Raw genomic sequence first — 56,118 nt, forward strand, 5'->3', positions numbered from 1 at the left:
TATCCACAATTCGTCATCAACGATCGGCGCTTGCATTCCTCATGATCCCGTTGCTCAGATGCTTGAGGTTAACAGGTCGCCGGCGAAGTTAACAGCCCCTCGAGGGTCTTTTTGAACTGGCCTCTTATGTGTTCGTCGCGCTGCTGGCGATCGGGCTCGGGTGGTTCCTGGTGCTGCGTGTCCGGTTTCCGGAGCGGTTGCGCGAGCTGGAGGCCGAGTTGCTGACGAAGTGACCGAGCCGCGGCGACGGAGGGTTTCTTGCGTTGCTGCCGGACGGCGACGTTGTGCCGGCCGATTCCGTATCAGGGGCTCGCTCGCGGCCGTTACGCCACCCCGGCCATCTTCGAAGCATCGACCACCATCTGCACCCCGAGCCCGCCAAGAATGAGCCCCATCGCCCAGCGCTGCGCGAGCAGCAACGTCGGGCGCCCGTGCAGAAACTTTGCGATGCTGCTCGAACAGATCGCCACCAGCCCGTTCGCGGTAGCGAACGCAGCGATCAGCAACGAACCGAGAAACAGCGATTGCCCGAGCACGCTGCCGTTCCGGTAGTCGATGAACTGCGGCAGCAACGAAATGAACAGCATCGCAAGCTTCGGGTTCAGCACGCTGGTCGTCGCGCCCATCGCGAGCAGCCGAAGCGGCCCCTCGCTGCGCAACGCCTGCACCTCGAACGGCGAGCGGCCGCCGGGCCGCACGGCCTGCCACGCCAGATACAGCAGGTACGCCGCACCGACCACGGCCAGCCCGCTGCCCGCATACGGCACGCTCATGAACAGCGTCGTGATGCCGAACGCCGCGCCGAACATGTAGAACAGGTACCCGATCATCACGCCGCCGAGTGAAATCAGCCCCGCCGTGCGCCCTTGCGCGATCGAGCGCGACATCACGTAGACCATGTTCGGCCCGGGCGTGACCGCGAGCATGCCGCCGATGACGAGAAATCCGTAGAGCGATCCGGATGTATGCATATCTGATGATTCCTGCAACGAGTGAGGGCTGACGGGATTCATTGTCCGGCCGTGGTGGGGAACAGTAAAACGGGATAAACTGAATCGATTGATCAGTTTTTCTGAATGCGATGAAAAAGCTCGACCTCGATGTGCTCGCGATGGTGGTGGCCGTCGCCGAATCCGGATCGTTCGCGCAGGGCGCGCAGGCCGTGCATCGGTCGCCGTCGGCGGTGAGCATGCAGATCAAGGCGCTGGAAGACGCGCTCGGCAAGCCGCTCTTCATCCGCGATACGCGGAACGTGACGCCGACCGGCGACGGCGCGATGCTCGCCGAATACGGCCGCCGGATGCTGGCGATGCGCGACGAGGCATGGGCGTCGGTCGTGCGCCCGGAGATCCGCGGCCGCGTGACGATCGGCGTGCCCGACGATTACATTTCTTCGCTGCTGCCGCAGGTGCTCGGCACGTTCGCCGCGATGCATCCGCGCGTGGAACTGCGCGTGATCGGCCAGCCGAGCAGCGCGCTCGTGCCGATGCTGAAGGACAACACGGTCGACCTCGCGTGCCTCACGCGGATCAAGGGCGTGACCGGCGAGCTGATCCGGCTCGAACCGCTCGTCTGGGTCGGATCGCCGAAGCGCAACGTATGGGAAGAGCGGCCGCTGCCGGTGGCCTTTTTCACGCACGGCGGCAGCATGGCGCGCGATCAGGCGGTCAAGGCGCTGAACCGGCGGAAGATCCCGTACCGGATGTCGTATGAAAGCCCGAGCCACCTCGGCCTGCTCAGCATGGTGGAGGCCGGGCTCGCGGTCGCGCCGCTGGCGCGCTGCTGCATTCCCGACCATCTCGTGCAGCTGTCGGAGAGCCACGGGCTGCCGCCGCTGGGCGAACTCGAGGTCGTGCTCGCGCGCAGCGCGCAATCGGCGCGGCCGCCGTGCGACTACCTGGCCGAGCAGATTCTCGGCGAATGGCGGACCTGAGCGGCCCGCCGGCGGCCGCGTTTCAGCACGACGTCAGCAGCCATTCGCGGAACGCGACGAGCGACGGCAGCGTCTCGTTCCCCGGCGGATAGACGAGGTAATAGCTGCGCTGGCTGGTGATCGCGTCGCCGATCGATACGAGCTCGTTGCGGCTCAGCTCGTCTTCCACCAGCACCTTCGGCACCAGCCCGATTCCCATCCCGGCCCGCACGGCCTGGATCAGGTGCGACGTCAGCTCGAAACTCGGGCCGATGCGCATCTGCCGATGGTCGAGCCGATAGTGCGAGAACCATTCCGCCCACGCCTGCTGGTTGCTCGTCACGCCGAGCAGCGACTGCTTCGCGGCCCACGCCGGTGTGCGCACGTCGGCCTTGCGGCGGCTGCCGGTATCCGGCGGCGCGATCGCGATCAGGAACTCGTTGTACAGCCGGTGTGCATGCAGGCCCGGCCAGTCGTCCGCGCCGACGGTAATGGCCGCGTCGAGGTCGTCGTTGAGGAAATCGATGGCGCCGATTCGCGAATGAAGGTGCACGGTCACGCCCGGATGCGCGGCGTAGAAATCGTGCAGGTGCGGCAGCAGCCATTTCGAGCCGAACGTCGGCAGCGTCGCCAGCCGCAGCGTGCCGGCGCCCGCCTGGTGCGACATCGCTTGCAGCGTCGCACCGCGGATGCGCCCCAGTGCGCCGCTCAGCTCGGTGAAGTAGCGGCGCCCGACGTCGGTCAGCTTCACCGAGCGGCCCTCGCGCCGGAACAACGGCACACCGAGCTGATCCTCGAGGGTCTGGACCTGCCGGCTGATCGCGCTCTGGCTCAGCGACAGCTCCTCGGCTGCGCGCGTGTAGCTTTCATGCCGCGCGGCGGCCTCGAACACGAGCAGCAGCGACATCGACGGGGTGAGGCGACGGTAATTCATGAGTTTTATGCAATATTCGCCAGGGCAGAATTCGTTTGTTTCTCGCGAAGTATCCAAAGATACTGGAATTCCCGGCTGCGTGGAAACTTGCTAAAAAATCATGTTTTGGCCACGCGAACCGGCCGGTTCCACCCACATCGCGCCTTTACCCCATGTCGATCGCCCCGTTGCCCCGTCCCGCCAGCCCGCCCGCGCATGCGTACCGTGACTTTCTCGCCGCGCTGCAGGCCGCCGGATTCGCCGGGGAAATCCGCGCGGACCATGCGAACCGGACGGTGCAGGCCACCGACAACTCGATCTACCAGCGCCTGCCGCAAGCGGTGATCTGCCCCGCGCATGCGGACGACGTGCGGCTGCTGGCGCGGCTGCTCGCCGAGCCCGCGCATCGCGACGTCGCGGTGGCCGCGCGCGGCGGCGGCACGGGCACCAACGGGCAGTCGCTGACCGACGGCGTGGTCGTCGACCTGTCGCGCAACATGAACCGGATCCTCGAAATCGACGTCGAGCAGCGCTGGGTGCGCGTGCAGGCGGGCGTCGTCAAGGATCAGCTCAATGCGGCGCTGAAGCCGCACGGGCTGTTTTTCGCGCCGGAACTGTCGACGTCGAACCGCGCGACCGTCGGCGGGATGATCAACACCGACGCGAGCGGGCAGGGCAGCTGCACGTACGGCAAGACCCGTGACCACGTGCTCGCGCTCGATTTCGTGCTGATGGGCGGCGAGCAGCTGCACAGCGACGTACTCGCGGACGACGAACTGGAGCGCCGCTGCGCGCGGCAGGACCGCATCGGCAAGGTCTATCGCACCGCGCGGCGCATCAGCGACGACAAGGCGGCGCTGATCGAAGCGAAGTTTCCGAAGCTCAATCGCTGCCTGACCGGCTATGACCTCGCACACCTGCGCGAACCCGACGGCCGCTTCAACCTGAACAGCGTGCTGTGCGGCGCCGAAGGCTCGCTCGGCTTCGTCGTCGAGGCGAAGCTCAACGTGCTGCCGATCCCGAAGGTCTCGATGCTGGTCAACGTGCGCTACGCGGGCTTCATGGACGCGCTGCGCGATGCGCGCGCGCTGCTCGCGCATCAGCCGCTGTCGATCGAGACGGTCGACTCGAAGGTGCTGATGCTGGCGATGAAGGACTTCGTGTGGAGCAGCGTGGCCGAGTATTTCCCGCAGGACGACGCTCGGCCGACGCTCGGCATCAACCTGATCGAGTTCAGCGGCGACGACGCGGATGACGTCGATGCGCGCGTGCGCGCGTTCGTCGACCATCTGCGCACCGATACGAGCGTGGAGCGCCTGGGCCACACGCTCGCGGCCGGCGACGACGCGGTGAAGCGCGTGTATGCGATGCGCAAGCGCGCGGTCGGCCTGCTCGGCAACGTGCAGGGCGAGGCGCGCCCGCAGCCGTTCGTCGAGGACACCGCGGTGCCGCCGGAGAACCTCGCGGCGTACATCGCCGAATTCCGCGCGCTGCTCGACGGCCACGGGCTGCAATACGGGATGTTCGGGCACGTCGATGCCGGCGTGCTGCACGTGCGGCCGGCGCTCGACATGAAGGACCCGAAGCAGGCGGCGCTGGTACGGCCCGTGTCGGATGCGGTGGCCGAGCTCACGCGGCGCCACGGCGGCCTGTTGTGGGGCGAGCACGGCAAGGGCGTGCGCTCCGAATATGCGCCGGCGTTCTTCGGCGAGCTGTATCCGTCGCTGCAGCAACTGAAGGCCGCGTTCGATCCGTACAACCAGTTCAATCCGGGCAAGATCGCGACGCCGCCGGACCGCGCGATGCGGCTGCTGAAGATCGACGAGGTACCGACGCGCGGCGACCACGACCGGCAGATCGACGAGCGGGTGTGGCAGAGCTACGGCACCGCGATGCACTGCAACGGCAACGGCGCGTGCTACAACTTCGATCCGGACGATGCGATGTGCCCGTCGTGGAAGGCGACGCGCGAACGCGTGCAATCGCCGAAGGGGCGTGCATCGCTGATGCGCGAATGGTTGCGCCTGCAAGGGCAGGCCGGCGTCGACGTCGTCGCGGCGGCGCGCGCGCGGCAACCGTTCCTGAGCGGCCTCGCCACGCGCTGGCGCAACAGCCGCGCGGCGCGCAACGGCGAAGCCGACTTCTCGCACGAGGTGTACGACGCGATGGCCGGGTGCCTCGCGTGCAAGTCGTGCGCGGGACAGTGCCCGGTGAAGGTGAACGTGCCGGAGTTTCGCTCGCGTTTCCTCGAGCTGTATCACCAGCGTTACCTGCGGCCGCTGCGCGACTACCTGATCGGTTCGCTCGAATTCACGATGCCGTGGATGGCGCGGGTGCCTGCGCTGTACAACGGGCTGATGCGGGCGGGATGGGTGCGCACGGTGCTGGAGCGGCACGTCGGCATGGTCGACAGCCCGCTGCTGAGCCGCTTCGATCTCGCGGCCGTGATGCGTCAATGGCGCGTGAAGCCGGCCGACCCGCAGGCGCTCGCCGCGCTGAGCGACGCGCAGCGCGCACGCAGCGTCGTCATCGTGCAGGACACGTTCACGCGCTATTTCGATACCGGGCAACTGGCGACGCTGATCGAGCTGGCGGCGCGCACGGGCTTTCAGGTGTGGCTTGCGCCGCTCGCGCCGAACGGCAAGGCGCTGCACGTGCAGGGCTTTCTGCGGGCGTTCGAGCAGGCGGCGATCCGCAATGCGGCGCAGCTGGCCGCGCTGGCGCACTCGGGCGTCGCGCTGGTCGGCCTCGATCCGGCGATGACGCTCACGTATCGGCAGGAATACCTGAAGGTGACGGGGCTGACCGAGGTGCCGAAGGTGGCGCTGCCGCAGGAATGGCTGCTGCAGGCGCTGCCGGAAGCCGGTATCGGTGACGGTGCCGGTGCCGGTGCCGGCGGCGTGCCCGCGTCGTACCGGTTGCTGCCGCACTGTACCGAGAAGACCAATGCGCCCGACAGCGGCAAGCAATGGGCGCAGGTGTTCGCGCGACGCGGGCTGCGTTTGCAGGTTCAGGCGACCGGGTGCTGCGGGATGTCGGGCACGTATGGGCACGAGGCGCGCAATCTCGAGACGTCGAAGACGATCTATGCGCAGTCGTGGGCCGCGCATGTCGATGCGGTGGACGCGGAAGGCGAGGCGCTGGCGACCGGCTATTCGTGTCGCAGCCAGGTGAAGCGGATGTCGTCGAAGCAGGTGCGCCATCCGTTGCAGGCGCTGCTCGATCACGTCAGGGCGGCGGGGTGACGATCGGGTGCCGCGTGTTGCGTTGCCCGTGAGAGGGCCTTCATTTCAGCGTCGAGCGGCAAGCTCCGCGATGCTGTCGACGCCTGCCTGGCTCACGCGTCCGCTTTAGCCGTTTTCCTGGAACGCAGCTTTTCCGCCGCAGGAAACGCACCGCCGCCGCGCGGCCGTTTCGGTTCGATCCGCATTTGCCGGATCACGCGCCGGAAATCGATCTCGTGCGCAGCCATCGTGCCGATCAGTTTCGCGATGACCGCGAGGTGGGACGGGACCGTGCCCTTGCTCGAATAATTCGTGATCGAACTTTCGTTCATCCGGATCAGCCGGGCGAACTCGCGGGCCGTCAGCTGTGCCTTCTTCAACTCCTGTTGGAATTCCGCATACGCCATTGCACACATGATGCTTCGTCTCCGTGAATCAGAAATCGGCCCGCGCGGCGCCGGCGCCGACGGGTGGCGTTCCCGTCGTGCCGGCGCCGCGGCGGGTTACATCTTCACCTGGTCGAGGAAGGTCTTCTTGCCGCTCTTGTAGCCGTAGATCGAGATGATCCCGTGCGTCAGGTCGCCCTTCGAATCGAACGTCGTCGTGCCGATCACGCCTTCGTACTTCGTCGACGGCATCGCCGCGAGGATCTTCGCCGGGTCGGTCGAGTTCGCGCGCTTCATCGCATCGACCGCGATGTAGACCGCGTCATACGCGAACGGCGCATCGAACTTGATGCCCTGGTTGAAGCGCTTCTGGTACTTGGCGAGGAAGTCCGGGCCGCCCGGCATCTTCTCGAGCGCAGCGCCTGCCTGCGAGCACAGCACGTTGTCGGCCGCCGGGCCGGCCAGCTCGGCCAGCGAGTCGGTGCACACGCCGTCGCCGGACAGGATCTTCGCGCGCAGGCCGAGCTGCTTCGCCTGCTTCGCGAGCGGGCCGCCGGTGGCGTCCATGCCGCCGTACATGATCGCGTCCGGGTTCTCGCCCTTGACCTTCGTCAGGATCGCGCGGAAGTCGACCGCCTTGTCGTTGGTCGCGTCGTGCGACAGCACCTTCAGGCCGAGCGCCTTCGCCTTCTTCTCGAACTCGTTCGCGAGGCCCTGGCCGTACGCGGTCGAATCGTCGATCACCGCGACGCTCTTCACGCCCTTCGACTGCGCGTAGCTCGCGAGCGCCGGGCCTTGCTGCGCATCGGTCGCGACGACGCGGTAGGTCGTCTTGAAGCCTTGCTGCGTATAGGTGGGGTTCGTGGCCGACGGCGAGATCTGCACGATGCCCGCGTCGCTGTAGATCTTCGACGCCGGGATCGACGTGCCCGAGTTCAGGTGGCCGATGACGGCGACGACCTTGTCGTCGACGAGCTTCTGCGCGACCTGGGTGGCTTGGCGCGGGTCGGCCGCGTCATCCTGCGCATCGAGTTGCAGCGTGATCTTCTTGCCGCCGATCACGAGCCCCTTCGCATTGATTTCCTCGACCGCGAGGCGCGCACCGTTCTCGTTGTCCTTGCCGAGGTGCGAGATGCCGCCCGTCGTCGGTTCGACGCTGCCGATCTTCACGACCTGGTCGGCCATCGCGGTCGACGCGGCCGCGAACGCGGCGGCAGCCAGTGCGACGGTGATCAGGGGTTTGCAGCGCATGCCGACAGTGCTTCGTTCCATCTGCCTTCTCCGATTTGAATGTCTTTCTATTGACGTCTCGACCGGCCGACGGCGAGGTCGGGGCGATCGGACGAGGCTCCATACTCATCATGGGCTTCACTTGCATCGTGCCCTGCCGTTCGACGTGCCGCCCGGGTGAGCGGGAGAATCGGGGCCTGATACGGTGCAATTCGTATGAATATATATGAAGCCGATTTTGCGCGCTGCAGCGAATCGCGTAGCGGGGCGGTTGCGGCAGGGCCGGCGCCCGAAATTCGCACGCGCCGGATGCCGGAAATCGTGCGCCGCGGCAAGCCACGGGCTGCGATTCGCTGTCGACGGCCTTACGGCCGCATCCATTATTCGGCCGGCGGCCGCGACGAAGCCATGGACACTGATGCGCGGTCAATCCGGAACTGTTCGGTCGATTTGTCTGCACAGTTTGGACGATTTCGGTTGCGTATCCGGTGGCGTAGCCATGCTTCATCGTGATCGATGTCCTCTTTCAAACGCAACTAACGGTCAAGCCCGGCAGCGTCGGCGAACTGGCGCGAGTCGACAGCCCGCGCGACACATTCGGCTTCGCAGTGGCCGGGGTTCGTCCCGGCCGGATCGCTTGCGGATCGCCGGGACGATCGTGCCGGCCCGATGCAGCATCGATCCTAGGACCGTCCGCGCAACGCCACGAAGATCACGCCGGCAATCGCCAGCAGGCCGCCGCACACCGTCTCGATACCGGGCCGCTCGCCGGTCAGCGCGATCGACAGGAGGGTCGCGACGGCCGGCGTCAGATAGAGAAAGTTGGCGGCGCGCGCCGCGCCGAAGTAGCCGAGTGCGAATGTCCAGGTCGCGTAGCCCAATGCGGCGGGGAAGATGCCCAGCACCAGGACTGCCAGCGTCGTATCGTGCGATGATCCGCTGCCCAGCGCCACGAGCGCGCCCGGCAGCCACGGCGCGAGCAGCAGCGCGCCGGCCAGCAGCGTGTATGCGGTGCAGGCGAGCGCGCCGTAGACCGGAATCAGCCGCCGCTGCAGCACGAAATAGCTGGCCGAACACAGGGCCGCGCCGAGAATCAGCGTGCTGCCCGCGCCGAGAACGAGGCCGCCCGGCTGCCCGCGCGCGATCACCGCGATGCCGGCGAGGCTGACCAGCGAGCCGAGCCAGCCCCAGCGATTGAAGCGCTCGCCAAGAAACACGGCGGCCAGCAGCGCCGTGAAGATCGGCAGCGTATTCACGATGAAGCTTGCGGCGCCGGCCGATACGGTCTGCTCGCCGGTATTGAGCAGCGCGTTGTAGAGCGCGATGCCGAGAAAGCCGCACTGAAGGAAGCGCAGCGCGTCGCCGCGTGTGGGCAAGCGCGGCCGTCGCGCTACCAGCCACGCGATGATCAGCATGGCGGCAGTGGCGAAGCGCGCCGCCGCAAGCTGCAGCGGCGTCAGGCCATGCAGGCCGATCCGGATGAACGGGAAAGCGGACGCCCACGAAACGATCGTGAAGGCAACCGCGCCGGCCGCGACCAGCGGCTGCCGCGCATGGCGCGACGACGGTGTGGAGAGTGTGTTCATGCGGCAATGATGCGGCGTGGCAAGATGCTAAGCTAGCGCACAGATCAGCACGCAGGTATGACCATGATTCACAGCTCGAGCCGGCGGCCGGCCGGTGCTTCAACCCGCGCGAAGCGCGCGCCAGCGGCGTCGCCCGCCTCAGCGCCGGCGCCGGGTTCGCGGCCGCCGCTCGCGAGCCTGGAGACGGTGTGCACGGTTGCGCGCGAGGGTTCGTTCCTGGCCGCGGCCGACGTCTCCGGCGTGACGCACGGCGCGATCAGCCGGCGGGTGGCCGCTGTCGAAAACTGGCTCGGCCTGAGGTTGTTCGAACGGCATGCGCGCGGCGTGCGTCTCACGCCGGACGGCCAGCGTTTCGTCGGCCGGATCGAGCAGGCATTCGCGATCATCGACAGTGCGGCCGATCAGTGGCGCTCGCCGCGTACGCCGCGGCTGGTCAGGATGAGCGTGGTGCCGGCCTTCGCGCAGCTCTGGCTGTTCGAGCGCCAGCATGCGCTGGAGAGCGAGGCGCCCGCGTTGCGGATCGAACTCGGCATCGATCTTCGCAACGTGGATATCGCGGGCGGCGAGGCGGACCTGTCGGTCCGGTACGGGCGCGGCAACTGGCGTCAGCTCGAAACCCGCGCGTTCATGCCGGAGCGGCTTTATCCGGTCGCGCATCCGCGGCTCGCCGCGCAACTGGCGAAGGAGCGCCGCCGGCGCGGCGATGCCGCGCTGCTCGACCTGCCGTTGCTGCACGATTCCGATGTGACCGGCTGGCGCACGTGGTTCGATGCATTGGGCGTGCCGTTCAAGCCGCGCGCGCAGGATCGCCGTTTCGAGGATTACAACCTCGTGCTGGCTGCGGCCGAGGCCGGGCTCGGCGTGGCGCTGGCGCGGGTGCCGCTCGCCGACGCCTATTTCAAGCGCAGCGAACTCGTGCGCGTGAGCCGGCATGAGGTCGATTCGGTGCTCAGGTACTACTTCGTGCACGCGAAGGGGGAGAATCGGCCGGAGGTGCTGGCGTTGATGGAGCGGATGCGGGCGGCGGTGGGGACAGGCGGCTAGCCCGGGTTGGTGTATCGTGACGGCCCGCCACCGTACGCTGTTGGGGGCGAAGAAAGTGTTGTGCGATACGCGGTACTAGGCTCGGGCCGTCGGATCGACGACAATGCGACCGCGAAAAACGATGAGGTGGAGAGATGAACGAGATTAAATGTATGCATCCGTGCGGATGCAAGCGAGGTCAGTAATGAACAAGCCGGACAAGTCGTCGAAAGCGCGTGCCGCGCTCGACCAGCTGTTTTCGGGCATGGCGCCCGCGGATGCGACGCGCGCGTCGCGTCCGGGCAATCCGTTCGAAGCGAACGCAGACGACGCATCCGCCGGCACGGGCGGGCGCGGCGGTATCGAAGTCACGCTGTCGACCCGGATCCAGTTGCGCGGCTATCCGAATGCGAACGCATTCATGAAGCGCATGGCCGAAGCCTGGGGGCTGGATTGGGGGATGTACGACAGCGTCAAGGCCATCGCGACGCTGCCCGTCGGATGGCGGGCGCGCCGGCTTCCGGAAGTCACGCAGATCGTCGACGGTCACGACGTGCTGCGCGCGGAGAGCAGCCTGCAGGGCGGCGAGATGTCGTACCTGAAAGTGCATCCGCGGTACTACATCGACGCCCGCAAGGGGTTCGGCTGGGGCAAGTCGTCGAAGGCGTCCGACGATCCGGATCTCGACGGCCCCGACTGGAACTGCTTCGTGATCGATCGCGAAAAGTCCATCGAAGTGCACGAACTGACGACCTCGTCGCTGAAAGCCGACATGGACAATGCGCGGGCGACGTTGCTGAAATGGCTCGACGAGAACTATCCGAAACATCGCGATCCTTTCGCGTACTGGACGGATTGCGAAGGGGCATCGTAATTTTGCGTGGCCGCCCGGTTCGGTATCGCGGGCAACCATTGCCCAACCGGAATCGGAGCGGGTCGGGCGCATGCCGCTCCGATGCATCGGCCGGTTGCGACGGGAGCGCCAATTGAAACGCGCCAGTTTCGTCCCGGTTCTCTGGGCAGCGTTCGGTGCGGCGGTCGGTTCAACCGTCGTCGAGCTGCTGCTCTGGCCGATCGTCGGCGACGACGCCATCGGGAACCTGTTGCGCGACACACGCCTCACGGCGGCTATCGTGATGGGGCGCGGCGTGCTCGGCGCGTCCGCCGGCTTCGATCCGCTGCTCATGGCGGTGGCGACCCTCGTGCACCTGGTGCTGTCGCTGGTCTATGCGGCCGTCCTGACGAAGGCGATTCGCAACCTGTCGCTCGCGGCCGCGCTACTCGCGGGCGGCGCGTTCGGCCTCGTCCTGTACGGCGTGAACCTGTACGCGTTCACCGCGATCTTCCCGTGGTTCATCCCGGTTCGCGGCGCGATCACGCTGGTGGCCCATCTGGTATTCGGGATCACGGCAGCGGCCGCCTACCGCTTCGCCAGGCGCTAGGCCGGACGCCAACCGCGGCAACGATGGCCGTGGGTTGCCGCGTCGATCATTCGCACCAGACCCCTGGAATAAGCCGGCGCGCTACGTCGTTTAGCGGTCAGGAGACCCTGTACGAAGCGGCGGCGCGTTGACGCCGCGTGGCGAATCGTGCGCGAGCAAGCCGATCTGTGGTACTGGGGGCCGCCGCTTTTCATCGGCGCAGGTGTGGGCTTCGTCTTCGTCGACCGTTTCCATCGCTTCCACCATTTCCACCATTTCCACCACTTCGATCACGTCGGCCACTTCAACGGGATGGAACATCGCCGCTTCGGCGCGCCGATCGGCGCCGGCTTTCACCATGGCGCGTTCCCTGCCGGCACCGCCGGCCACGGATTCGGCGGCATGCATCAGTTCGGCGGCATGAGCGGATTCGGCGGCATGCGGCGACATTAGACGGTGCTTCCACACAGATCCGCCGCCAGCGCATCTGCTAATCGAGCCGCCCGCGCAAGTCGTCGAACGGAATCATCACGTGCGTGCGATACGCGGGCCGCGCTTTCAGCCGTTCGTACCACGCTTGCACGTGCGGGATGTCCGGCCGGGCGATGTCGAGTTCGAAGTAGCGATACAGGTGCGTGCCGGCCGCGATGTCGGCGAGCGTGAGCGCGTCGCCTGCGAGAAACGGCTGCGCGGCCAGCGCCGCGTCGAGCGCCCGGAAGTGCTGTGCGCACTGCGCGATGCTTTGCTCGACGCGCGCCGTGTCGCGCTGCTCGGGCGGTGTCCGGTAGAAGCCCCGGAACACGCCGTTCAGGAACGTCGGCTGCAGCGTGGTTTGCGACCAGTCCATCCAGCGGTCGGCACGCGACTGTTCGGCCGGGTCGTCGCGCCAGAAGCCGGGGCGTCCGTAACGCGCGGCGAGGTAGCGCAGGATGCTGTGCGATTCCCAGACGACCGTGCCGCCGTCGTCGATCACGGGCACGCGCCCGTGCGGGTTCATCGCGAGAAAACCGGGCGTGTCGAGCACGCCGAACTGCCCGCCGGCCGGCACGTGCCGATGCGGGAGCGCAAGCTCGTCGACGAGCCACATCACCTTCTGGACGTTGAATGCATTGCGGCGCCCCCATACGGTCAGCATGCCGGCCTCCTTGTGTCGTGCGGAACGGGATCGCGGACAGTGTAAACGCCGCAGGCGCACCGCGGTGCGCGCCTGCCGGCTGTCGTCGCTGTCGTCGCTGTGATCGTCGTCGTGCGCGTGCGGCGACGCGATCAGAATTTGTGGCGAATCCCGACGATCGCGAGTTCCTGCGTATCGGTGCCGGAGTTCACGCCGTACGAGCCGACCGACGCGGCAGCCTTCACGACCGCGCCGTTCGCGTTGAGCGTGTTGCCGCTCGCCTTCTGGTAGCCGAACAGCGCATACAGGTCGGTGCGTTTCGACAGCGCGTAATCCGCGCCGAGGTTGACCTGGTTGTAGTGCGCGGAAGACGGGCCCGTCAGCGACGTGTAGTTGTAGCCGACGCCCGCGCGCAGCGCCGGCGAGAACTGCCAGTTGAAGAACGCCGAGCCGTTGTTGAACTTCGCGTTCTGGCTGAAGGCCGACAGCGTGTCCGCGCCGTACTGCGTATTCGAATACGCGAGGCCGAAGGTGGCGGACCCGGCCACGTACTGGCCGGCTACGCGCACGATCTGGATCGACTTCGCGCTCGAGAAGCCCTGGTTGATCACGGTGTTGAACAGCGTGTCCGAACTGCTCGACCACGTGCGCACGCCGTTCGCGACGGTAGAGCCGCCGTTTGCGTAGAAGAAGCCGGCGCCGAGCGACAGCGGGCCGTTCGCGTAGCTTGCGCCGAAGCTGTACGTGCGGCCGCTGCCGGTGGCGCCCGCGACGCCGCCGAAGCCGTACAGGCCTTCGAACTGGAAGCCCGAGATCAGCGGGCTCGTGTATTTCACCGAGTTGCTGACGCGCAGGCTGTTGTCGTAGTTGTCGAGGTCGCCCGGCGTCGCGAATACGCCGCCGAAGTAGTTGTCCTGCGTGAGGCCCTGCACGAGATCGACGACCGGATCGTACTGGCGGCCGAGCGTCACGGTGCCGTACGTGCTGCTCGCGAGGCCGACGACGGCCTTGCGGCCGAACTCGCGCCCGCCCTGGCCGAGCGCGCCCGTGCCGATGTTGAAGCCGTTTTCGAGCTGGAACAGCGCGGCCAGGCCGCCGCCGAGATCCTCGGTGCCGCGCAGGCCCCAGCGGCTGCCCGACAGGTTGCCGCTGCTGAACTTGACGAGGCTCGACGCGTTGCTGCCGTTCGCGTTCTGCGCGTTGTGCACGTATGCGATGCCCGCATCGACGATGCCGTACAGCGTGACGCTGCTCTGCGCATGAGCGCCGGCGGCCTGGAGCGCGGCCGGCAGCGCGAGCAGTGCGAGTGAACGGATCTGTTTCATTGTTGGATTCCCCCGTTGGTCGATTGGTCTGACGAGTCGGTGAACGATACGGACGGCGCATCGTCGAGGGAACCAATAAATTGTCGGATCGTTATGAGGTGGTGCGGAGATGGATGCGCGCGCAACCTGTCGGCGGTCGGCACACGGGGATGCTATGCGTCGCGCCGCAGCGACGCGTTTCTCAGCATGAGCGTCATCAGTTGCGGCGCGAATCGACGCCGAGCTTCGCGGAGGGGTCGGCGGTGGAGGTCTTGAGCCCCATCGATTGCGTGATGGCCGCCGACGTCATGCCCTGGATGAACGACGCGCACGTGCATCGCGCGCGCGGTCAACCGTTCCTGCCATTCCGGCAGCACGGCGACGGCAGCAACGACCTGAACTTCCCGTTCGGCGGTTACAAGCTGTCGGGCAACGGCCGCGACAAATCGCTGCATGCGCTCGACAAGTACACCGAGCTGAAGTCGACGGTCTGCGGCTCCAGCGTCCTGCTGCGCGGCACGCCGCCGGCGTGCCGCGCGATCCGAGCGCGCCGTCTGTGGCGATCGCCGCCCGATCCGAACAGGCGCGGCTGCGCCGGGTTCAACGCGTCGTCCCCATGCCGTCAGCATGCCGGGGTCCTTGTGTCGTGACAAACGTGAAGGTGGACCGTGTAAGCGCCGCGGGCACGCGCCTGCTGGCAGTCGTCGTGCGACGGGACGGCCCGAACGCTCGGCCATGTGCGCTGCATGGCCATTCTTTCCTGTCTCGAAAATCTTGTAGCATCGCCGGAGTGCCGGTTGGCATGTTGCGATCACCGCCGCATGCCCGCTTTTCTGTTTGTTGTGGCCCCGCCGGTATGCGCCGGTGGGGTCGATTCGCGTGAGGTCAGTATGCGTCGCATTGGGCTTGTCGTCGTCCCTCAGTTTCAGGTGATGAGCCTGCTCGCGTTGTCCGTGTTCGACATCGCCAATCTCCGTGCGGGCCGCTCGCTCTATGAAGTGAGCGTGATTTCGGAAGATGGCGGCCCGGTGGAGGCGTCGTTCGGCATGTGCGCGTCGACGCAACCGGCGCGGCTGTCGGAGCTGCATACGGTATTCGTCGGCGCTTCGTTATCGACGCCACCGCTCACGGACCGGATGCGCGAACTGCTGGTCGATCTGTCCGGCAAGGTCGAACGCATGGCGTCGATTTGCCTCGGTGCGTTCCTGCTCGCCGAGGCGGGCCTGCTGGACGGGCGCCGTGCAACGACGCATTGGGCGTTTCTCGACCGGTTCAGGGATCGCTACCCTGCGGTGTCGGTGGAGACGGATTGCATCTTCGTGCGCGACGGCACGCTGTGGAGTTCGGCGGGAATGAGCACGGCCATGGACATGGCGCTCGCGATGCTCGAGGAGGATCTCGGCCCGGACGCCGCTTTGCAGGTCGCGAAAGATCTCGTGCTCGAGCGCTGGAGACGCTCGGGGTCGCAGCCGCAATCTTCCGTGCTGATCGATCATCCGGCACGCAGCAATCGGATCCATGATGTCATCACGCACATCCGGGCGAATCTCGGCACCGATCTGACCGTCGAAAAGCTGGCCGACGTGGCGAGGATGAGCAAGCGGCAGTTTACGCGCCGCTTCAAGGATGAAACCGGCCTGACGCCCGCAAAGGCGGTCGAGCGCATCCGGCTCGAAACGGCCCGGGATTTCGTGACCAGTTCGTCGTGGACCATCGACACGATCGCACGGGAAACCGGTTACGCCGATACCGAGCGGATGAGGCGATCGTTCGTGCGCGCGTTCGGCCATCCGCCGCAGGTATTGCGGCGGCAGCGCAAGCCGGAACACACGGGCACCGACTGAGCGCGACTGGCCGATACCGGATCTCGCGCTGCAACATCATGGCACGAAAGGAGGGAACTGCGTCCCTCCGGGCGCGCCCATCGTCAATAGAATGTTCTTCGGGCGGTACCTGCTCGGGTAAGCCGAACCGACGACGACTCGTCAATAGCGGATCGCACGCTTGCCCGCCCGCGGCTTTGCGAACCGTCCCCTGCAGCCCGCGTCATGTCGCCAGGCTGGAACCGTCCGTGTGTGCCGCACGGACGCGTCCCGTCGCCGATCGTGTTGCCGCTCGCGCGCAGCGCGTCCGGCATGTGCCGGCACGCCGTGCCGACGCTCCGCATGACGCGAATGAAGCAACCGCCGAAGTGGCGCGGACGATCGATGCGCTGCGAGGGCGGCGGCCGGCCCGGCAGGTGGCCGAGACGGCGCTTGTCGTCGGCGTTGTGTCGGGCGACACGCGGTTCGCGATGATGAAAACTGAATGGACGGTTGGGGCGCAGGATATGTCAGATGCAGCGATGAAAGACGATTCGACGGCTGTCGTATACGTCGTCGACGACGATCCGGCCATGCGCGCATCGCTCGATACCTTGTTGCGATCGCTGGGCCTGCGCGTCGTGACCTTCGCGAGTACGGCGGAGTTGCGGGTGGCGCGCTGGGAGAATGCCACGAGCTGCCTGTTGCTCGACGTGCGGCTGCGCGGGGAGAGCGGGCTGGTGTTTCAGCAGGCGTCGGACCGGCCGTCGATCCCGATCGTCGTCATCTCCGGGTTCGCGGACGTCGAAGTGTGTCGAAAGGCGCTGAAGGGCGGCGCGGTCGATTTTCTCGTCAAGCCGTTCACCGACCACGAGTTGATCGACGCCGTGAATCTCGCGCTGTCGCTGGATGCGGCACGGCGAGTCCGCAATGACACGCATGACGAGTTGCGCCAGTCGTTCGAGTTGCTCACGCGTCGCGAGCGCGAAGTGCTCGCGTACGTGGTCAGCGGCGCACTGAACAAGCAGATCGCGTCGCATCTCGGATTGAGCCTGATTACCATCAAGCAGCATCGCGCGTCCGTGATGCGCAAGATGAATGCATCGTCGCTTGCCGATCTCGTGCGCAAGTCCGAGGCGATCGGCGTGCAACTGGCGACATGACGCGGCACGCCGCGATCGTCATGCGGCCGGGCCGGTCGTGCGCGGATGGGCCGGCAGGGCGAACGAGAAGCAGCAGCCGGCGCCCGGTTCGCCGCGTGCCCAGATGCGCCCGTGGTGGGCGTCGACGATCGAGCGTGCGACCGTGAGGCCCATTCCCATGCCGTCGGATTTGCTCGTGAAAAACGGCTCGAAAAGCTGATCGATCGATTGCTGTTCGATGCCCGGCCCCGTGTCGCACACGTCGAACACGACTTCGGCGCCGCTCAGCTTGGCCGAGACCGTGAGCGTGCGCTCGTGCGACGAGCCGCTTTCGATCGCCTGGATGCCGTTCATCAGCAGGTTCGCGAGCACCTGCTGGACCTGCACGGGATCGGCGAACAGGCGTGCGTCGGCATCGATCTGGCTCTCGACGCGAACGTTGCGCGCAGCGGCTTCCGGCGCGATCAGGAACAGCGCCGCGTGCACGGCGTCTGCCGCCGCGAAGTCGACGCACTTCGCCGGCGCCTTGCCGATGAAGCCGCGGATCTTGCGGCAGATCTCCGTCGCATCGCGCGCCCACCGGGCAGCCTGGGTGATCGCGGCAGCGGCTTCGGCGACGTCGGGCTCGTCGCGCTCGAGCCAGCGCAACGCGGCTTCGGCCGATGAACCGACGGCCGACAGCGGCTGGCTGACCTCATGCAGTATCGACGCCGACATCTCCGCGAACAGCGACACACGGGCCGCGCGTGCGGCTTCCACGCGCAACACCGCCAGCCTGTCGCTGTTCTCCTTCGATTCGGTCACGTCGAACGCGTAGAAATGCAGTCGCCGGTAACCGTCCTCGTGCTTCGGCAGCGAGCAGCGCCATACGATCGGTACGCGGCGGCCCTTGAATGTCACCAGCGTGCGCTCGCCCTGGCAGGCCGTACGATTTTCGTAGATCGCGCGCAGCACCGCGCTGTTGCTGAGCCGGTCGGCCGGCAACAAGATCTCCGCGTGCTGCAGGAAATGCGCCTTCGATTCCGCGTCGAAGAGTTGCACCACGGCGTCGTTGGCCGCCACGAACGCATGCAGCGCGCGCAGCTGAGTGACGGCCTGCGGGTGTTCGTCGAAATAGCGGTCGATATCGGAGACCCCGGACGTCTTGAGTTCCTTCACCGCGCGATAAACGCGGGACCAGTCTTCGATCAGGATCGGTATCGGTGCCGACAGGAAGAGCTCGCTTTCCTCCGGATGAGGGCCGGAAGGCGGGCCGAGCGTGAGGGCTGCGGACGTAGACATGGGGATGGAGTGCTCGCTGAGGCTCGTGCGGTGCGCGAAGCCGGATGACCGAAAGTGAAGCATCGGGACGACGAACGACGCGTGGCGTCCGACTTCGATGTAGTGGCAACTATAAAACAGATCGGTCGTGTGTTGCTTGCCGTGACCTCGGCCGCATGCGCGTCGCCGCGACGGTCAGACTTTGGTATGGGAAAGCATCGACCACGGTCTGATGGATCGCGGAAAGCCGTTCCCCTAGACTCGATTCCAACGTGAGTGAAGTGCGCGGCGCGGGCGATCGCGAAGCGGTGATGTTCGCGATTCGTCGGTGCAACGGGTCGATTGCGCGAGTGGCACAAGCGCGTTCAATGCGAGGGGAACGGTAGAGATGATGCAGCCAACGTTTGCAGACGACGATGTGTTCGAACGCGCGCTGATGCGCCTGCTGGATCCGTCGAGAACGGCGGGTGCGCGCGACGACATGCCGGGCGCGACCGGCTGGCATCGGCGGCGCGTGCGCGGCAAGCGCAATGACAGCGCACGCGAGGCCGCCGCGCCGGCGGCTTCGCGGATCAGGATCGTCGAGATTCTGTCGGATACGGCTGTCAGCGTGCGCTGGAGCGACCCGAGGTTCGGGCATTTCGGCGAACAGCTGTGGCATTGCGTGACCGCGAGAACCGCGTCGCGCTGCGTGCTGACCGGTGCGCTGATCAAGCCGGGCGATCGCGTGTATCGGCCGCGGGGGCGCGGCCGCACCGTTCCGTGCAACTGGGACAGGATGATCCATGCCGCGGCAGTTGCACCGGGCCTGTCCGCCAGCGCGGACGGATCGTGACGCGCGAGCGGGTACGGTCGGTATCGACGACACCATACCTCGGCATGATTGCCGACGCAGGGGGCGGTCGGTACGCTGTCCGAAATCCGGTTGCGTTCCCGGCCCTGCCAGCGAGCGTGGCGCCACGCGAGACACCCTGTGCACGACAAGACGGTTTGCATCATCGACGATGAATTGGCGATGAGAGAGTCGCTGGAGTCGCTCGTGCGCTCGATGGGTGTGCGCGTGAGGCTGTACGCATCGGCCGAGGCGTTTCTCGAACACGGGGCGAGCGGGTCGTCGCATTGCATCGTGTGCGATATCCAGATGGCCGGGATGTCGGGCATCGAGTTACTCGCCGTGCTGCGCGCAGGGTGTTGCGACGTGCCGATCATCTTCGTGACCGCGCACCCGAGCGCGCGTCGGCTGCTCGAAGCGGGACGGCTCGGTGCATTGTGCGTGCTGGAGAAGCCGTTCGATCCGCCCGAACTCGTGCGGTGGGTGATGCAAGCGCTCGCGGGATGCTGAAGGGCCCGGAAGGGCGGCATACGGGTACGACAACGGTGCGTTCGGGCCGCGTCATCGCGACCGGGCATGTCCACTACGCGGTTTTGTTTCGAACGACAGGAGAACTTATGGGAAACGATAGTCCGAGCCTCGGCGCCAGAACGCAGTTCGTCGACGTCGATGGTCGGCGCCTCGCATATCGCACGTTCGGCAGCGGCACGCCGCTCGTCCTGTGCGTGCGCTTTCGCGGAACCATGGACACATGGGATCCGCTGTTCCTCGACAGTCTCGTCGAACAGGGCTTCCAGGTCACGATCTTCGACTACAGCGGCCTCGGGCAGTCGACCGGCGAGCGGACCTATCATCCTGCGTCGCTCGCCAAGGACGCGATCGACCTGATCGTCGCGCTCGAACTCGGCAAGGCCGTGATCGGCGGCTGGTCGGTCGGCGGGATGGCCGCGCAGATCGTGCTTGCAAAGGCGCCGCAACTCGTCACGCACGCGGTGCTGATCGCGACCACGCCGCCGGGCCAATTGGTCAAGGCCGGCGAGCCGTCGTTCTACACGATGGCGAAGCGCGAAAACGACTTCGAGGACTTCGTCACGCTGTTCTTTGAGCCGGCCTCCGCCGTGAGCCGCGCGGCGGCCGAGCAAGCCGCCGCGCGCGTCGCGCAACGCAAGGTCGACCTGAGCCCGGCGGTGCCGGTCGCGTGGGCCGGGGAGCAGGTCGGCGACGGCCCGCGGAACCCCGCCTTCCCGGTCGATGCCGTGCTCGATGCGCTGCGGTCGACGTCGATTCCGGTTCTTCATGTCGGAGGCGATCACGACATCGTGTTCCCGGTGGAGAACTGGTATGCGCTCAACGGCCAGCTTCCGACGCTGCATCTCGTGACGCTGCCGCGCACCGGACACGGGCCGCAACTCGAGTATCCGGTAGCTAGCGCCAAACACATCGCAGCGTTCGTCGGCGCGCACGCCGGCTGATCGCGCGCCGCGGGCGGGACGCGGCGGCGCGCCGCCGACCGAGCCACGCGGTGGATGAATGAAGAAGAAGTTTCTTATTGCTTAGGATGACAAATGGAAGATCTGGTTGATTTGGCGATTCACGCGGCGGGTGGAATGGAGCGATTCAAGCGTTTCCGAAGCGTATCGGCGCAGTTGCATCACACGGGTGCGATCTGGGCGCTGAAGCAGCGCGACGGCATGCTCACTGATTCGCGCGTGACGGTGCAATTGAACGAACAGCGTGTATCGCATGCGCCGTTCGCACCGACGACGGACCACTCGGCCTATACGCCTTCGCGTGTCGAGATCCGGCGCGACGACGGCACCGTGGTTGATACGCTCGATGCGCCTCGCACATCGTTCGACGGCTACGAAATGGAGACGCCGTGGTCCAACGCACAGCTGGCCTACTTCGCCGGCTACACGATGTGGACGTATCTGACGTCGCCGTTCCTGCTGCGTCACAGCGGCGTTCGCAGCCGCGAAATCGAGCCGTGGATCGTCGACGGGCTGCCGTGGCGGCGGCTGCATGTCGAGTTTGCGCCGGAGATCGCGACGCATAGCGCCGTGCAGACGTTCTACTTCGACGCGGACGGGCTGCTGCGCCGGCACGACTACGAGGTCGACATCCAGGGGCGCAACGCGGCTGCGCGGTACGTCAGCGACTACATCGACGTGCAAGGCATCCGGATGCCGACGCGTTTCCGGATTTATCCGCGTACCGACGCAAACGTGGCGCTGCCGGTCCCTTTGATCGTCGGCGTCGATCTGTCGAACTTCCGTTTCGAGTAACGAGGAAATCATGACGAATCAAGCGACCTACCGCGCGGCGGTAGTCAAGGCGCCCGGGCAACTGGAACTGGTCGAGCGGCCGATTCCCGCGCCGACGCAGGGGCAGGTGCGCATTCGTGTCGAAGCCTGCGGCGTATGCCATTCCGACAGCGCAACCGTGGAGCGCGAAGCGCCGGACGGTGCGCCGCCGCGCGTACCGGGGCATGAAGTCGTCGGCCGAATCGACGCGCTGGGCGAAGGGGTGTCCGGCTGGCGGCTCGGCGAGCGGGTCGGTGTGGGTTTTCTCGCCGGCGAGGATCGCACGTGCCCGTCGTGCCGCCACGGCGACGTCGTGAACTGCGAGAACCCGGTCATCACCGGGATGACGACGGACGGCGGCTACGCGGAAATCATGCTGGCCGAAGCGCGCGGGCTCGTGCGCGTGCCGGACGATCTCGATGCGGCCGAGGCCGCGCCGCTGTTGTGCGCGGGGCTCACGACGTTCAACGCGCTGCGCAATGCCGGCGCGCGGGCCGGCGACGTGGTTGCCGTCCATGGCCTCGGCGGGCTCGGCCATCTCGCGGTGCAGTTCGCGAACAAGATGGGGTTTCATACCGTCGCGATCGCCCGCGGAGCAGACAAGGCCGCGCTTGCCGCGCAGCTCGGCGCGCATCGCTACATCGATGCGCGGACCGAGGACGTCGCCGCCGTGCTGCGCGCGCTCGGCGGGGCGAAGGTCGTGCTCGGTACGGCGCCGACCGGCTCGGGCATGGCCGACACCGTTGCCGGGCTGTCCGCGCGCGGCAAGCTGATCGTCGTTGCCGTGCCGGGCGAGCCGATCGCCTTGAATGCGGTCGACCTCGTGTTCGGGGGCCGCTCCATCGTCGGCGCATTGACGGGAACGGTGGCGGATAACGAAGAGACGCTCGCGTTCGCGCGGCTGCAGAACGTGCGGCCGATGATCGAAACGTTTCCGCTCGAGCAGGCGCAGGCGGCATACGACCGCATGATGCGCGCGGACGTCCGGTTCCGCGCGGTACTGACCATGAATTCAGCACACACAGGAGTATCCGCATGAACGCCATTGCCCAATCCATCATCGACGCCCACGGCGGGCTCACGCTGTGGCGCACGTTTCGGCAGGTGCGCGCGCGCCTCGTACAAGGCGGTGCGCTGTGGGGCCTCAAAGGTCACGCCGGCGTACTCGACGACACCACGGTCACCGTCGCGACGGATCGCCAATGGGCGTCGCATGCGCCGTTCGGTGCGCTGGCCGCGCGCAGCGAATTCACCGGCGACCGCATTGCGCTACTCGATTCGGCCGGGCGTGTGCTCGCGGCGCGCGAAGCGCCGCGCGGGTCATTCGACGGGCATACGCTCGAAACACCGTGGGACGAACTTCAACTGGCGTTTTTCGCCGGATGCGCGATGTGGACGTACCTGAACGCGCCGTTCGTGCTTGCATGGGACGGTGTGCACTGCGAAGAAGACGGCATCTGGAACGAACATGACGAAGCATGGCGCCGGATTCGCGTGCACTATCCGGACACGCTCGAAGTGTTCAGCAACGCGCAGACGATCTACGTCGGGCCGGACGGCCTCGCGCGCCGCCTCGACTACGACGTCGAAATCGCGGGCAACACGCCGGGTGCGCATTACGTCAGCGACTATGTGACCGTTTCGGGAATCCGCTTTCCGACGAAGCGGCGCATCTACCCGCGTGCAGCCGACGGGCAGGCCGTGCCGGAACCGCTCGTCGTATCGATCGACCTGCATGACATCGCGCTGAGCTGAGCGCGAACCACGGCGCGCGTCGCGCGCCCATCGAGGGAACCCATCATGACGCAATTTGCATCATCCGCCGCTCCGACCCGCTACATCGATGCAACCGGCGTGCGCTACGCGTATCGCCGCTTCGGCAACGAAAAGGGCGGGCGGCCGCTGCTGTGTCTTCAGCACTTCACCGGCACGCTGGACAACTGGGATCCGGCGATCGTCGACGTGCTGGCCCGCGATCGCGAAATCATCCTGTTCGACAACGCCGGCGTCGGCCGCTCCGGCGGGCAGGTTCCGACGTCGATCGCGCACATGGCGCAGCATGTGCTGCACTTCGTCGATGCACTGTCGATCGACAGGCTGCATATCCTCGGATTTTCGCTCGGCGGTTTTCTCGCGCAGGACATCGCGATCGTCCGACCGGGACTGGTCGAGCGGTTGATCCTGTCCGGCACCGCGCCGGAGGGCGGCGAAGGCGCGGGGATGGACCGACCGGAACTGCTTGCGATCTACACGGACGGCGAGATGCCGATGAGCGAAAAGCTCGAGCGGCTGTTTTTCCCGGCAACGCCCGCGGGCCAGACGGCCGCCGCCGCATTCGTCGACCGCCTCGCCGCGCGCACTGCCGAGCCCGATCTGCCGGCCGGCCCCGAAGTCGCATCCGCCCAGCTGCAGGCGATGATCGCGTGGGCGAACTGGAGCGGTGACGTGGTAGGCAAGCTGGGCCGGATCAAGCAGCCGGCCCTCGTCACCAACGGCAACGATGACCGCATGATCCCCACCGCGAACAGCTTCGTGCTCGCGCAGGGGCTGCCGGATGCGACGCTGATCGTCTATCCGAATTCGGGCCACGGCGCGCTGTTCCAGCATGCGAGCGCGTATGTCGCGCACGTCGCGGAATTTCTGCGCGGCGCGTGAACGCGTCGCTCACCCCTTCAAGGAGCCAATGATGAAAGCCATTGTTTATGCAAAGGCCGGCGTACCGATCGACGATCCGACGTCGTTGTACGACGCGGAGCTGCCGGTGCCGACACCCGGCCCGCGCGATCTGCTGGTGCGGATCGACGCGATCGCCGTCAACCCGGTCGATTCGAAGCTGAGGCTCGGCGTGCAGCCGAGCGGCCCGCGCGTTCTCGGCTGGGACGCGGCGGGAACGGTCGAGGCGGTCGGCAGCGACGTCGAGCTGTTCGCGCCGGGCGACAAGGTCTGGTATGCGGGCGACATCACGCGGCCCGGCAGCTACGCGGAGTATGGCGTCGTCGACGAGCGGATTGCGAGCCGCCGCCCGATGACACTGGGCGCTGCCGACGCTGCGGCCCTGCCGTTGACTGCGATCACCGCGTGGGAACTGTTGTTCGACCGGCTGAAGATCGCCGAGCGTGGCGGCGCCGGGCAGAGCGTGCTGGTGATCGGCGCGGGCGGCGGCGTCGGATCCATTCTCGTGCAACTCGCGCGCCGTTTGACTGCGCTGACGGTGATCGGCACGGCGTCGCGGCAGGCCACGCAAGCGTGGGTCGCCGAGCTCGGCGCACACCACGTGATCGATCACGGCCAGCCGTTGCAATCGCAACTTAAGTCGCTGGGCATCGACCATGTCGACCACGTGATCAGCCTCACGCATACCAACGCGTACTACGCGCAGATCGTCGACGTACTGAAGCCGCAGGGGCAGCTCGCGCTGATCGACGATCCTGACACGCTCGACGCGATGCCGCTCAAGCGCAAGGCCATCTCGCTGCATTGGGAATTCATGTTCACGCGTTCGATGTTCCGCACGCCCGACATGGACCATCAGCACGCGTTGCTCGCGCGCGTGGCGACGCTGATCGACGACGGCGTGCTCAAGAGCACCGTCGGCGAGCACCTCGGCAGGATCGACGCGGCGAACCTGCGGCACGCGCACGCGTTGCTGGAAGGCGGGCGCGCGAAGGGCAAGATCGTGCTCGAAGGCTTCTGAGCGCACATCGCTACCATTCCAACGGAATCACCATGACCACCATCACCACGCAAGACGGCACCCGGATTTTCTACAAGGACTGGGGCGTCGGTCGCCCGGTCGTGTTCTCGCACGGCTGGCCGCTGAACGCCGACGCATGGGACGCACAGATGCTGTTCCTCGTGCAGCACGGCTACCGCGTGATCGCGCACGACAGGCGCGGTCACGGCCGGTCGGGACAACCGTTCGCCGGCAACGACATGGACACGTATGCCGACGATCTCGCGGCACTGCTCGACGCGCTCGACGTGCGCGATGCCACGCTGGTCGGCCATTCGACGGGCGGCGGCGAGGTCGCGCGTTACATCGGCCGTCACGGGACGAAGCGGGTCGCGAAGGCCGTGCTGATCGGCGCCGTGCCGCCGATCATGCTGAAAACCGACGCGTATCCGGGCGGTTTGCCGATGGACGTGTTCGATGGCATTCGACGCGGCGTGGCCGCCAACCGTTCGCAGTTCTATCGTGATCTCGCGGTGCCGTTCTTCGGCTTCAACCGGCCGGACGCGACCGTGTCGACGGGTACCATCGACGCATTCTGGGCGCAGGGGATGGCGGGCGGCATCCACGGCCAGTACCTGTGCATCCGCGAATTCTCCGAAGTCGACTACACGGAGGACCTGAAGAAGATCGACGTGCCCACGCTGATCCTGCATGGCGACGACGACCAGATCGTGCCGATCGACAATGCAGGCCGGCTGTCCGCGCAGATCGTGAAGCATGCGACGCTGAAGGTGGTGGAAGGCGCATCGCATGGCATGTGCGTCGTCGATGCCGATCGTGTCAATGCGGATCTGCTTGCCTTCCTGCAGTCGTGACGCGGGAACATGCGGGACTCACGCACATCGAGCGGGACGAACGGAACCTGGAGAGCAAAATGGCGGATGTCAAACGGGTCGAATACCTGTTTCTGGGCGGCGGCAAGGGCGGAAAATCGCTTGCGATGGAGATGGCCCGGCAGGGCAAGCGCGTCGCGGTGATCGAGCGCGGGATGATCGGCGGATCGTGCATCAACGTTGCGTGCATTCCGAGCAAGGCCTTGATACACCGTGCACGCAGGATGCATGCATGGCGGGATGCGTCGCAACGGGAGGACGTGGCGGCGGACATGGCGGGCGTTTCCGCGTATGTCGCGTCGGTCGTGAACGGGATGGTCGACGTCAATCGCCGCGCATTCGAGCAATCGGGTCTTGAACTCGCGATCGGGACGGGGCGGTTCGTCGCGCCGCGAACCATCGCGGTGCGCGCCGTCGACGGGACTGAAACGATCTACGAGGGCGAGAACGTCTATATCAACACGGGTACGGTCGCGTCGATCCCTGACGTGCCGGGGCTGCGCGACGCGCAGCCGCTCACGCACGTGGAGGCGTTGCGACTGACGACGCTTCCCGGGCACCTGGTCGTCATCGGCGGCGGCTATATCGGGCTGGAGATGGCTCAAGCCTTTCGGCGGCTCGGCAGCGCGGTCACGCTCGTCAGCGATACGCCGCGCGTTGCGATGCGCGAAGACGAGGATGTCAGTACGGTCATTCAGCAGGCCCTGACCGACGACGGTATTCGGCTCGAACTCGCCGCGCGGCTCGTCGACGTACAGGGAAAAAGCGGCGAGCGCGTCACGGTGCGGCTGGCCGACTGCCGTGCCATCGAAGGCTCGCACGTGCTCGTGGCGACCGGGCGCACGCCGCAGACGGCCGGCATCGGGCTCGAGCTCGCCGGCGTCGAGACGAACGAGCGCGGGTTCATCAAGGTCGACCATCGGCTCGCGACGACTGCGGAACGCACGTGGGCGATCGGCGAGGTCGCGGGCACGCCGATGTTCACGCATGCGTCGTTCGACGACTACCGCGTGCTGAAAGCCGGTATCGAAGGCCGGCCGGCGAGCACCGCGGAGCGCCTCATCCCTTATGCGTTGTTCATCGACCCGGAGCTCGGCCGAATCGGTTTGAACGAAGCGGACGCGAATGCGCGAAAAATCGACGTCCGGGTCGCGAAGCTTCCGATGGCGTCCGTGCCGCGGGCGCGTACCGACGGCAACACGCGCGGTTTCATGAAGGCGCTCGTGCATCCGGGCACCGGCGCGATTCTCGGGTTCACGATGGTCGGCACGGGCGCCGGCGATGTGACGACTGCGGTCCAGATGGCGATGCTCGGCGGCCTGCCGTACACGGCGGTGCGCGACGCGATCATCGGTCACCCGATTATTTCGGAAGGATTGAACCTGCTGTTCGCGACGTTGCGTTGAGCGTTGAGCGTGGGGCGACGGGGGCACGCATTGTGCCCCCGGGTTCGTCCGACGAGCGATGCTCGAAGCGCCGCCATGTTGCCATGGCGGCCCCGCTCACTGCGCGACGCTTTCCGCATCCGCCGACTCACCGAGGAACCCACCGCTCTGGTGCGCCCACAGCGCCGCGTAAATACCACCCGCCTGCAGCAACTGCTGGTGCGTCCCTTCCTCGACGATGCGCCCTTCGTCGAGCACGATCAGCCGGTCCATCGCCGCAATGGTCGACAGCCGGTGCGCGATCGCGATCACCGTCTTGCCGTGCATCAGGCCGTCGAGGCTGCGCTGGATCGCGACTTCGACCTCGGAATCGAGCGCGCTGGTCGCTTCGTCGAGCACGAGGATCGGCGCGTCCTTGAGCATCACGCGCGCAATCGCGACGCGCTGCCGCTGGCCGCCCGACAGCTTCACGCCGCGTTCGCCGACCTCGACGTCGTAGCCGCTGCGGCCGTGGCGGTCGCGCAGCCGGTCGATGAACTCGGACGCTTCCGCGCGCACGGCTGCGTCGTGCATCTCGCGCTCGGTCGCGTCGGGGCGACCGTACAGCAGGTTCTCGCGCATCGTCCGGTGCAGCAGCGACGTATCCTGCGTGACCATCCCGATCGCACCGCGCAGGCTGTCCTGCGTCACGTGCGCGATGTCCTGCCCGTCGATCCGGATCGTGCCGCCGCCCACGTCGTAGAAGCGCAGCAGCAGGTTCACGAGCGTCGACTTGCCGGCGCCCGAGCGGCCGATCAGGCCGATCCGCTCGCCCGGCCGGATCGTCAGGTTCAGCCCGTCGAATACCGCGCGATCGTTGTCCTCGTGCGCGAACTGCACGTTGTCGAACACGATCCCGCCGCGCTGCACCGCAAGCGGCTTCGCGTCGGGCGCGTCGACCACGCTGTGCACCTTCGTCAGCGTGTTGATGCCGTCCTGGATCGTGCCGACGTTCTCGAACAGCTCGGTCATTTCCCACATGATCCAGTGCGAGTAGCTCGACAGGCGCAGCGCCATCGCGATCACCGCCGCGACGACGCCCGCGCTCGCCTCGCCGTGCATCCACAGAACCAGCGCGAGGCCGGTCGAGCCGACCAGCAGCAGCGTCGACAGCAGGTGGTTGACGACTTCGAACGCGCTGACGAGCCGCATCTGCGCGTCGCCGGTCGCCTTGAACGCCTCCATCGCGCGGCGCGCGTGGTCGGCTTCGCGCCGCGTGTGCGAGAACAGCTTCACGGTCGTGATGTTCGAATACGCGTCGGTGATGCGGCCCGTCATCAGCGCGCGCGCATCGGCCTGGCGGCTGCCGACGGCACCGAGGCGCGGCACGAAATACGCGCACGCCAGGCCGTAGCCGAGCGCCCACAGCGCGAGCGGGATCATCAGCCGCCAGTCGAAGCTGGCCGCGAGCGCGAGGATGCCGATCAGGTACGCGGCGACGCCGATCACGACGTCGACCGACATGAACAGCGCATCGCGCACCGCGAGCGCGGTCTGCATGATCTTGGTCGTCACGCGGCCCGCGAACTCGTTCGCGTAGAACGACAGGCTCTGGTCGAGCATCAGCCGGTGAAACAGCCAGCGCAGCCGCATCGGGAAGTTGATCGCGAGCACCTGGTGCTTGACCATCGTATGCAGCGCGATCAGCAGCGCACTGCCGGCGAGGATTGCCGCGAACCCGGTGAGCGTGCCGAAATGCCGGCCGCCGAAATCGGCCGGCGTCGCGGACGCGAGCCAGTCCACCACGCGGCCCATCATCGCGAACAGCGCGGCTTCGTACGCGGCCAGCGCGGCCGACGTCAGCGCGATCAGCAGGATCCAGCTGCGCGCGCCTTTCGTGCACGCCCAGACGAACGAGAAGAAACCCCGTGGCGGCGTGACGGGATCTTCGAGCGGGAAAGTCGGCAGGCGCCGTTCAAACCACGAAAACATTGAAACCTCTCCTTGATGCGGCCACGCCGGCCGGCGCGGCCCGTATTGCCCGTTTCATGCGCGACGCCTTCGAAGGCGACGCCGTGTTGCACACGTGTTCACTGCGCCCGAATCCACGCTTCGATCGGCCCGAGCGTGCCCGGTGCATAGGCATCGCGCCCGAGCACCGTGTACAGCCACTGCTTCCATGTCGGCCAGTCGGACTCGAGCGGGTAGTCGAACCAGCCGGCGCGCAGCAGCGCATGCGTCGCACCGGGCACGACCACCACGCGCCGGTCGGGCCGGTTCGCGAACGCATGCGTGTAAGTGTTCGCCTCGTCGACCGGATCGACATTGCGATCCTGCGCGCCCCACACGGCCAGCACCGGCCCCTGCATCGTCGCGAGCGCCTGTGATGCGTCTTCCAGGTAGTTGCGCGCGATGAAGCCGAAGCGGCGCGGCTCGATGTCCGGGCGTCGGCGCGGATCGGCCGGCACGTCCGCCTGGCCGAAGATCGCGTCGTTGGCGCGTCGCTCGGCGGCCAGTGTCGCATCGATTCGATCCGGCTGCAGGCCGGTTGCCTGGAGCTGCTGTCGCGTCAGGTAGGTGCCTTGCCGGCGCCAGCTGACGGCGCCGCCGACGATCACCGAGAACGCGGGCCGCACCGCATTCGCGACGCGCGGAATTACCCAGCCGCCTTGCGAGAAGCCGAGCAGGCCGATCTTGTGCGCGGGACCGACGGCGGCGCGCACGCGCGCCATCGCGGCGATCGTTTCGTTCGCACGGTCCTGCATCGATTGCGCGAGCCAGTCGCCGCCGCTGCGGCCGGTGCCCTGCTTGTCCCACGCGAACACGCCGATACCGGCGTCGAGCAGGCTGTTGACGAGCGGCAGCATCGCGTCGTCGGAGAAACGCGTGCGTGGCCCGTCGCCGTGGACGAGCAGCACGATCGGCGCGTCGGGCGCGTGGGCCGGCAGCGCGAGCGTGCCGACGAGGTCGGCGTCGCCGGCGTGGAAGGCGAGCGTCGATACCTCCGCGCCCTTCAGCTCGAAATCGGACAGGCCGCGCAACGCGATTGCCCCCACCGCGATGAGCAGGAGCAGGACGAGCGTGATGCCGGCAATGACGATGCGTTTCAAGAGGCCCTCGGTGCGGTGGTGTGAGCGGAAGTCGCAGGCGGCACATACATGGGCACGGGCCCTTGACGCCTGCCGGACGTCGCCACGATAATAGATCGACTAATCAGTCTAATAAAGATTCGAGTCATCGTCTAGCACGGAGTGCCTGTTGAGAAAGATCGACCCTGAAAGAGTGGAAGCGAAGCGGCGCCAGATCCTGGACGCCGCGATCGACTGTTTTGCGCGCGACGGCTTCCATGCGACGTCCACGGCCGCGATCTGCAAGGCGGCCGGCATGAGCCCCGGCAACCTGTTCCACTATTTCCCGACGAAGGCGGCGATCATCGAGGCAGTCGCGCAGGAGGATCAGCGCGAGATGGCCGAACTGTTCGCGCGGCATGCGGACGCCGACAATGCGCTGACCGCGATCGAGGAGATCGCGCTGGCATTGATGGAATTGTCGAGCGATCCCGTCTATGCGCGCATCAGTATCGAGACCGCGGCGGAGGCGACGCGCAACCCGGACGTCGCCGCACTGTTCGCGGCAAACGAGGCGCAGGTGAAAGGGCGGATGGTCGCGCTGATCAAGCGCGGTATCGCGCAAGGGAAGATCGACGCGAGCCTGAAGCCCGATCTCGTCGCGACCTGGCTGCTCGCGCTCGCGGAAGGCGCGGTCGGGCGCGTCGTGTTCGAGCCGGGGTTCAGGCCGCGCGCGCACCGGGCGATGCTGCGGACGATCATTCAGCGGATGCTGAAGCCGCAGTAAGCGTGGCGGTGCCGGTTTGACGCGTGCCGGGTTCGGGGGCTATCCGAACCCGGCGCGTGCATTGGGCGCTCATTGCGCTCGAGAGTGCGAGTGCGGGCGGGTCGCCGGGCTGGGGCTGGGCGCTGATCGCGCCCTTAAAAAACCCCTTGACCATCTATCTATGAGTAGATAAAGTTCGATCCATGGAAACGAAACCGACCGTCCGCGAACAGATTCTCGACCACGCGATCACGCTGATGATGCAGCGCGGTTACAACGGCTTCAGCTATCGAGACCTGTCCGACCTGGTGGGCGTGAAGACGTCGAGCATCCACTACTACTTCCCGTCGAAGGACGATCTGGTGCTGGAAGCGGTGGCGGCCTACAGCGACGAAGTCCTCGCGGCCGTGCGGGCGATCGATCCGGCGCTGCCGGCCGACGTGAAGCTGAGCCTGTACACGAAGATGTTCGGCCGCACGCTGGGCGACGGCAACCTGATCTGCCTGTGCGGGATGCTCGCGTCCGACATCGAAACGTTGCCGGAGAACGTGCGGCAGGCGGTGCAGGCGTTCTTCACGGCCAACGAGCGCTGGCTCGCGGAATTGCTGGCGCAAGGCGCGAAGGAAGGCACGCTGCAGTTCAGCGGCGAGCCCGACACCGCGGCGCGCACGCTGTACGCGGCGTTCCAGGGCAGCGTGCTGGCCAGTCGGTTGTTTCATACGCGGGCGCGTCTCGAGGATGTCGAGGCCGTCTGGAAAGCGCGGTCCTGACGGGCGGCGCGCGAGCGGTGGGGCGGTTCGCCGCCTTTTTATTGAATCTTTTTATCTATCACGTAGTAGATAGATAGCTGGCACAGAGGAATCGATCCTCTGCATTTTTTGGGAGTGTTTATCTATCTATGAGTAGATAAACAAATGCGAAGCCGGCGAAGAAACCGCCGGCACGCGGTCCCTGGTTCGAAGGCTGTTTCATTCATTTGCTGAAAAAGGAGTCTGTCATGTCGATCGAAAAAGTGCTGTACCGCGCCCATGCAAAAGCCACCGGCGGCCGCGACGGCCGTGCGACGGTGCCCGAAAGCGGCCTCGACCTGAAGCTGACCACGCCGCGCGAACTCGGCGGCGCGGGCGGCGCAGGTGCGAACCCCGAGCAACTGTTCGCCGCCGGCTACAGCGCGTGCTTCATCGGCGCGATGAAGTTCGTCGCGGCGCGCGACAAGATCGCGATCCCCGCGGACGCCGCGATCGAAGGCAGCGTCGGCATCGGCGCGATCCCGAACGGCTTCGGCATCGAAGTCGAACTGAAGATCTCGCTGCCGGGCCTCGATCGCGATGTCGCGCAAACGCTGATCGACCGCGCGCACGTGGTCTGCCCGTACTCGAACGCGACGCGCGGCAATATCGACGTCACGCTCACGCTCGTCTGATCAATCGCACTGCCAACCATCTGTCGCCATTCAAAGATTCGACCAAGGAGTTGCACCATGAAGATCGTCAAGCCGCTGCTGATCGCCGCCGCCATGGCAGCCGCACTGTCCACCGCACCTGCCGCGTTCGCCGCGGGCACCGACGCCGTCGGTCCCGATGCGACGACGAGCGCGTTCCTCGCCGCGCTGAACGGCCAGAAGGGTCCGGGCCTCGAAACGCTGAGCCCCGCGAAGGCGCGCCAGGTGCTGGTCGACGCGCAGAACGGCGTGAAGGTCGACCTGTCCGGCATCGACGTGTCCAATCGCACGATCGAGCAGGACGGCCTGTCGGTGCCGGTCACGATCGTGCGTCCGCAAGGCGTGACGGGTACGCCGCCGGTATTCGTGTTCATCCACGGCGGCGGGTGGGTGCTCGGCGATTTCCCGACGCACGAGCGCCTCGTGCGCGATCTCGTCGTGCAGTCGGGCGCCGTCGCGGTGTTCGTGAACTACACGCCGTCGCCGGAAGCGCGTTACCCGGTCGCGATCAATCAGGCGTATGCGGCGACGAAATGGGTGGCCGCGCACGGCGCGGAGATCGGCGTCGACGGCAGCCGCCTCGCGGTGGTCGGCAACAGCGTCGGCGGGAACATGGCGGCCGTGGTGGCGTTGATGGCGAAGGACAAGGGTGGCCCCGCGATCCGCTTCCAGGGTCTGATGTGGCCGGTGACGGACCACAACTTCAACACGGGTTCGTACAACGCGTATCAGCAGGGTCACTTCCTGACGCGGCCGATGATGAAGTGGTTCTGGGACGCCTATACGAAGAACGAAGCGCAACGCAACGAAATCTACGCGTCGCCGCTGCGCGCGAGCACCGCGCAGTTGAAGGGCCTGCCGCCCGCGCTGATCCAGGTCGCGCAGTTCGACGTGCTGCGTGACGAAGGCGAGGCGTACGGCCGCAAGCTCGATGCGGCCGGTGTCGACGCAACGACCACGCGTTACGACGGCACCATCCACGATTTCGGCTTGCTGAACGCACTGGCCACGGATGCGCCGACGAAGGCCGCGATGAAGGCGATGGCGAACGAGATTGCGACGCGGTTGAAGTAACGCGGCGGGTTCGCACCCGCGCTATTCCTGCGGCAGGGGGTGGCGCGGGTGCGGATGACGAAGAGGCGGGCATGTGCCCGCCTTTGTTGCATGCGGCGGGCGAGCCGGGCGAATGGGCCGGCTTTTACGCCGCACACCGCACACCGCGGCCGTCCGCGACTTTCCGTCCCGGTTCAGCGACACGATCTCCTTCGCGAACCGCGCCGCATCGCCGGCTTCGCGCTGCGTTTCACGTCGTGGCTTTCCCCGCCCGCGTCGACGACCCCGGCGCCCACGCCGCCCCGCGCCGTCGGCATTGTTGGTACGATCGCGCGTATCGTTTACGCCGGCGCCGCCAGCCGCCGGTTCATCGGCCGCGCAGCCGCACGCTCGCGCGGCCACGTTCGGGAGAATCGGTTCGTGTTGCAGGCGTTCGCGGTCTTGCTGATCTTCCAGTGTCTCGGGGAAGGCGTGTCCTATCTGTTCGGCCTGCCGGTGCCGGGCCCCGTGATCGGCATGTTGCTGCTGTTCGGCTTCGTGATGCTGCGCCCGCAGGTGGCCGACACGATCGAGCCGACCGCGCTCGAACTGCTGCGCCACCTGTCGCTGCTGTTCGTGCCGGCCGGCGTCGGGATCATGGTGTCGGCCGACCGCGTGCGCGGCGACGCGGTCGCGGTCGTCGTCGCGCTGGCCGTCAGCACCACGCTCGCGATCGCCGTCACGGCGCTCGTCACGCGCGCGCTGCTGCGCCGCCAGCGGCGCGCGGGCGGCACCGCGGAGGGCACGCAATGACGGCCTTCCCGAAGCTCGGCGCGATCTGGGTCTATCTCGCCGCGACCCCGCTGCTGGGCCTGACCATCACGCTGATCGCCTATCTGCTCGCGCAGGCCGTCTATGCGCGGGCGCGCTTCAACCCGCTCGCGAACCCGGTACTGATCGCGGTCGCGCTGATCGTCGTGCTGCTGACGATCACCCATACGCCGTATCCGACGTATTTCGAAGGCGCGCAGTTCGTCCACTTCCTGCTCGGCCCCGCGACCGTCGCGCTCGCGCTGCCGCTGTACCGCCAGTGGTCGAAGCTGCGCCGCGCCGCGGTGCCGCTGCTGGTCGGCCTGCTCGCGGGCTCGCTCACTGCGATCGTGTCGGCGGTCGGCATCGCGGCGCTGTTCGGCGCGTCGCACCAGACGATCGCGTCGCTCGCGCCGAAATCGGCGACGACGCCGATCGCGATGGCCGTCGCGGCCGAAATCGGCGGGATTCCGTCGCTCACCGCCGTGCTCGTGATCTCGACCGGGATCTTCGGGGCCGTGTGCGCGCGCGGGATCCTCAACGCGCTGCGCGTCGACGAACCGGCCGTGCGCGGGTTCGCGCTCGGCGTCGCGTCGCACGGGATCGGCACCGCGCGCGCGTTCCAGGTCAGCGAGGAGGCCGGCGCGTTCGCCGGGCTCGGGATGGGGCTGAACGGCGTGCTGACGGCCTTCGTCGTGCCGATCCTGCTGCCGGTGCTGTCGCGCTGGGTCTGAGCGCCGGCCGGGGTGGCCGAGGCCGGGTTATCGGTTTCCCTGATGGCGCGGCGCGGCGCCGAAACGACGGTACACGCCGTGCGCATGTATCGTGGCCGTTATCAGGAGAATTCAGGAACGCACAGGGACAACCGAATACTGATCGGCTAACGTTGCATCGGCGCCGTTGTCGCAAGCGGTCGTGTGCGCGCCGGTGTCCGACCCACAGCCAACAATCGACAAGGAGATCCGGCCATGAAGCAGTCTCGCGTGGTTTCAGTGGCAGTAGCAGTAACGGCGTCGTTCGGTCTGCTGTTGACCGCCGCGCCGGCGGCATACGCGCAGGATCCGGCGTCCGCGCCGACGCAGAAGCAGCTCGACAAGGCGCAGAAGAAGGCGGCCCGCAAGGCCGCCCGGGCGCGGCACGCGTCGGACCTGAAGGCGATCGGCACGGGCAGCGGCTACCGGCTGACCAACGACCAGAGCAACTATCCGCAGAACGCCGCGCAGAAGGCGCCCGCGACGAAGGCGGCGCCGGCTGCCCCGGCGTCGGGCCAGTAACGGCCGGACCTGGGGCACAGCGCAAACGGCGCCGGATCGACCGGCGCCGTTTGCGCGTGTGCGGGGCTGCCCGAATGGCCGGGCCGGCGCGTTACGACGCGAGCTTGCTCGCGAGTTCCGCGACGTGCTTGCCCTGGTAGCGCGCGATGTCGAGCTCGTTCGCGCTCGGCTGGCGGCTGCCGTCCGCGCCCGCGAGCGTGGTCGCGCCGTACGGCGTGCCGCCGGTGATTTCGTTCATGTTGACGAGGCCGCTGCACGCGTACGGCACGCCCACGATCACCATCCCGTGGTGCAGCAGCGTCGTGTGGAACGACGTGATCGTCGTTTCCTGGCCGCCGTGCTGCGTGCCGGTCGACGCGAACACGCTGCCGATCTTGCCGACGAGCGCGCCCTTCATCCACAGGCCGCCGGTCTGGTCGAGGAACGTGCGCATCTGGCCGGCCATGTTGCCGAAGCGGGTCGGCGTGCCGAAGATGATCGCATCGTAGTCGGCGAGCTCGTCCACCGTCGCCACCGGTGCAGCCTGGTCGACCTTCACGCCGATCGCCCGGGCCTGGTCGACGGGAATCGTTTCCGGCACGCGCTTGAGCGTGACCTCGACGCCCGCCACCGATTGCGCGCCTTCCGCGATGTGTTGCGCCATCGTTTCGACGTGCCCGTAGGACGAGTAGTAAAGAACGAGTACCTTGGCCATGTTGCGAATCTCCGTTTAAAAGGGCCCCGCGATCGGCGGGGCCCGGTTTCCCGAACGGGCTTTATGCCCACTCGGCCGTGACTTCGACCGGACGCAGGTCGAACACCAGCACTTCGGCATCCTTCCCGTCGGCCAACGTCAGCGCCTGTTCGTCGCGGATGCGCACGCCGTCGCCTTCGCCGAGCGTCACGCCGTTGACCGTCACGCTGCCGCGTGCCACGTGCACGTACGCAAAGCGGTCCGGCGCCAGTTCCAGCGTCGCGCGTTCAGCGCCGTCGAACAGGCCCGCATAGATCCGCGTGTCCTGCCGGATCTTCAGCGAACCGGCGTCGCCGTTCGGCGAGACGACGAGGGCGAGCTTGCCGCGCTTGTCGCCGGCCGTGACATTCGTCTGCTGATAACGCGGCTCGGCACCCTTTTCGGACGGCCCGACCCAGATCTGCAGGAAGTGGACCGGCAGTTCCGGCGAGTGGTTGAACTCGCTGTGGCGCACGCCGGTGCCCGCGCTCATCAGCTGCACGTCGCCGGGCACGATCACCGAACCGGTGCCCATCGAGTCCTTGTGTTCCAGCGCGCCGTCGAGCACGTACGACAGGATCTCCATGTCGCGGTGCGGGTGCGTGCCGAAGCCGCGGCCCGGCGCGACACGGTCGTCGTTGATCACCAGCAGGTCGGAGAAGCCGACTTGCTTCGGATCGTAGTAATTCGCGAACGAAAACGTATGACGGGAGCTGAGCCAGCCATGCTCCGCACGGCCACGTTGGTTTGCTGCACGGATTTCGATCATGATTTTTGTTCCTCAAGACGCCGGACCTCGGAAGTGGGCCCGGCCGTTCGTTGAGATGAATCTTAGGTCAATCGATTTGACAAATAAATCGCTACAGAGATAATGACTGTCGCTATGGAGTGGACAATATGGAACTCAACGATCTGAGGATCTTCGTCGCGACGGTCGATGCGGGCAGCTTCACGGCGGCGGCCGATCAACTGATGCTGTCCAAGCAGTTCGTCAGCCGGCGCACGATGGCGCTGGAGGCGTCGCTCGGCGTGCGGCTGTTGCACCGGAACACGCGCAACCTCGCCGTGACCGAATCGGGGCAGGAGTTCTATGCGCGCGCGCAGCGGATCCTCGCGGAGATCGCCGACGCCGAGCAGGCGATGTCGGTGCGCAGCACCGAGCTGCACGGATCGCTGAAGATCAGCGCGCCGCTGTCGTTCGGGATCACGCACGTGTCGCCGCTGATCGCCGAATTCCTGTCCGCGCACCCGGCCGTGCGGCTGAACATCGACCTGACCGACCGGCGCGTCGACCTGATCGGGGAGGGCTTCGACCTCGTGCTGCGGATCGGCTCGCTCGAGGACTCGACGCTGATCGCGCGCCCGCTCGGCGCGTGGCGGATGATCGCGTGCGCAAGCCCCGCCTACCTGAAGCGGCAGGGCACGCCGCAGACGCCGGCCGATCTCGCCGGCCATACGTGCGTGCTGTACGGGCGCGAGCGGCGCATCGGCTGGGAGTTCCGCGTCGACGGCGTCGCGCGCACGTTCGACGTGCAGGGGCCGCTCGTCGCGAACAACGGCGAAGTGGTGCGCGACGCGGCGATCGCGGGGCTCGGCATCGCGCTGCTGCCGGATTTCATCGTCGGCGCGGCGCTCGACAGCGGCGCGCTCGTGCCGGTGCTCGACGCGTATGCGCCGTCGCCGATCACGCTCAATGCGGTGTTCCCGCAGCATCGGGAAGGGTTCGTCACGCTGCGCACGTTCATCGGGTTTCTCGCGGAACGGCTCGGCGAGGCTGCGCCGGCGGGGAAGGGCGGGCCAGGCCGGACGCGGTAACGGACGCGGTAACGGGCCGGCTTGCGGTGAATGGAGGCGTTATTCTCCGCGGAATGTGCGGAGAATAATGCCCCGGCCATGACGAAGCGCGTTCTCCCGTCTTCCGGGGCGGACGCCGCTGGCCCAAGCGATTGCCCGCGTCTGGCACTATCCCGCGCCTTTTTGTCTTCGAATACTGGGGGCAGCTGCAGTTCACCGGGCTCGTCGCGGCGCTGAAGGGGCTCGGCTGGCATGTCGAGCCGCGGTACCTGATCTTCGTGTGCGCGGCGCTCGCGTTCACCCATATCGCGATCTCCGGCGTGCGCGCGTCGGCGTACATCGCGATCCTGAAGGACATCCTGATGCTGCTCGCGATCGTCGTGACGGGCGTGGCCGTCGCGTGGCAGGTCGGCGGCGTGCATCCGGTGTTCGACGCCGCGAGCCGGCAGGTCAGCAACACGATGAGCGGATCGCAGCTGCGCTTCTCGATGAGCACGATGCTGTTCCAGTCGCTCGGCTTCTACCTGATGCCGTTCGCCGCGCAGAATTTCTTCACCGCGCGCGGGCCGAATGCGATCCGGCGCACGCAGGTCGTGATGCCGCTCTATATGCTGATGTATCCGTTCCTCGTGATCGCGTCGTACTACGCGATCACCGCGAACCTGACGCTCGCGGCGCCGAACGACGCGTTCTTCGCCGCCGTCACGCACCTGCTGCCCGGCTGGCTGATCGGCCTCGTCGCGGCCGGCGCCGCGCTGTCGGGGCTGCTCGTGCTGGCCGGCATCTGCCTCGCGATCGGGCCGATCGTCACGCGCAACCTGATGCCGAACCTGCCCGAGTCGCGCCAGAAGCGGGCGGCGAAATACGTGATCGTCGGCTACCTGCTGCTGTCGATCGCGACCACGCTGCTCACGCCGAACCTGATGCTGACGCTGATCAACACCACGTACTATGGCGTCACGCAGTTTCTGCCGGGCGTGCTGATCCTGCTCGCGCGGCGCCGGGTGCGGCCCGTCGCGGTCGGGGCCGGAATGATCTGCGGCCAGGTGCTCGCGATGATCTTCTATCTGTTCCATGTCGACCTCGGCGGCATCAACCTCGGCCTCGTGTGCCTCGTCGTCAACGTGCTCGTCGTCGCGGCCGTGCATGTGATGCTGCACGGTCGTCCCGTCAAGCAATACGCCGTATCCTGAGCCATCGGCGTTCCGCCGCAAGGAGAGCCGCTTCCCATGCAAGCATCTGCAACTCCCGCCGCGCCCGTGACGGTGTTCACGGCGCGCCGCATCCTGACGATGAACCCGGCGCAGCCGTCGGCCACGCACGTCGCCGTGCGCGACGGCCGCATCCTCGCGATCGGCGATGCCGCCGACGCCGCCGCGTGGCACGCGCGGTTCGGCGCGTGCACGACCGACGACACGCTGCGCGACAAGGTGCTGATGCCGGGGCTCGTCGAAGGGCATTGCCACCTGATGGAAGGCGCGATGTGGGACGCCGTGTACGTCGGCTACTACGACCGGCGCGGCCCTGACGGCACGCTGTGGCCGGGCCTGCGCTCGCTCGACGCGGTGCTCGAACGGCTCGCGGAAGCCGAGCGCGCGATGACCGACGACGGGCCGCTGCTCGCGTGGGGTTTCGATCCGATCTTCTTCGGCACGGCGCGGCTGACGACGCGCGAACTCGATCGCGTGTCGGCGCGCCGGCCGATCGCGATCCTGCATGCGAGCGTGCACCTGATGAACGTGAACGGCGCGATGCTCGCGCGCGCGGGCATCGACGAGGACACCGACATCGACGGCGTGACGCGCGACGCCGACGGCCGCCCGACCGGCGAGCTGCAGGAGTTCGCGGCGATGCTGCCGGTCTACCAGACGATCGGCGGCAAGCTGGCGATTTCCGCGAGCGAGAAGCCGCACGCCGTCTGGAATTTCGGGCGCGTCGCGCGGCTCGCGGGCGTGACGACAGCCACCGATCTCGTCAACGACCTGTCGGCCGACGGCCACCGCACGCTGCACGAAGTCACTGCCGATCCGGATTACCCGGTGCGGATCGTGCCGGCGTTCGCGCCGCAGCGCAATCCGGCGCGCTCGGCCGACAGCGTGCTCGCGGAGATCGAACGCAATACCGCCAAGCTGCATTTCGGGCCGGTGAAGTTCATCGTCGATGGCTCGATTCAGGGCTTCACCGCGCGCGTGCGCTGGCCCGGTTACGCGGGAGGGCAACCGAACGGGCTGTGGCTGATTCCGCCCGCCCAGCTCGCCGACGTGTTCGAGCCGTTTCATCGCGCGGGGCTGCAACTGCACGTGCATACCAACGGCGACGAAGCGACCGACGTCGTGCTCGATGCGATGGCGACGCTGCTCGCGCGCCACCCGCGCCTGGATCATCGCCATACGCTGCAGCATTGCCAGATGGCGGACGCCGCGCAGTTGAAGCGCATTCGCGCGCTCGGGATGTGCGTGAACTTCTTCGCGAATCATCTGTACTACTGGGGCGATGCGCATGACAGCCAGACGATCGGCCCCGATCGCGCGAACCGGATGGATGCGGCCGGCTCCGCGCGGCGGCTCGGCATTCCGTTCGCGCTGCATTCGGATGCGCCGATCACGCCGCTGAATCCGCTGTTCACCGCGTGGTGCGCGGTGCAGCGCGAGACGGCGTCAGGGCGTGTGCTCGGCGAAGGCGAGCGGATTGCCGTCGACGACGCACTGCATGCGATCACGCTCGGCGCGGCCTATACGTTGCGGATGGATCATCTCGTCGGCAGCATCGAGATCGGCAAGTTCGCGGATTTTGCAGTGCTCGACGACGATCCGTCGGTATGTGCGCCCGCGCGCTTGAAGGAGCTCGCCGCGCGGCGCATCCGCTTCTCGTCGATGGAAGACGAAGGGCTGGCCGCGCGCGAAGGAGACGGCGTGATGGTGTTCATCGGGTTCATCGATGCCGCGGTAGAAGCCGCATTGCGCGACGGTATCGTGCAATGCAGCGTGACTGCCCCGACGGTTGCGCCGACATCGAACGTCGATTGATCGGCGTCGCGCATTCGGGTTAGGCTTCGGCGAGCAACGGCGTGCGCCGCATGCCGGGCCGGGCGCTTTTACCTCGAATGTCGCGTGCAGGTAGCTTCTACAGGCGCGCGATCCAGCGACGAGCCAAGCCGATGACCCTCCAGAACCGATCGAATGCGCGCGGGAAAACCGCGAATCCCGCCAGTCGTGCATCGCACATGCATCTGCGATCCATCGCGGCCGCCGCGTTGCTGCCGCTCGCTGCGCATGCCGCCGGCTTCGACTGCGCGAAAGCCGCGTCGCCAGCCGAGAAGACGATCTGCGCGGACGCCACGCTGTCGAAGCTCGACGGCGGCCTTGCGGCGGCGTGGAAGCAGGCACTCGCAAAGGGCGGCGATACGGCCGCGCTGAAGGCCGCGCAGTTGAAGTGGCTCAAGCAGCGCGACCAGTGCGGCGCCGACGCGCCGTGCCTGGGCGACCGCTACCGCGAACGGCTCGCGAGCCTGAACGGCAAGCCGCTGGCCGCCGACCGCTGGCAGCAGACGTGGTACATGACGAGCGACAACCCGTCGTTCGGCGGCGTGCTGACCTTCACCGGCACGCCGCCGCGCCTGCATTTCGAATTGGGCGGCAACAACGGCGCGAATACGGGCGGGCTCGACGGCGACATCGTGCTGCGCGGCGACAGCGGCACCTATCGCAAGGACACGTGCCGGCTCGATTTCGAACGGAAGGGCGGACGCATCGGTGTCACGCAACACGGCGCGGATTTCGATTGCGGTGCCGGTGCGGGCGTCTCCTACGGCGGCGAGTATGCAACCGCGTCGCAGTTCCAGGCGAAGCCGGCGGCCGACTTGCTGAGCCTCAAGGTCGTCGCCGACGCGACGCAGAACGCGACCGCGCACAAGCTGCTCGGCGCGGATTATCAGACGCTCGTCGACAACGTCAATTACAGCGCCGGCGAAAAGGATCTCGACGGCCTCGACACGCACGTGACGTCGTACTGGGTACGCGGCATCGCGACGACGAACGCGGCGATCGTGATGCGCCGCGGGAACGATCTGTGGATCGGGTTGCTCGTGTTCGACGCGCAGAACAACGTACGGATGCGCTATTACACGACCGTGCCGGCGTGGAAGAAAACCGTGCCGAAGACCATCGTCGCGTGGCACGACAATCTCGACAAGACGCTGCCCGTCGACGTGATGCCGTGACGAGCGGGCCGGGCGGCCGACACCGCCCGGCACGTCTTCATTTTTTTCGCGCCGCGCGCGCCTGCGCCGGCGGCGCAGCCGATTCCCGCGTGCGCAACTCCGGCAGCACGGCATGGCCGGGCCCCGTCGCGCCGTTCTCGAGCGCGTCGAGCAACGCCCGTGCGGCCTGGCGCCCGATCGCGTTCGTGTCGACCCACATCGTCGTGAGCGGCGGCTGGATCTCGCGCGCGAGCGCGATGTCGTCGAACCCGGTGATCGACAATTGCGCGGGCACGTCGATGCCGAGCGCCTGCGCCTCGAGCAACGCGCCCAGCGCGAGCGCGTCGTTGCCGCAGATCACGGCCGTCGGCCGCGTGGCCGCGTCGCTGTCGACGATCGCCCTCAGGCTCGCCCGCCCGAACGCGATCGTGGCCGCGCCTTCGTGCTGATGGACGGGGCGCACCGCGAGCCCGCGCGCGGCCAGCGTGTCGTGAATGCCGCGCAGGCGGGCCTGCACGCGGTCGTTGTCGGCCGACGGCTGCATGATGATCGCGAAATCGCGATGGCCGAGGTCGAGCAGGTGGGTGGTGAGCTGCGCGAACGCCGCGCAGTTGTCGAAGCCGATGCAGCAGTGCGGGCTGTCGTCGCGATACGCATACGTGACGACGTACGGCACGCGGTGCATCGCAAGCAGTTCGAACAGTTCCGGCGGATACGCTTCGCCGACCAGCGACACGGCTTCCACGCCGCGCGACAGCATCGCACGCACCTGGGCCAGCGCCTGCGCGGGATCGTAGTTCGAGCAGCCGAGGAACAGCGTGATGCCGTGCTCGGCCATGACCGTCTGCATGCCCGCGACCTGCGACGCGAACACCTGGTCGTCGAGCGTCGGAATGATCGCGCCGGTGATGTGGGTGCGGGTGGAGGCGAGCGCACGGCCCGCCGCGTTCGGAATCCAGTTCAGCGCGTGCGCCGCGTCGCGCACGCGCTGCTGCACGTCGGCCGACACCTTGCCGGGATCGTTGTACACGCGCGAGACGGTCGCGGTCGATACGCCGGCCAGCTTCGCGACATCGCCGAGCACCGAGCGGCCGCTGCCGCGGCGCGCCCGGGGCGCACCGGCGCGGGACGGAGGCGCGCTCATCGGCTGTCTCCCGGCGTGGCGGCGGTGACTGCGCCGCGCGTTGTCAAATGCGTCAATGTTTACCCCTAATTCGTGGTTGCGCCACTTGCATTCCCGCTCGGCCCTGTGAGAATGTAAGCGCTATCTTGACGTGCTTCCGTATTATGTCAGACCCATATTCTATCCATATCGTGAATTTTTCATCGACGACGGCCATTCCGGCCATTTTGTCCGCCGCAAATGTAAGCGGTTACATTCGGAAATGAGCGACGCCTATCCACCACGCATCGCCGTCGCCGGCAGCGTGAACATCGACCTCGTCACGCGCGCGCCGCGCCTGCCGGTGCCGGGCGAGACGCTGCTCGGCACGGACTTCCAGACCGTTCACGGTGGCAAGGGGGCAAACCAGGCGGTCGCGGCCGCGCGCCTGGGCGCGTCGGTCGCGATGATCGGCTGCGTTGGCAACGACACGTTCGGCGCACGCCTGCACGACGCGCTGGCGGCCGAAGGCATCGACGTGACGCACCTGGAGCGCGTTGCCGGCACGGCGACCGGGGTGGCCACGATCACGGTCGACGACAGCGGTGCGAACAGCATCGTCGTCGTGCCTGGCGCGAATGCGCGTCTCGATGCCGACCGGATCGACGCGGCGCGCGAAGCGATCGCGGGCGCCGCGCTGCTCGTGTGCCAGCTCGAAGTGCCGGTCGCTACCGTGGCGCGCGCGATTGCCTGTGCCTCCGCGCACCACACGCCGGTGCTGCTCAATCCCGCGCCCGCGCAGCCGCTGTTCGACGCGCTGCTGGCACGGGTCGACTACCTCGTCGTCAACGAAACCGAAGCCGAGTCGCTGACCGGCATTGCCGTCGGCGACGACACGTCGGCCGTGCGCGCCGCCGATGCGCTGCGCGCGAAGGGCGTCGGCAACGTGCTGGTCACGCTCGGCGCGCGCGGCGTGTGCTGGCGCGGCGGCGCAGGCAATGGCCGCCTGCGCGCGATGTCGGTGGTCGCCGTCGATACGACCGCGGCCGGCGACACGTTCGTCGGCGGCTTCGCGGCCGCCCGCGCGGGCGGCGCATCGATGGACGACGCGATCGGCTTCGGCCAGCGCGCCGCCGCGATCAGCGTGACGCGCTACGGCGCGCAGACCTCGATCCCGACGCGCGAGGAAGTGGCGCGCATGGAACCGTGAATTCCGCATGAGACGGACAGGCCGGAACCGGCCGATATCAGTGATATGGAGACAACCGACATGAACGAAAGCCAACCTGTTCCTCAAGCACCGCCGCGTATCCGGCGCGGGCAACGCATCGCGCTCGCGCTGTTGATGGCGAGCGGGATCGTCAACTACCTCGATCGCGGCACGCTGGCCGTCGCGAGCTCGGCGATCCGAGGCGATCTCGGCCTGTCGCTCGCGCAGATGGGGCTGCTGCTGTCGGCCTTCTCGTGGAGCTATGCGCTGTGCCAGTTCCCGGTCGGCGGGCTCGTCGACCGCATCGGCCCGCGCCGGCTGCTTGGGATCGGCTTGATCGTGTGGTCGTTCGCGCAGGCGGCGGGCGGCATCGTGTCGACCTTCGGCTGGTTCATCGTCGCGCGCATCGTGCTCGGCATCGGCGAGGCGCCGCAGTTCCCGTCGGCCGCGCGGGTGGTGAGCAACTGGTTTCCGCTGCGTGCGCGCGGCACGCCGACCGGCATTTTCAACGCCGCGTCGCCGCTCGGCACCGCGCTCGCGCCGTTGCTGCTGTCGATTCTCGTCGCGTCGTTCGACTGGCGCTGGGCGTTCATTGTGACGGGCGCAGCCGGTCTCGTCGTCGCCGTCGTCTGGTTCGCGCTGTATCGCGATCCGGTGCGCGCGCAACTGTCTGCCGCCGAGCGCAGCTATCTCGATGCCGATGCGCAAAGCGCGGTCGCCGCACCGAAACTGACGTTCGCCGAATGGCGCAGCCTGTTCTCGCACGGCACGACCTGGGGGATGCTGATCGGCTTCTTCGGATCCGTGTACCTGAACTGGGTGTACCTGACCTGGCTGCCGGGCTACCTGACGATGGAACGGCACATGAGCCTGATCCGTACCGGCTTTGCCGCGTCGGTGCCGTTCCTGTGCGGCTTCGTCGGCTCGCTGGTCGCCGGCTGGCTGTCGGATCTGGTCACGCGCCGCAGCCGTTCGCCGGTCGTGAGCCGGCGCAATGCGGTAGTGGTCGCGATGCTCGGGATGGTCGCGTTCACGATTCCCGCCGCGCTCGTGCAGAGCAACACGGTGGCGCTCGCCTGCATTTCGGTCGTGATCTTTCTCGCGAACGCGGCGTCGGCCTGCTCGTGGGCGCTCGCGACGGCGGCCGCGCCGCCGAGCCGTATCGCGTCGCTCGGCGCGATCCAGAATTTCGGCGGTTTCATCGGCGGCGCGCTTGCGCCGATCCTGACGGGCATCATTGCGCAGAAGTGGTCGTTCGTGCCGGCGCTGCTGACGGCCGCGGCGATCGCGTTCGCCGGTGCCATGGCCTACCTGCTGCTGGTGCGCAAGCCGATTCCCGAGCAGGCCGCGAACGCCGCGCCCGGGCCGTTGCCGGCCTGAGCACGCGGTATGCCCCCCCGCATTCACTGAAGCAAGGAGAAACAGATGCAACACCCGCAGCAATCGAACGTGACCATCGAGGGCATCGTCCCGGTGATGCTGACGCCGTTCGACGATGCCGGCGCGATCGACTACGCCGGGCTCGAGCGGTTGATCGAGTGGTACCTGGCGCACGGCGCCGATGCGTTGTTCGCGGTCGCGCAGTCGAGCGAGATGCAGTTCCTGAGTCTGGCCGAACGCGCGGAACTCGCGCGCTTCGTGGTCGAGCGGGTGGCCGGGCGGGTGCCCGTCGTCGCGTCCGGGCACATCAGCGACGATCTCGACGCGCAGGTCGCGGAGCTGTGCGCGGCGGCCGAATCGGGCGCGCAGGGCGTCGTGCTCGTGACCAACCGTCTCGATCCGCAGCGCAAGGGCAGTGCCGCGTTGCTCGACCATCTTCACCGGCTGCTCGCGCGGTTGCCGTCGGATCTGCCGCTCGGCCTGTACGAGTGTCCGGCGCCTTACCGGCGGCTGCTGTCGGATGACGAGCTGCGCGCGTGCATCGACACGGGCCGGTTCGTGATGCTCAAGGACGTGAGTTGCGACCTGGAGACGGTGAAGCGGCGGGTCGCGCTCGCCGACGGCTCGCCGCTGAAGATCCTCAACGCGAACGCCGCGATTGCGTGGGATGCGATGAAGGCGGGTTCCGCCGGCTTCAACGGCGTGTTCACCAACTTCCATCCGGATCTGTACCGGTGGTTGCGCACGCAAGCCCATACGAATCCGGCGCTGGCCGACGAGCTCTCGACGTTCCTCGTCGTCTCGGCCGTGTCGGAGGTGCTGGGGTACCCGGCGCTCGCGAAGCTCTATCACCAGCGGATCGGCACGTTCGGGTCGATCAAGTGCCGCGCGATCGACTACGATGTGCGTGAACGATTCTGGGCGCTCGATGCGGTGCTCGACAAGATCGTGGCCGGCACCGAGCATTTCCGCCGGCGGATCGCTGCGTAATTGCGCACGCGGTGTGCCGTTCGAGTCGTGCGGTGCGCGACGGCATGGCATGGCGTGCCGGGCAGGCGGGTGCCTTCGCTTGCATGAGTGCGTTGGAAAGCGCGCGGTAGCGTCGCGCGCTGGCCGCAAGCTCGGTCGGCAGGTTGCGATGCGTCGCGTACGCGTTGCGGCCAGCGGCGTTCCTGGCGTATCTGCCATGCTCCGGATGGTGTGAACCCGGCGCGGCGTTCGGGCCGAACGCGTAACGCGGCGAACCTGCCGGGATTTTCAATGCTGTCGAAGGCGGCGGCAAAGCCGCCTGTCGCGGTCGGCCGCCGCACTGAATGGCCGTTGTCACGAACGACCGTGTACCGCCGACACGACGCCGTCGCACGGCGCCATCTTCATCCATCTCATCGCACCATCGCGCCGCCCGCGAGCCGCGAGCCGCGAGCCCCGAACGCAACGCCGCCGCTCGTCCCGTCGACCCGTTGTGCCCCGCGATCTGCCGCCGCCGCCGGCTGACCGGCGCATGTCCACGTCGGACGACAAAAGCACACAAATCTGATCAAACCGTCGCACCGTTTCTTGTAACGATTCGTAATATCGCGCCGCCGAGCGCTTTTTGCCGACGAACCGTTGAATCCGCATCCGCTTCCCATGCAACACGTCACGACGACAAGCCCGCCACCGATCCTGGCGGCGCCGGTTGATGCCATGCTGCACGCCGTGATCGACGAGGTCGTCCACCGCAGCGTGTCGGAAGCGACGACGCGCAGCGGCTACATGCGATGTGCCGACTACGCGATCGTCGGCGCGCAGGTGCTGACGCTGCTGACCGGCACGCCTTATCGGCCGTACGCGGGCGGCGAAGTGCTGGATTTCGGCGGCGGCAACCTGTATGCGCTGTGCACGACGCGCGAGCGGCGCCGCACCGCGCGGCATCTGTCGCAGCTGGCGAGGTATCACTGCTGGATCGAGGCGCGTCACGACGATATCGGCGGCCGTGCGCGCAAGGAAATCGTCGATTTCACGCTGCGCCACGACGAGACCGTCGCGAGCAATCTGGGGATGCCGTTCGCACGTGCGCACCAGGCGTATTTCTGGGGCTGGGACGACGAGCACACGGTACCGGCCGAACTGCACGATCATCCGGTCTTCGCGAAACAGGGCCCCGTGTGGCGCTGGGCGGAGCGTGAATGCACGTCGCTGCTGCGCGCCTACGAGCGCGAACGGCCAGGTTATTTCGGCCGTCAGGTGTCGCGTGCGATCGACTTGTTCGCCGATCGCGTCGAAGGTCTCGGCTGACGGCACGCCCGATTCGGGCGAACCGCGGGCAGGCTGCCTGCCGCGATGGCGCAGAGCGGGGAACGGAACCCGGCGCATGCGTGCGCACCGCCGGGCGTGAGCGACGTTTCCAGGCGCGACACCGTGCGCGGCGGCGCGAGCCGGTCGATCCATTGACCGGCGGCCGCCGCCACGATCATCGGGCGGCCCGGACGCCCGTCACTTGTTCGCCAGCGTGCCGTTGCTGTTGGCGCCGCCGAACAGCCGCGTCAGGTACTGCGTGTTCGAGTTCATCTTGGCCATCAGCGTGTTGAGCGCCGTGAACTGCGCCTGGTACTGCTTGGTCAGTTGTGCGGCGTAGTCGGCCAGGTCCGTCTGCTGCTGCGTGACGCGCTTCAGGTCGGCGCTCAGCGCGTTCGTGCGCACTTCGATCATCCCGCCTTTCTTCGTGAAGGGCGCGATCTGCTCGGTCAGGCGCGCGCCCATCCCGTTGGTCGAGTTGAACAGGCGCGCGACCCCCGACGGGTTGTTGGTCAGCGCACTGTCGAGCTTCGCGCTGTCGACCTTCAGCGTGCCGTCCTTCTCGAGCGAGATGCCGATCGCCAACAGGTTCGTGTGCCCGTTGCCGTTCTCGTTGGGGACGCCGCGCGCGACGATCGACGCGAGCGAGTTGCGGATCGTGTTCAGCGTCGAATCGCCGATCAGCGCGCCCTGCGAGCTTGCCCCTGCCGTGTAGCTCGACAGCGCGCCCGTCGTCTTGACGACGGTGTTGTACAGGTTCACGAAATTCGTGATCGTGGCCGCCTGCGACTTCGTATCGGTGCTGACCGTCAGCGTCTGCGTATCGGTCGCGCTGACCGCGGCCGCCGACAGGTTCAGCGTGACGCCGCTCAGCACACCCGATACCGCGTTGTTCGCGCTGGTCGACGCGATGCCGTTGAGCGTGAACTTTGCGTCCTGCGCGACGGCGCTTTGCCGCCACGCGGCCGCGCTGTTCGCCGAATCGATCTTCGACGCGCCGCCGGCCGTGTCGGCCGTCGACGTGACGCCGAGATTCGACAGCCCGTTGTCGTTGGCCACGTTGCCGACCGCGACGCTGATCGCGTTTGCCGAGCCCGTCTTCGACGACGCGAGCACGAGGTGTGCGCCGTCGGTGCCGTTGATGACTGTCGCGCTGATCCCCGGATTGTTCGATGCGGAGTTGATCGCGGCCGCGATGCCCGACAGCGTGTTGTTCGTGCCGTTGACGTCGACCTTGAACGACTGGCTGCCGAGCGACAGTGTCAGCGTGCCGGTGCCGAGCGCCTTGCTCCCGTCGAAGCCCGACGAAGCCAGCGCCTGCGCGGTCGCGATCTGCGTGACGCCGATCGTGTAGGTGCCGGCCACCGCGCCCGCACCCGCCGTCGCGGTCAGGCCCTTGCCGCTCGCGACCGCGGTGAAGGTCGACTGCAACCCGCCATTCGTCAGCGACGTGAGGCCCGCCTCGAGCGCACCCAGCGCCGACGACAGCGCGCCGAATGCGGAGATCTGCGTGGTGCCGGTTGCCTGCGACGCGGCCAGCGCCGCGGCCCGGCCGGCCGTCTTCGCATTGACCAGCGTCTTGACGAGCGAACCGATGTCCATCGACGGATTGCCGGTCGAGCCGTTGATGATCGATTGCGCCGCCTGTTGCAACAGGCTGTTTGCGTTCGCGCCGCTGGTCACGGGCGTGTTCGTTGCCATGGGTGGTCTCCGGTTGAAAAGCGATCCCGTGACGAGCGGCTGCCGAGACGGGCTGCGGCGATTCGCCTGCAGGCCGTCTCCGGCGCGACGCATTCCGGGGTTCACGGGAGTGTCGGGAAAACGTAAGGACGTGCGCTATCGTATATTTAAATCGGTATTACTTGGTCATTTTTTGTAATGATTGTTGAGAAAAATGCAGACGGGAGTGGGGTGGAGCGGTGTGACCTAAAGGTCGGCGATTTTTTGCCGTAAACATACCGCTTTGATTGTATTTATTAAAGAATTGTTGCCGATATTTAAAAACTGCTGGCGGCATGAATGTTTGATGGAGGTTTTTTCGCATTCTCCGCTAAACACTGAGTCGATCGGTGGTGTGCGGAAGACGCTATTTCTGGCCTGAAGCGGGATGAAATCCTTGTCAGATGGACGACATACGCGGTTGGTGACATCAACCCGTATGCCCGTGAAACGTTTTTGTTTGCCAATGCGTATTTCCGGGTCATGTGTCTTTTTATGAAACAGGACGAGCCGTCGATTGCAATGTCGGTCGAGTTGCTGGAATGAAGTAGATCAATATGATTTGCGTATCAACCATGGTGATGAATAACATCCGTGACGCGCGGTTGTGACTGATTCGTGTCAATTGAGGTTGAACATATCGATCGAATCACGTCGCCTGAAATAAGCGGTTATTTTCGTGTTCTTGAAACACGGAGCAGGGTGATGTGCGTTGCCCGCCTGCCATTGTCTACCGGGGTCGTTGGCTTCGATTGTCCACTTTGGAGAGACAGCGAATCATATTTAGACGGATTGATGATTCGCTGGGAGACAGTAGACTGCACCCGTGCTTCGCCAGAACCGATCCGGAGCGCACCAGGAACGGTGCGACCAGACGGATTCTTCGGCGGCGGGCCAGCCGGCTTGCTGTCCGATCGTGCGAGGAGTGGTTCGTTGCCGACCTGGCGCGCCGATCCGGCGCATTTCGGCACCGGACGCATCAAACCGTCAATTCAAGGGTGATTGCTATGCGTTACGTTTCGCTGGAGTCGAAGAAGGACGAGCTGCTGCTGGCGGCTCGCGTACTGTTGATGATCCTGTTCGTGCTGTTCGGCTGGCAGAAGCTGAGCGGCTTTTCGGGCACGGTCGCGTACATGGCGTCGACGGGGAACCCGGCGCCCGAGCTGGCAGCCGCAATCGCGGTGGCGGTCGAGCTGGCCGGCGGCCTGCTGATCGCGGTCGGCTTCTATACGCGTCCGCTCGCACTGGTGTTCGCCGCCTATACGCTCGCGACCGCGCTGATCGGCCATCGCTACTGGGCGCTGCAGGGGATGGAGCAATACATGGCGATGATCAACTTCTACAAGAACGTGAGCATCATCGGCGGGCTGCTGTTGCTCGCACTGACCGGGCCGGGGCGGTATTCGCTCGACCGGAAGTAAGGCAGCACGAAGTTTCCTGCAGGTGTGACGGCCCGGTGCGCGGAAGCGCACCGGGTTTTGCTTTGTGGCGATGATCGCGGCGTGGCGGCTTCGCAGATCGCCAGCGCGCAGGGGCGCCCACGCGGTGCGTCGACGTCGTCCGCAGAACCGGCGTTGTCCCGGCGGACGGTGCGCCGTGTCGGGCGCCGTCTGTCGGCGCGCTGCGCACATGACGCACGTCCGTCACGGGGTCTCCGATCTGCCACGACGATGTACCGGCTGTCATACTCGGCTATCCTCCGCACGACCATGGCTCGAACGTCGAACGCGACTTCGCGCGCCCCCAAGTCACCTGGATTGCCACCCATGCCAAACCCGACCTCGTCGACCGACCTCCCGACCGTCCTCCTCATCGGCGCCGCCGGCCTTCTCGGCCGCGCGGTTGCCGCGTCCCTGGCCCGCGAATCGTCGTTGAACCTCGTCGCGACCATCCGGAACCCGCAAGGCGCAGGCGCAAAACGCTTGGCGCTGCCCGCGGAAAACCTCGCCGAACTCGACGTCCTCGACGAGCCGGCCCTCGAACACCTCTTCGCCACCCGCCAACCGGCCGCCGTGATCATCTGTGCGGCCGAGCGTCGCCCGGACGTCTGCGAACGCGACCCGGCCGCTGCCCGCGCGATCAACGTCACCGCGCCGGCCCGCATCGGTGCACTCGCCGCGCGTCACGGCGCATGGACGCTCGGCCTCTCCACCGACTACGTCTTCGACGGCAAGGCGGCCCCGTACCGTGAGGACGCCGCGCCGAATCCGCTGAACATCTACGGCCGCACGAAGCTGGAAGGCGAGGCGGCACTCCTCGCCGCGTCGCCGCTGTCGTGCGTGCTGCGCCTGCCGCTGCTCTACGGCCCGATCGTCGACTGGAGCGAATCGGCCGTCACGAGCCTCGTGCCGGCGATCGCCGCGTCCGCGCGGCCGGGTGCCGACGCGGTCGGCATGGACGCATGGGCGATCCGTTACCCGACGTATACGCCGGACGTTGCGGACGTGATCCGCGACCTGACGCTGCGCCATCTGGCGGGGGCGTCGATCACGGGCATCCGTCACTGGTCGGGCGAGGAGCCGATGACGAAGTACGACATCGCGCAGCGGATCGCGGCCGCGCTCGGCATCGAAGCCGCGCTCAAGCGGATCGACCAGCCGACCGACGCGACGCCGCGCCCGTACGATTGCCATCTGGACGCATCGCGCGTGCGCGCCGCCGGGATCGATCACGCGACGCCTTTCGATACCGCGCTGCGCGCCGTGCTGCGCGATGCGCCGCAGGTGCCGTAGGATCGGGCGCCGCTCGCCGCTCGCCGCTCGCCGCTCGCGCCGTATGAGCGGCCACCGTCCACGGTGGCCGCTGCGCGGCGAATGCGGTTCGCGAGTACCGATCATCGGTGGCGTACATCCCGCTGCCGTTCTGATGCCGGTCAGCCCTCGGCAGGTGCAAGACGTCGAGTGCCTCCCTCGAAAACCAACTGAATGCGTGCGCTTCCGACGTACGGCGGCGCGATGCCGACCACCGGAGAGGTGGCCGAGAACCTTCACATCATTGCCGAAGCCGTGCGCCCGCATGACGCCATGGTTACCTCTTGTCTCGTGAATCCGCTTGCGTGCGACGAAACCGCGACCCCGAGCAACCCGCAGCCCCCACCTTCCTGTCGTCATTGAAAATCATTCAATGGCGAAGCCAATTATCAAGATCGACCGACGTGCGACAGAATGCGTACAGGATTTTCTCGCATGGACACGAAGCATGCATTTCGACCACGCCACCATCGTGACCGATGACATTGACGGTACACGCCGCTTTTTTGATGAGGTTGTCGGTCTTGATAGCGGGCCTCGACCGCCGTTCAGGGTGGATGGCTATTGGCTGTACCTCGATAGCCGCCCGATGATTCATGTCACGCGCGCCACGCTTCCCGCGAACGAAGGCCGTAGCGCGCCGCGCATCGATCACATTGCGCTTCGCGTCGACACACGCCGCGAATGGGCGACGTTGATCGATCGACTGACCAGCAGGCGGATCGACTACTCGTTGAGTGAAGTACCGTTGTCCAATGAGCTTCAGTTGTTCGTGTCCATTGCGCCGGGTGTTTCCGTCGAATTCGTGACGACACTTGCTGCCGATGAGCAGATCGGGATTCCGAATCGATGACCCGATCAGTCGCGTCGTCTTTCGGAGAAATGGTGCTTGCCGACTTCGCCGGCGACACGTTGTTCGGCGGTGACATGCACGGCGACAGCGCCGATTCGGCGCGGGTGGCTGACAACCTTTTGCCGCAAAGCGGCATTCAGAACATTTGATGCGTGCGACGGGCACTGCTTCGCGCTCGGGAACACGCTTTTGATCGGAGGAAGCAAACGATGAAACTCGATGGACAAAACGTGCTGGTGGTCGGCGGAAGCTCCGGGATCGGCGAAGCGACCGCGCGGGCCTTTGCGGAGCACGGGGCAAGCGTGACGATCGCGTCGCGCGACGCGGCCAAGCTGGCGGAGAGCGCAGCGAGGATAGGTCACGGCGTGCGAACCGGTGTCATGGACACGACCGACGTCGCGAGCGTACGTGCGTTTTTCGATTCGGCGGGCGAATTCGACCACGTTGTCGTGTCGGCCGCGCAGACCCCCACGGGGCCGGTGCGTGGTCTCGAACTCGCCGATGCCTACGCGGCGATGGACAGCAAGTTCTGGGGCGCCTATCGCGTCGCGCGGGCCGTACGCATTCGGCAGGGCGGGTCGCTGACGTTCGTGTCGGGCTTCCTGAGCGTGCGGCCGAGCAAGACCTCGGTCCTGCAAGGCGCGATCAACGCGGCGCTTGAATCGCTGGCGCGGGGGCTTGCGCTCGAGCTGTCGCCCGTGCGGGTGAATACGGTATCCCCGGGCCTGATCGCGACGCCGCTCTGGTCGAAGCTCGATGCGGAGGCGCGCGACAGGATGTACGAAGGCGCTGCGGCGCGACTGCCGGCCGGCCGTGTCGGTCAACCGGAGGACGTTGCAAACGCCGTGCTCTACCTCGCGTCGACCCCGTACGCGACCGGTTCGACGGTGCTGGTCGACGGCGGCGGCGCGATCGCGTAGCGGCCCGGGCGGTTGAGGTGCGATCCCCGATTCGTCGCAGGTTGTCCGAACGCTCGCGCCCGAATTCCATGTGCCATGTGCGTCGTCGGTTGATCTCGAGCGCGCGGGCGAGCGTTTGCGTCTGCGCCGCCCGCGTTTTGGGGCGCACGCGTGTTCAGGAAGCCGCTAGCGCTTTCTGGTGCCCGGAGGCAGGGATGGCGCCGATGCGCGTGCCGAATCGTTGCCCGGCATGTCGAGGCCGGACGAGCGGATCGTCCGCGACAACGCTTCTTCAAAACGTTCCATGGCAGGCGTGAAGGTCTTGCCGCGACGCCAGCGCAACGCGGCGATGCGCGACAGGCCATCGTCCACGATCGTCGCCGTCACGATCCTCGAGCGGTGCGGAATCGCCAGTGGACTCGCGATTGTCGCGTAATCGGCGCTCTCGACGAGCCGTATCAGCGAGTCGACATTGGCCGCCTCGACCCGAACGTCCAGCGCAATGTTTGCGCCAGCACATGCGGCGTCGATCTGCCCGCGCATCGCGAACGTCCGATTCAGCAGCGCGAGCGGATGAGTCGCCACTTCCCGCAGGCTGACGGTATTCCGGACCTTGCGTTGGGTGGATCGACGCACCAGCGCCAGCCGTTCGGTGAACAACGTTCTCTGCTCGACGTCCGCATTCGACAGGTGGGAGAACGACACGCCGATGTCCAGTTCATTCTCCACCAGCCCCTGGTCGATCGCCGCAGCCGGAAGTTCGTGAACGGACACGTACAACTGCGGGTGTCGTGCGAGCAGGGCCGAAATCGTCGGCATGACGAGCGATCGCGCGTAGGTGTCGATCGCACCGATGCGCAACGCGCCGTGAACTTCGCGCGAGCGGTTTCGGACATTGGCCAGCGTCACGTCGAGTTTCGACAGGATGGGCTCGACTTCCGCGAACAGATCCGCGCCGGCCTGCGTCAGCAGGATGCCGCGGCCCACCCGATCGAACAACGTCACGTCGAGCAGGTCCGCCAGCTCGCGCAGGTGCTGGGACAGTGCGGGTTGAGTGAGGTGCAGCCGAGCGGCGGCTCGCGTCACGCTGCCGGTGCGTGCGACTGCAATGAAGCTGCGCAGCAGGCGAAGATCGATTGCTGAATGCATAACAAATCCTGATGAATCGATACGCAAAACATTAATTTACATCAGGCGCACCGAATCCTAACCTCCCGTCGATGCATTCTTTCAACGGAGGTGAAGAGATGCCGCATCTGATCATCGAATCCACGCCCCACATTGCGCGCCGGGTCGATTTCCGGTCGCTGATGGGGTCGTTGCACGAACGGCTCGCCGCGCAAGGGCACGCGTTGCTCGCTGAACTGAAGAGTCGTGTTTATACGGCCGATCAGTTCCTGTCCGGCGATGACCCGACGCACGAATTCATCGTCATCAGGCTCTTGCTGACG

The 56,118-nt window shown here is 66.8% G+C and carries 51 protein-coding genes and 4 pseudogenes (1 of these 55 only partly in view); 40 read left to right on the forward strand and 15 right to left on the reverse strand.

Annotated features, from left to right (window positions below):
• Window positions 1–323: 323 nt before the first annotated feature.
• Entirely contained in the window at window positions 324–971 is a 648-nt protein-coding gene (locus G3N64_RS11080; RefSeq protein WP_205783996.1) for a LysE family translocator, read from the reverse strand.
• Between the two features lie 110 nt (window positions 972–1,081).
• Between G3N64_RS11080 and G3N64_RS11085 the strand changes: the two genes are divergently transcribed.
• Window positions 1,082–1,933: a LysR substrate-binding domain-containing protein gene (locus G3N64_RS11085; protein WP_205783997.1), complete on the forward strand. Its 852-nt coding sequence runs from the start codon at window positions 1,082–1,084 to the stop codon at window positions 1,931–1,933.
• A gap of 22 nt (window positions 1,934–1,955) precedes the next feature.
• Here G3N64_RS11085 and G3N64_RS11090 read toward each other — a convergent pair whose 3' ends face one another.
• Complete coding sequence (locus G3N64_RS11090) at window positions 1,956–2,846, reverse strand: LysR substrate-binding domain-containing protein (protein WP_205783998.1); 891 nt, start codon at window positions 2,844–2,846, stop codon at window positions 1,956–1,958.
• Between the two features lie 152 nt (window positions 2,847–2,998).
• Here G3N64_RS11090 and G3N64_RS11095 point away from each other — a divergent pair, with 152 nt between their 5' ends.
• Complete coding sequence (locus tag G3N64_RS11095; RefSeq protein WP_205783999.1) at window positions 2,999–6,070, forward strand: FAD-binding and (Fe-S)-binding domain-containing protein; 3,072 nt, start codon at window positions 2,999–3,001, stop codon at window positions 6,068–6,070.
• Between the two features lie 92 nt (window positions 6,071–6,162).
• On the opposite strand, the gene G3N64_RS11100 is transcribed toward G3N64_RS11095, so the two are convergent.
• From G3N64_RS11100 to G3N64_RS11110, 3 genes are all read right to left on the reverse strand, one after another.
• Entirely contained in the window at window positions 6,163–6,465 is a 303-nt protein-coding gene (locus G3N64_RS11100) for an XRE family transcriptional regulator (RefSeq protein WP_205784000.1), read from the reverse strand.
• A gap of 87 nt (window positions 6,466–6,552) precedes the next feature.
• Entirely contained in the window at window positions 6,553–7,707 is a 1,155-nt protein-coding gene (locus tag G3N64_RS11105) for a branched-chain amino acid ABC transporter substrate-binding protein (RefSeq protein WP_205784001.1), read from the reverse strand.
• Window positions 7,708–8,348: 641 nt separating this feature from the next.
• Window positions 8,349–9,251, reverse strand: coding sequence for a DMT family transporter (locus G3N64_RS11110; RefSeq protein WP_205784002.1), 903 nt, complete (start codon window positions 9,249–9,251; stop codon window positions 8,349–8,351).
• Window positions 9,252–9,308: 57 nt separating this feature from the next.
• Here G3N64_RS11110 and G3N64_RS11115 point away from each other — a divergent pair, with 57 nt between their 5' ends.
• The 4 genes and pseudogenes from G3N64_RS11115 to G3N64_RS39695 all read left to right on the forward strand — a co-directional run.
• Window positions 9,309–10,295, forward strand: coding sequence for a LysR substrate-binding domain-containing protein (locus G3N64_RS11115; protein WP_205784003.1), 987 nt, complete (start codon window positions 9,309–9,311; stop codon window positions 10,293–10,295).
• Between the two features lie 184 nt (window positions 10,296–10,479).
• A complete protein-coding gene (locus G3N64_RS11120; RefSeq protein ID WP_174972684.1) occupies window positions 10,480–11,148 on the forward strand; it encodes a nitroreductase in 669 nt (222 codons plus the stop codon).
• Between the two features lie 112 nt (window positions 11,149–11,260).
• On the forward strand, window positions 11,261–11,716 hold the full coding sequence (locus G3N64_RS11125) for a sodium:proline symporter (RefSeq protein WP_205784004.1): 456 nt from the start codon (window positions 11,261–11,263) through the stop codon (window positions 11,714–11,716).
• A 162-nt stretch (window positions 11,717–11,878) separates the two neighbouring features.
• A pseudogene (locus G3N64_RS39695) lies at window positions 11,879–12,148 on the forward strand (hypothetical protein); the annotation flags it as partial.
• 37 nt (window positions 12,149–12,185) lie between these two features.
• Here G3N64_RS39695 and G3N64_RS11135 read toward each other — a convergent pair.
• Together G3N64_RS11135 and G3N64_RS11140 are read right to left on the reverse strand one after the other, a co-directional pair.
• Window positions 12,186–12,830, reverse strand: a complete 645-nt coding sequence (locus G3N64_RS11135; protein ID WP_205784006.1) for a glutathione S-transferase — start codon at window positions 12,828–12,830, stop codon at window positions 12,186–12,188.
• A 131-nt stretch (window positions 12,831–12,961) separates the two neighbouring features.
• A complete protein-coding gene (locus G3N64_RS11140; RefSeq protein ID WP_205784007.1) occupies window positions 12,962–14,134 on the reverse strand; it encodes a porin in 1,173 nt (390 codons plus the stop codon).
• Window positions 14,135–14,505: 371 nt separating this feature from the next.
• Here G3N64_RS11140 and G3N64_RS11145 point away from each other — a divergent pair.
• From G3N64_RS11145 to G3N64_RS11155, 3 genes and pseudogenes are all read left to right on the forward strand, one after another.
• Window positions 14,506–14,604: pseudogene (locus G3N64_RS11145) on the forward strand (aldehyde dehydrogenase family protein); the annotation flags it as partial.
• Between the two features lie 399 nt (window positions 14,605–15,003).
• Window positions 15,004–15,957, forward strand: a complete 954-nt coding sequence (locus G3N64_RS11150) for a GlxA family transcriptional regulator (RefSeq protein WP_205784053.1) — start codon at window positions 15,004–15,006, stop codon at window positions 15,955–15,957.
• 485 nt (window positions 15,958–16,442) lie between these two features.
• Window positions 16,443–17,078, forward strand: a complete 636-nt coding sequence (locus G3N64_RS11155) for a response regulator (protein ID WP_205784054.1) — start codon at window positions 16,443–16,445, stop codon at window positions 17,076–17,078.
• An 18-nt stretch (window positions 17,079–17,096) separates the two neighbouring features.
• Here the strand turns inward: G3N64_RS11155 and G3N64_RS11160 are convergent, their stop codons facing one another.
• Window positions 17,097–18,338 (reverse strand): sensor histidine kinase, encoded by a 1,242-nt coding sequence (locus tag G3N64_RS11160; protein ID WP_241020891.1) that lies wholly within the window; start codon window positions 18,336–18,338, stop codon window positions 17,097–17,099.
• Between the two features lie 367 nt (window positions 18,339–18,705).
• Between G3N64_RS11160 and G3N64_RS11165 the strand changes: the two genes are divergently transcribed.
• From G3N64_RS11165 to G3N64_RS11210, 10 genes are all read left to right on the forward strand, one after another.
• Window positions 18,706–19,152 (forward strand): DUF3331 domain-containing protein, encoded by a 447-nt coding sequence (locus tag G3N64_RS11165; protein ID WP_205784009.1) that lies wholly within the window; start codon window positions 18,706–18,708, stop codon window positions 19,150–19,152.
• Window positions 19,153–19,332: 180 nt separating this feature from the next.
• Complete coding sequence (locus tag G3N64_RS11170; RefSeq protein WP_241020892.1) at window positions 19,333–19,659, forward strand: response regulator; 327 nt, start codon at window positions 19,333–19,335, stop codon at window positions 19,657–19,659.
• Between the two features lie 107 nt (window positions 19,660–19,766).
• The gene (locus G3N64_RS11175) at window positions 19,767–20,621 is read left to right on the forward strand and encodes an alpha/beta hydrolase (RefSeq protein WP_205784011.1); all 855 of its coding nucleotides are present in this window, start codon (window positions 19,767–19,769) and stop codon (window positions 20,619–20,621) included.
• Between the two features lie 93 nt (window positions 20,622–20,714).
• Window positions 20,715–21,434: a hypothetical protein gene (locus tag G3N64_RS11180; RefSeq protein ID WP_205784012.1), complete on the forward strand. Its 720-nt coding sequence runs from the start codon at window positions 20,715–20,717 to the stop codon at window positions 21,432–21,434.
• 10 nt (window positions 21,435–21,444) lie between these two features.
• A complete protein-coding gene (locus G3N64_RS11185; RefSeq protein WP_205784013.1) occupies window positions 21,445–22,491 on the forward strand; it encodes an alcohol dehydrogenase in 1,047 nt (348 codons plus the stop codon).
• The gene (locus tag G3N64_RS11190) at window positions 22,488–23,207 is read left to right on the forward strand and encodes a hypothetical protein (RefSeq protein ID WP_205784014.1); all 720 of its coding nucleotides are present in this window, start codon (window positions 22,488–22,490) and stop codon (window positions 23,205–23,207) included. Before G3N64_RS11185 ends, G3N64_RS11190 begins: the two co-directional genes overlap by 4 nt.
• Before the next feature lie 45 nt (window positions 23,208–23,252).
• Window positions 23,253–24,107, forward strand: a complete 855-nt coding sequence (locus G3N64_RS11195; protein WP_205784015.1) for an alpha/beta hydrolase — start codon at window positions 23,253–23,255, stop codon at window positions 24,105–24,107.
• A 31-nt stretch (window positions 24,108–24,138) separates the two neighbouring features.
• A complete protein-coding gene (locus G3N64_RS11200; protein WP_205784016.1) occupies window positions 24,139–25,146 on the forward strand; it encodes a zinc-binding alcohol dehydrogenase family protein in 1,008 nt (335 codons plus the stop codon).
• Window positions 25,147–25,178: 32 nt separating this feature from the next.
• Complete coding sequence (locus G3N64_RS11205; RefSeq protein WP_205784017.1) at window positions 25,179–26,000, forward strand: alpha/beta hydrolase; 822 nt, start codon at window positions 25,179–25,181, stop codon at window positions 25,998–26,000.
• Between the two features lie 59 nt (window positions 26,001–26,059).
• Window positions 26,060–27,424 (forward strand): FAD-dependent oxidoreductase, encoded by a 1,365-nt coding sequence (locus tag G3N64_RS11210; RefSeq protein WP_205784018.1) that lies wholly within the window; start codon window positions 26,060–26,062, stop codon window positions 27,422–27,424.
• Between the two features lie 96 nt (window positions 27,425–27,520).
• Here the strand turns inward: G3N64_RS11210 and G3N64_RS11215 are convergent, their stop codons facing one another.
• Window positions 27,521–29,374 (reverse strand): ABC transporter ATP-binding protein, encoded by a 1,854-nt coding sequence (locus G3N64_RS11215; protein ID WP_205784019.1) that lies wholly within the window; start codon window positions 29,372–29,374, stop codon window positions 27,521–27,523.
• Between the two features lie 98 nt (window positions 29,375–29,472).
• Window positions 29,473–30,492 (reverse strand): alpha/beta hydrolase, encoded by a 1,020-nt coding sequence (locus tag G3N64_RS11220; protein ID WP_205784020.1) that lies wholly within the window; start codon window positions 30,490–30,492, stop codon window positions 29,473–29,475.
• Window positions 30,493–30,640: 148 nt separating this feature from the next.
• Here G3N64_RS11220 and G3N64_RS11225 point away from each other — a divergent pair, with 148 nt between their 5' ends.
• The 7 genes from G3N64_RS11225 (at window position 30,641) to G3N64_RS11255 (ending at window position 35,773) form a co-directional block, all read left to right on the forward strand.
• Window positions 30,641–31,237, forward strand: a complete 597-nt coding sequence (locus tag G3N64_RS11225; protein WP_205784021.1) for a TetR/AcrR family transcriptional regulator — start codon at window positions 30,641–30,643, stop codon at window positions 31,235–31,237.
• A gap of 182 nt (window positions 31,238–31,419) precedes the next feature.
• Complete coding sequence (locus tag G3N64_RS11230; protein WP_089448963.1) at window positions 31,420–31,986, forward strand: TetR/AcrR family transcriptional regulator; 567 nt, start codon at window positions 31,420–31,422, stop codon at window positions 31,984–31,986.
• 227 nt (window positions 31,987–32,213) lie between these two features.
• A complete protein-coding gene (locus G3N64_RS11235) occupies window positions 32,214–32,639 on the forward strand; it encodes an organic hydroperoxide resistance protein (RefSeq protein ID WP_046547194.1) in 426 nt (141 codons plus the stop codon).
• 57 nt (window positions 32,640–32,696) lie between these two features.
• The gene (locus G3N64_RS11240; RefSeq protein ID WP_205784022.1) at window positions 32,697–33,731 is read left to right on the forward strand and encodes an alpha/beta hydrolase; all 1,035 of its coding nucleotides are present in this window, start codon (window positions 32,697–32,699) and stop codon (window positions 33,729–33,731) included.
• A 399-nt stretch (window positions 33,732–34,130) separates the two neighbouring features.
• The gene (locus G3N64_RS11245) at window positions 34,131–34,502 is read left to right on the forward strand and encodes a CidA/LrgA family protein (protein ID WP_205784023.1); all 372 of its coding nucleotides are present in this window, start codon (window positions 34,131–34,133) and stop codon (window positions 34,500–34,502) included.
• A complete protein-coding gene (locus G3N64_RS11250) occupies window positions 34,499–35,233 on the forward strand; it encodes an LrgB family protein (RefSeq protein WP_174998548.1) in 735 nt (244 codons plus the stop codon). Before G3N64_RS11245 ends, G3N64_RS11250 begins: the two co-directional genes overlap by 4 nt.
• A 234-nt stretch (window positions 35,234–35,467) precedes the next feature.
• Entirely contained in the window at window positions 35,468–35,773 is a 306-nt protein-coding gene (locus tag G3N64_RS11255) for a hypothetical protein (protein WP_069249854.1), read from the forward strand.
• A gap of 91 nt (window positions 35,774–35,864) precedes the next feature.
• On the opposite strand, the gene wrbA is transcribed toward G3N64_RS11255, so the two are convergent.
• Together wrbA and G3N64_RS11265 are read right to left on the reverse strand one after the other, a co-directional pair.
• A complete protein-coding gene (gene wrbA, locus G3N64_RS11260; RefSeq protein WP_205784024.1) occupies window positions 35,865–36,467 on the reverse strand; it encodes an NAD(P)H:quinone oxidoreductase in 603 nt (200 codons plus the stop codon).
• Window positions 36,468–36,528: 61 nt separating this feature from the next.
• Window positions 36,529–37,254 carry a pirin family protein gene (locus G3N64_RS11265; protein ID WP_205784026.1) on the reverse strand — a complete coding sequence of 242 codons (726 nt, stop codon included), beginning with the start codon at window positions 37,252–37,254 and terminating at the stop codon, window positions 36,529–36,531.
• 128 nt (window positions 37,255–37,382) lie between these two features.
• Here G3N64_RS11265 and G3N64_RS11270 point away from each other — a divergent pair, with 128 nt between their 5' ends.
• From G3N64_RS11270 to G3N64_RS11285, 4 genes and pseudogenes are all read left to right on the forward strand, one after another.
• Window positions 37,383–38,300: a LysR family transcriptional regulator gene (locus G3N64_RS11270; RefSeq protein WP_205784027.1), complete on the forward strand. Its 918-nt coding sequence runs from the start codon at window positions 37,383–37,385 to the stop codon at window positions 38,298–38,300.
• A gap of 92 nt (window positions 38,301–38,392) precedes the next feature.
• Window positions 38,393–39,472 (forward strand): annotated as a pseudogene (locus tag G3N64_RS11275) (sodium:solute symporter family protein); the annotation flags it as partial.
• 36 nt (window positions 39,473–39,508) lie between these two features.
• Window positions 39,509–41,122, forward strand: a pseudogene (locus G3N64_RS11280) (amidohydrolase); the annotation flags it as partial.
• A 380-nt stretch (window positions 41,123–41,502) separates the two neighbouring features.
• Entirely contained in the window at window positions 41,503–42,498 is a 996-nt protein-coding gene (locus tag G3N64_RS11285) for a lysozyme inhibitor LprI family protein (protein WP_241020895.1), read from the forward strand.
• A gap of 37 nt (window positions 42,499–42,535) precedes the next feature.
• Here G3N64_RS11285 and G3N64_RS11290 read toward each other — a convergent pair whose 3' ends face one another.
• A complete protein-coding gene (locus tag G3N64_RS11290) occupies window positions 42,536–43,621 on the reverse strand; it encodes a LacI family DNA-binding transcriptional regulator (RefSeq protein ID WP_205784029.1) in 1,086 nt (361 codons plus the stop codon).
• 241 nt (window positions 43,622–43,862) lie between these two features.
• Between G3N64_RS11290 and rbsK the strand changes: the two genes are divergently transcribed.
• From rbsK to G3N64_RS11310, 4 genes are all read left to right on the forward strand, one after another.
• Window positions 43,863–44,789, forward strand: a complete 927-nt coding sequence (gene rbsK, locus G3N64_RS11295; protein ID WP_205784030.1) for a ribokinase — start codon at window positions 43,863–43,865, stop codon at window positions 44,787–44,789.
• 60 nt (window positions 44,790–44,849) lie between these two features.
• Window positions 44,850–46,169, forward strand: a complete 1,320-nt coding sequence (locus G3N64_RS11300; RefSeq protein WP_205784031.1) for an MFS transporter — start codon at window positions 44,850–44,852, stop codon at window positions 46,167–46,169.
• 45 nt (window positions 46,170–46,214) lie between these two features.
• Window positions 46,215–47,159: a dihydrodipicolinate synthase family protein gene (locus G3N64_RS11305; protein WP_205784032.1), complete on the forward strand. Its 945-nt coding sequence runs from the start codon at window positions 46,215–46,217 to the stop codon at window positions 47,157–47,159.
• Between the two features lie 639 nt (window positions 47,160–47,798).
• Window positions 47,799–48,446 carry a hypothetical protein gene (locus G3N64_RS11310; protein ID WP_205784033.1) on the forward strand — a complete coding sequence of 216 codons (648 nt, stop codon included), beginning with the start codon at window positions 47,799–47,801 and terminating at the stop codon, window positions 48,444–48,446.
• Between the two features lie 198 nt (window positions 48,447–48,644).
• Here G3N64_RS11310 and fliD read toward each other — a convergent pair whose 3' ends face one another.
• Entirely contained in the window at window positions 48,645–50,147 is a 1,503-nt protein-coding gene (gene fliD, locus G3N64_RS11315) for a flagellar filament capping protein FliD (RefSeq protein ID WP_205784034.1), read from the reverse strand.
• A gap of 1,025 nt (window positions 50,148–51,172) precedes the next feature.
• Here fliD and G3N64_RS11320 point away from each other — a divergent pair.
• The 5 genes from G3N64_RS11320 to G3N64_RS11340 all read left to right on the forward strand — a co-directional run bounded on the left by G3N64_RS11320 (window position 51,173) and on the right by G3N64_RS11340 (window position 54,688).
• Window positions 51,173–51,586: a DoxX family protein gene (locus G3N64_RS11320; RefSeq protein ID WP_089444519.1), complete on the forward strand. Its 414-nt coding sequence runs from the start codon at window positions 51,173–51,175 to the stop codon at window positions 51,584–51,586.
• A gap of 345 nt (window positions 51,587–51,931) precedes the next feature.
• Window positions 51,932–52,897: an SDR family oxidoreductase gene (locus G3N64_RS11325; protein WP_205784035.1), complete on the forward strand. Its 966-nt coding sequence runs from the start codon at window positions 51,932–51,934 to the stop codon at window positions 52,895–52,897.
• 466 nt (window positions 52,898–53,363) lie between these two features.
• Window positions 53,364–53,768 (forward strand): extradiol dioxygenase, encoded by a 405-nt coding sequence (locus tag G3N64_RS11330; protein WP_205784036.1) that lies wholly within the window; start codon window positions 53,364–53,366, stop codon window positions 53,766–53,768.
• Window positions 53,765–53,917 carry a hypothetical protein gene (locus tag G3N64_RS11335; RefSeq protein ID WP_205784037.1) on the forward strand — a complete coding sequence of 51 codons (153 nt, stop codon included), beginning with the start codon at window positions 53,765–53,767 and terminating at the stop codon, window positions 53,915–53,917. Before G3N64_RS11330 ends, G3N64_RS11335 begins: the two co-directional genes overlap by 4 nt.
• Before the next feature lie 60 nt (window positions 53,918–53,977).
• Complete coding sequence (locus G3N64_RS11340) at window positions 53,978–54,688, forward strand: SDR family oxidoreductase (RefSeq protein WP_205784038.1); 711 nt, start codon at window positions 53,978–53,980, stop codon at window positions 54,686–54,688.
• 165 nt (window positions 54,689–54,853) lie between these two features.
• Here the strand turns inward: G3N64_RS11340 and G3N64_RS11345 are convergent, their stop codons facing one another.
• Window positions 54,854–55,843 carry a LysR substrate-binding domain-containing protein gene (locus tag G3N64_RS11345; RefSeq protein WP_205784039.1) on the reverse strand — a complete coding sequence of 330 codons (990 nt, stop codon included), beginning with the start codon at window positions 55,841–55,843 and terminating at the stop codon, window positions 54,854–54,856.
• A gap of 71 nt (window positions 55,844–55,914) precedes the next feature.
• On the opposite strand from G3N64_RS11345, the gene G3N64_RS11350 reads away from it, so the two are divergent.
• Window positions 55,915–56,118: the 5' portion of a hypothetical protein gene (locus G3N64_RS11350; protein ID WP_205784040.1), read on the forward strand. Its footprint extends 189 nt past the window's final position; the window shows 204 of its 393 coding nt (coding positions 1–204); the start codon lies at window positions 55,915–55,917; its stop codon lies off the right edge, out of view.

Source organism: Burkholderia sp. Ac-20344, assembly GCF_017104975.1.
Taxonomy (GTDB): domain Bacteria; phylum Pseudomonadota; class Gammaproteobacteria; order Burkholderiales; family Burkholderiaceae; genus Burkholderia.

What these genes read in the sequence shown, in the direction of transcription:
- G3N64_RS11300 (WP_205784031.1), top strand. Translation starts at nt 44,850, where the DNA reads ATGAACGAAAGCCAACCTGTTCCTCAAGCACCGCCGCGTATCCGGCGC.
- G3N64_RS11205 (WP_205784017.1), top strand. Translation starts at nt 25,179, where the DNA reads ATGACCACCATCACCACGCAAGACGGCACCCGGATTTTCTACAAGGAC.
- G3N64_RS11330 (WP_205784036.1), top strand. Translation starts at nt 53,364, where the DNA reads ATGCATTTCGACCACGCCACCATCGTGACCGATGACATTGACGGTACA.
- G3N64_RS11160 (WP_241020891.1), bottom strand. Translation starts at nt 18,338, where the DNA reads ATGTCTACGTCCGCAGCCCTCACGCTCGGCCCGCCTTCCGGCCCTCAT.
- G3N64_RS11140 (WP_205784007.1), bottom strand. Translation starts at nt 14,134, where the DNA reads ATGAAACAGATCCGTTCACTCGCACTGCTCGCGCTGCCGGCCGCGCTC.
- G3N64_RS11150 (WP_205784053.1), top strand. Translation starts at nt 15,004, where the DNA reads ATGCGTCGCATTGGGCTTGTCGTCGTCCCTCAGTTTCAGGTGATGAGC.
- G3N64_RS11290 (WP_205784029.1), bottom strand. Translation starts at nt 43,621, where the DNA reads ATGAGCGCGCCTCCGTCCCGCGCCGGTGCGCCCCGGGCGCGCCGCGGC.
- fliD (WP_205784034.1), bottom strand. Translation starts at nt 50,147, where the DNA reads ATGGCAACGAACACGCCCGTGACCAGCGGCGCGAACGCAAACAGCCTG.
- G3N64_RS11105 (WP_205784001.1), bottom strand. Translation starts at nt 7,707, where the DNA reads ATGGAACGAAGCACTGTCGGCATGCGCTGCAAACCCCTGATCACCGTC.
- G3N64_RS11190 (WP_205784014.1), top strand. Translation starts at nt 22,488, where the DNA reads ATGAACGCCATTGCCCAATCCATCATCGACGCCCACGGCGGGCTCACG.
- G3N64_RS11085 (WP_205783997.1), top strand. Translation starts at nt 1,082, where the DNA reads ATGAAAAAGCTCGACCTCGATGTGCTCGCGATGGTGGTGGCCGTCGCC.
- G3N64_RS11325 (WP_205784035.1), top strand. Translation starts at nt 51,932, where the DNA reads ATGCCAAACCCGACCTCGTCGACCGACCTCCCGACCGTCCTCCTCATC.
- G3N64_RS11200 (WP_205784016.1), top strand. Translation starts at nt 24,139, where the DNA reads ATGAAAGCCATTGTTTATGCAAAGGCCGGCGTACCGATCGACGATCCG.
- G3N64_RS11285 (WP_241020895.1), top strand. Translation starts at nt 41,503, where the DNA reads ATGCATCTGCGATCCATCGCGGCCGCCGCGTTGCTGCCGCTCGCTGCG.
- G3N64_RS11210 (WP_205784018.1), top strand. Translation starts at nt 26,060, where the DNA reads ATGGCGGATGTCAAACGGGTCGAATACCTGTTTCTGGGCGGCGGCAAG.
- G3N64_RS11340 (WP_205784038.1), top strand. Translation starts at nt 53,978, where the DNA reads ATGAAACTCGATGGACAAAACGTGCTGGTGGTCGGCGGAAGCTCCGGG.
- G3N64_RS11180 (WP_205784012.1), top strand. Translation starts at nt 20,715, where the DNA reads ATGGAAGATCTGGTTGATTTGGCGATTCACGCGGCGGGTGGAATGGAG.
- G3N64_RS11215 (WP_205784019.1), bottom strand. Translation starts at nt 29,374, where the DNA reads ATGTTTTCGTGGTTTGAACGGCGCCTGCCGACTTTCCCGCTCGAAGAT.
- G3N64_RS11185 (WP_205784013.1), top strand. Translation starts at nt 21,445, where the DNA reads ATGACGAATCAAGCGACCTACCGCGCGGCGGTAGTCAAGGCGCCCGGG.
- G3N64_RS11165 (WP_205784009.1), top strand. Translation starts at nt 18,706, where the DNA reads ATGATGCAGCCAACGTTTGCAGACGACGATGTGTTCGAACGCGCGCTG.
- G3N64_RS11250 (WP_174998548.1), top strand. Translation starts at nt 34,499, where the DNA reads ATGACGGCCTTCCCGAAGCTCGGCGCGATCTGGGTCTATCTCGCCGCG.
- rbsK (WP_205784030.1), top strand. Translation starts at nt 43,863, where the DNA reads ATGAGCGACGCCTATCCACCACGCATCGCCGTCGCCGGCAGCGTGAAC.
- G3N64_RS11235 (WP_046547194.1), top strand. Translation starts at nt 32,214, where the DNA reads ATGTCGATCGAAAAAGTGCTGTACCGCGCCCATGCAAAAGCCACCGGC.
- G3N64_RS11255 (WP_069249854.1), top strand. Translation starts at nt 35,468, where the DNA reads ATGAAGCAGTCTCGCGTGGTTTCAGTGGCAGTAGCAGTAACGGCGTCG.
- G3N64_RS11335 (WP_205784037.1), top strand. Translation starts at nt 53,765, where the DNA reads ATGACCCGATCAGTCGCGTCGTCTTTCGGAGAAATGGTGCTTGCCGAC.
- G3N64_RS11195 (WP_205784015.1), top strand. Translation starts at nt 23,253, where the DNA reads ATGACGCAATTTGCATCATCCGCCGCTCCGACCCGCTACATCGATGCA.
- G3N64_RS11080 (WP_205783996.1), bottom strand. Translation starts at nt 971, where the DNA reads ATGCATACATCCGGATCGCTCTACGGATTTCTCGTCATCGGCGGCATG.
- G3N64_RS11175 (WP_205784011.1), top strand. Translation starts at nt 19,767, where the DNA reads ATGGGAAACGATAGTCCGAGCCTCGGCGCCAGAACGCAGTTCGTCGAC.
- G3N64_RS11155 (WP_205784054.1), top strand. Translation starts at nt 16,443, where the DNA reads ATGTCAGATGCAGCGATGAAAGACGATTCGACGGCTGTCGTATACGTC.
- G3N64_RS11305 (WP_205784032.1), top strand. Translation starts at nt 46,215, where the DNA reads ATGCAACACCCGCAGCAATCGAACGTGACCATCGAGGGCATCGTCCCG.
- G3N64_RS11090 (WP_205783998.1), bottom strand. Translation starts at nt 2,846, where the DNA reads ATGAATTACCGTCGCCTCACCCCGTCGATGTCGCTGCTGCTCGTGTTC.
- G3N64_RS11265 (WP_205784026.1), bottom strand. Translation starts at nt 37,254, where the DNA reads ATGATCGAAATCCGTGCAGCAAACCAACGTGGCCGTGCGGAGCATGGC.
- G3N64_RS11310 (WP_205784033.1), top strand. Translation starts at nt 47,799, where the DNA reads ATGCAACACGTCACGACGACAAGCCCGCCACCGATCCTGGCGGCGCCG.
- wrbA (WP_205784024.1), bottom strand. Translation starts at nt 36,467, where the DNA reads ATGGCCAAGGTACTCGTTCTTTACTACTCGTCCTACGGGCACGTCGAA.
- G3N64_RS11135 (WP_205784006.1), bottom strand. Translation starts at nt 12,830, where the DNA reads ATGCTGACCGTATGGGGGCGCCGCAATGCATTCAACGTCCAGAAGGTG.
- G3N64_RS11230 (WP_089448963.1), top strand. Translation starts at nt 31,420, where the DNA reads ATGGAAACGAAACCGACCGTCCGCGAACAGATTCTCGACCACGCGATC.
- G3N64_RS11170 (WP_241020892.1), top strand. Translation starts at nt 19,333, where the DNA reads ATGAGAGAGTCGCTGGAGTCGCTCGTGCGCTCGATGGGTGTGCGCGTG.
- G3N64_RS11100 (WP_205784000.1), bottom strand. Translation starts at nt 6,465, where the DNA reads ATGTGTGCAATGGCGTATGCGGAATTCCAACAGGAGTTGAAGAAGGCA.
- G3N64_RS11120 (WP_174972684.1), top strand. Translation starts at nt 10,480, where the DNA reads ATGAACAAGCCGGACAAGTCGTCGAAAGCGCGTGCCGCGCTCGACCAG.
- G3N64_RS11095 (WP_205783999.1), top strand. Translation starts at nt 2,999, where the DNA reads ATGTCGATCGCCCCGTTGCCCCGTCCCGCCAGCCCGCCCGCGCATGCG.
- G3N64_RS11115 (WP_205784003.1), top strand. Translation starts at nt 9,309, where the DNA reads ATGACCATGATTCACAGCTCGAGCCGGCGGCCGGCCGGTGCTTCAACC.
- G3N64_RS11110 (WP_205784002.1), bottom strand. Translation starts at nt 9,251, where the DNA reads ATGAACACACTCTCCACACCGTCGTCGCGCCATGCGCGGCAGCCGCTG.
- G3N64_RS11240 (WP_205784022.1), top strand. Translation starts at nt 32,697, where the DNA reads ATGAAGATCGTCAAGCCGCTGCTGATCGCCGCCGCCATGGCAGCCGCA.
- G3N64_RS11270 (WP_205784027.1), top strand. Translation starts at nt 37,383, where the DNA reads ATGGAACTCAACGATCTGAGGATCTTCGTCGCGACGGTCGATGCGGGC.
- G3N64_RS11320 (WP_089444519.1), top strand. Translation starts at nt 51,173, where the DNA reads ATGCGTTACGTTTCGCTGGAGTCGAAGAAGGACGAGCTGCTGCTGGCG.